Genomic DNA, 57,671 nt, shown 5'->3' with positions numbered 1-57,671 from the left:
GCAAGTTATTATGAACGCGACCAAAGGAATCGACTAATCGCTCGGGCATGACAATATTCGGGTTCGTGCCGTGTTTGTATGTAATTGGCGAGACCGTTCTATGGTCTACCGTGTTCGCGGTGATTGCGAAGCTGCCTGTGCTTTTCGACTTCCGCGAGATGGAAGCCAATACGAATCTCAGGAAACTACTCCAACTGGGGATTGTGTATCGGCCCGTTCCCATCTCCCATTCTCACAGGCCGACTAAAGATTGCAATGGTCTGGTTCAGGGTTTTGCATGATTGACGGCTTGTTCCTCGTCGAAAGTCCAACGGGCACGAAAATGCAAGCGATGCCTGATCGCGCAGGCTTCGGAATTGGGCAAACTCGTTCGTCCGGTTCGCTGAAAGTATGCTTCCGTTGCCGCCAGCAGTATTGCGTTGACTTCGGCGGGATCAGCCACCACCATTCCACCTTGCCGAAGGGCATGCACAAGCAGTCGTTCGGCCCGTCTTAGAGTAGTTAGTTCTGCAACTTTCTGTGGTACAATGACTTGCGTGTAGTCTTTACTACAAGTATAGACGGGCTCGTGAGCGGCGATTCGTACACCGTACCAATACCGTCCGCGACGTGCGGAGCAATACACCGCTTCACTGGAATGCGATTGCTCCGAGTGGAACTCGAGCCCAGCAGCCCTCGCGATTTCGATCGCGACGAAGTGGAGATGTTCCACGGCGTCGATTAAAGATAAAGTCGAATTTGACGGGATTTCATGAGTCTTCACAGGAACTTTGTACGTTGTAACGGCGTCAGGTTTTGGGAGAACTTGGGAAAATTTCGAAAAGGACACCATTTCGATGCGAAACATTCTCTTGGTCGCGTCTGTCGTAGTTGCATTTTGTGTGTTCGTGGTGGTAGCCGACGACGATCCCTTTGACGCGGCACCAGCCCCAGAACCGGGTTCGTTTGATGCCGTCCAGGTCGTCGATCCGTCCGGCCCAGTGGCTGACGTCTTCAACCCAATGCCTGCTCCCAACGCGAATGGTCTCGGTGGTGCTCTCCCAGGCGATTTCGGACCAATGATGGGGGAAGTCTCCGAAACGGAGCAACTCCAACGGCAACTTTTCGAAGCCGTGCGAATGCGGTCCATGGGGATGTCTCCCGAGGAACTTCGCCGGCTGATTGCCTTTGTGGAAACCGAAGAATTCGAACTTCCCGCTGCCGCGCGAGAGATCCTCGATAGTTACCACAGCCAAACCAACGCCGCTCGCGCGGAAGCGGATCAGAAAATCGCAAGATACCGTCTCAGTGCGGTTGTTGATTTGCAAGAATTGCTTGCCCGTTATATCGATACCAAGCAGTTTGAGGAGGCAGTCGCAGTCAGATATGCAATTCGGGCCATGACGATTTCCGCTGTCAAAGTTCAGGATGACCCCGGCACACTTTCCGGTCTTCACAATAACAAGCAGCGGGTCTTGCATTTCCGCGTGAAGGGCGATACCGGGGGATCGGTTTGGGGATCGGGCGTTTATACCTCCGATTCCGACCTTTCCACGGCCGCCGTTCATGCCGGCATTTTGAAGTCGGGACAATCGGGCGTTGTTCGGGTCACCCTGTTGCCGGGGATGAATCAGTATGTTGCCTCCACTCGCAACGGCGTAACGACATCGACTTGGGGAAATTACAGTTCGAGTTACCGAGTTACGCGTTTGGTCACTTCGGTCCCGGACCTTTCCGGCGAGACCGAAGACGGTTCGGCGATCGATCGTGAACAAGACTCGCCAGAAGATTCTGGTGATTCTCCCGGTAACTCCCCATCGGAAGCACCGTTAGAGTGATCATCATGCCGATGCGTTCGCTTGATTCTCGGTTTGTGGCTGGACTATCCTCGAACAGACTGGAATCAACCGTAACGAATCATCCGCAAGGAATGACGACATGACACTTCGTGTTTCCACATTTGCGTTTTTGCTCGCGATCTTGCCTGTCACCACTCAGGCGAAACTGGTCACCAAAGAAGTTCCCTACGAACACAACGGGACCAAACTTGTTGGTTATTTGGCTTACGATGACAAATACGAAACGCCGCGCCCCGGCGTATTGGTCGTGCATGAATGGTGGGGGCTGAACGATTACGCTCGCAAACGCACCGAGATGCTCGCCGAACTCGGATATGTCGCCTTCGCCCTCGATATGTATGGCGAAAAGGTCACCCAGCATCCGAAAGAAGCCGGAGAATGGTCTGGCGAGATTCGTTCAAACGTCGAACAATGGCGTGAACGGGCATTGAGCGGGCTAAATGTGCTGACCGAACAGAAAAACGTCGACTCCGAGAACATCGCCGCCATCGGTTACTGTTTTGGCGGTTCGACCGTGTTACAGATGGCGTTCGCTGGTGAGGATCTCAAAGCAATCGTGACTTTCCACGGCGGACTGGTTGTCCCGACCGAGGAAGAGGCCAAGGGAATCAAAACAGCCGTGCTGGTATGTCACGGAGCGAGTGACAGCTTCATCCCCGAGAAAACCGCCCAAGAGTTCCGCGAAGCACTCACGAAAGCCGATGTGGATTGGATGATGGTCTACTATGCCAATGCCAAGCACGGTTTTACGAATCCCGGAGCTGACGACTACGGTCTGCCCCCGCTCGGCTACAACAAGAAAGCCGATAAGCGGTCTTGGACGGATATGAAGTCATTCCTGAATGAGAAGTTGAAGTGATTCCGTCGCAAGGCGAGATCATCTCCGTTTTCGACGCCACGAATTTTGAAACGCATTGCGAGACCTTAGCCGCTCGCAATGCGGTTTTTCGGGGGATTCTTGATCGCAATGGCTATCCCCCACTCTGGCAACGCGAACCGAACTTCACCACACTAGCGCGAATTATTTTGGAGCAACAAGTCAGTTTGGCGTCGGCCAATGCGACGTATCAGAAACTGACACAGGCAGTTCCAAAGTTCACGCCCGCAGAGTTGCGGAAACTGACCAGCGAGGAAATGCGTGCGTGTGCGGTGAGCCGACAGAAAGCCGGTTATCTTCACGTCCTTGCCGACGCGGTGACTTCCGGGCAGCTTGACATTGCCAAGTTGTCACAGTTGCCCGACGATCAAGTTCGTCAGCAACTTCTGCAGGTCAAAGGCATCGGCCAATGGACAGCCGATGTGTTTTTGATGTTGGCACTCAATCGCACGGATTGTTTCCCGCTTGGCGATGTCGCTCTGCGAAACAGTCTGCAGCATGAGTTCCAATTGACAGCCGATCAATTCGCCGAAACAAGCCCCGCATTGATCGAAAGTTGGTCCCCGTTCCGCACGATCGCCGCCTACCTGCTTTGGCACGCCTACATCCAACGAAAGCAAATCGACTTTCTCGGATGAAATGACGGTGGAGTCACCAGGGCTTCAACGACTTACGAGGCTTCGACAAAGTCGTCGATTTCCTCTTCCGTCGATTGGCCGTGAGAGGCCGCGAAGAATTCGATCGCGAAAATTACGATGCCCGCCACCACTAAGATTCCGAGGGAAATCCATGTGTTGGTTGCGGAAAAGTCGGGCATGATGTTCTCAAAGACTTTGGCTTTGAGTTCCGTACCCGGTGGGGTGAGTTCAATTTTGAACGGCCAAATTTTGCGAAGTGATCCCAACATGAATCCGCAGAGGACGGCCATCGTCGGAGCTTCATAGTGCTTGAGGAGATACTTCAGCAACTTGCTGAAACTTAAGATGCCGATCAATGCACCCAGCCCGAACGCCGCCAGAATCAACCCGTTGCCGGACAAATCCGTACCTTGTCGCATGGCCCGCAATGCGCCGGTGATGTCGGTATACGTGCCAAGAATCAGCAGAATAAACGCGCCACTGATGCCAGGCAGCAGCATCGCACAAATCGCGATTGTTCCACAAAAGAAGATGTAAAACGGCCCAGTGGGTGGGTTCTGCAACGCGGGCACACCCACCAACCAAAACGCGAACACGGCTCCCAGTATCAGCAAACCGATGCTACCGGCGTTCCAGCGTGGCACCAATCGGGCCACGATCCACGCAGAGGCGAGGATCATGCCGAAGAACGCTGCGAACGTTTGTTCCTGCCGATGTTCGAGTAGCCAATGCATCAAATTAGCGAGCAACACAATGCCCGTCAGGATTCCCAGCCCAAGAGCAAAAAGGAAACCGAGGTCGATATGCCGAGCCGCGGCCGACCACTCTCGCTTTCGCAAATGACCGATGAACGTGGTATCGAACCGACTGACTGCCGTCACCAGGCGTTCGTAGATTCCCAGAATCAACGCCACGGTCCCGCCCGACACACCCGGGATAATGTCAGCGCCGCCCATCAGGAAGCCGAAGCCGACATGGACAATGTTGAACCAATCGCTCAATGCAGTTCCTCCTTGACATCGCGGAGCCGACGCATCCCTTGCTCCGATTCGATGAAGTCGTCACAGTAGTCTATTAGGCACACGTATGGAGCTAACGAACAGTTGATGAGAGCCGATGTGTCTCATCACCGATCCGCTTCGCACAAACATTAACCGTGTGAAATGTGAAATCGGTGCCGAAGTCTACAACCGCTGCGCATCTTCTGCCAAGACTGAATGCTCGGAAAGAGGAGTCAACCATTAAAGGTCCGGGATTTCGCCTCGATTTGGACGTTCGCCGCCTTTGGGTCTGCCCGAAGTGTGGTCGTCGGCGACGAACCAGCGGTCGCGTGAGTTCGCAGCGGTGTAACTGCGCTACTGAATCGGAAGCCGCGTGGATGAAGTTACAGGATCCGCAGCGACCGGCTCGTCAGTTCCAACCCTATCTGGTTGCCGAAATTCCCGTCGACGAAGCCGAGTTTGCGGACGAGCCAGTCAATATCCCTGAGTCGGTTACGCAGGCGGCTGTCGAGAAGCAACGCACCACGCACCGTGGACGGCCGGCTCGCAAACTTTCCGAAACGGAACCTCAAGAGCCGCCGGAAAAAGAAGCGACCGAAACGGCCCCCCCGGAGACGGAAAAAGCCGTCGATACTACTGCAAGCCCGGATAATTCCACAGACTCGGAAGAACAACCTAACCGAGATTCCAAGCCGAAGAAGAAACGTCGCGGCCGACGGGGGCGGCGGAGTCGATCGAAAAACAACTCCGACAAGCCGTCTGGCGATTCTTAGAATTTCGGACCGACCCCATAAAAAAACAGCTCGCCGGCTGAATGCCGGCGGGCTGTTTTCGGTTTAACTCATCGTAGTCAACTAAGACCTGTACACCCACATGGACTAGTAACGTGGTGCTGGTTCCCAGCCGGTGTTGAGGGAATCTTGTGCGGGCAGTGCCGGCGTCGGTTGGTTCACCGGACGAGATGCGGGCAGCGAAATTGGTCGCAGTGCTTCGACCGGTGTCGGACGAAACGCACGACGGGTCGCGGTTTGTGGAACCGGCGCGGTGGTCGCTGGTCGGAAGAAGCTAGTTTGGATTGGTCGGGGTTGATAAACGACTGGCGGAATCGTCGGTGAGTACCCGCTGTAGCCGCCAGGTTGCGAGGCCATACCACGATAGCCACTGCCCTGATAGCTGACTCCACACCCACCAGGACCGCATGGCGAGGCGGGGGCAAATGTCGGAGCGTATCCTGGGGCAACGGGAACGAAACCGGCACCGCAGTTCCCAGAATCACACGGGGAAGGTCCGCATGGCGAACACGATGGTGCACATGGCGGCGGACCGCATGGGGCCGGTTGATAGCAAGCTGAACGGCCGCAGCCGAACAGCCAACCGAAGAGGCAGCAGGCATCGGCGGTCTGTGCTGAGGCTCCAATCATGGTGACCGCAACGGCCGCCACGAAAAATGTTTTTCGAGACAATTGCATGGATTTCTCACTTCGTAAAGGTTGGATCGTGCATGCCGCCTCCGCAGCGGTTCACGTCGAGTGGCATGTCATGAACCTACCCAATGTGCCGTAAGTGAGCGCGCGAAATCCAGACTCTTCCGGAGAAAGCGATGATGATTCTCCACAACGTTCGCGAGTGACCGGTTCAAATTACGACAGTTTCGCAAACCACCTATTCCGAAAAGCCAACCCACGCCGGAGATTCGATCCGTCCCGATCAAACAACAGGCGATTAAGGCGTTTCCCCTACGGCCGCTCGATCCGTTACAATGCCGCCGGTCGACGCCCAACGAAGACAAACTCGGAAGGAATCAGGCGACATGGTTTTGAATAGTTTTTGGGACAGCCTTAAGAAGTTTTGGCAGGACACCGTGGTCGATTTCGTCGATCAAATCCTCCCCGAAGGGGAACTTTTCAACAGCTCCACACACCAGTGGGCGACCGCGATTGCCATCTTCGTCGCGGGTTTCACATTGTTGCCGGCAATCAAAGGGATTGTTCGATTACGGGTCAAAGCTCTCGCCGACCGAAGGGATGAGAACAGTTGGTCACACGGGCTGGTTGACCTAGTCGCTGCGACCCGGTTCTGGTTTCTTGTTGTCCTGTCGCTGTTTCTTGCCACGCTCGCGTTGAGTTTGCCAGAACGAAGCGTCGTGATCAGTCGCAACGTGATGATCGTCGCGCTAGTCATTCAGGCGGCAATCTGGATTAACGCGTTGATCAACTTCGGCATGGATCGCTACATCAAGCTGCGGGCCGACGATGCCAGTGCCGTGACTACCGCCAAGGCGATCGCGTTTCTGATTCGATGTGCCCTGTGGAGCATCGCGTTTTTGATGGTGCTGTCGAATCTGGGAGTCGATGTCACCACGCTCGTCGCAAGTTTAGGAGTCGGCGGTATTGCGGTTGCATTGGCGGCTCAGAACATTCTGAGCGATTTATTCGCTTCGCTGTCGATCGTCTTGGATAAACCCTTCGTCCTCGGCGACTTCATTATCGTCGGCGACATGATGGGCACCGTGCAGCACATTGGTCTCAAAACCACTCGCGTGCAAAGTCTGTCCGGGGAACAATTGGTTTTTCCGAATAGCGACTTGCTTAGCAGTCGAATTCGCAACTTCAAACGGATGCAGGAACGTCGCATCGTTTTCACGATCGGCGTGATCTACCAAACCCCTGCCGCCCAGGTCAAAGCCATTCCGGACATGCTGAAGTCAGCCGTCGAAGCCCAGGAAAACGTCCGGTTCGACCGCTCACACTTCAAAGCTTACGGTGATTCCGCCCTGCTCTACGAGGCGGTCTATTATGTGCTCAGTCCAGATTACAATGTCTATATGGACATTCAGCAGAAGATCAATTTCCACTTGCTTGACAAGTTCGAGTCGGAAAACATCGAATTCGCATACCCGACGCAGACGGTCTTTGCGGAAGTTGTGAACGCCACAGAGGCGAAGTGAGCTGCAACGGTACCGATCGTGAGGCGCTATCCTTGGTAAGATGGGGCAGAATCCGTAGTAGACAAGATTTCCCATGTCGAAAAGCACGAGTGTCGATCAGTTAATTCGATCTCTGGTGAGTCAAGGCATTCACGATGACCGGGTGCTGTCCGCCATGCGGGCAGTACCGCGGAATTTGTTTGTTCGCGATGATCAATCGCAGCGTGCCTATGAAGACGCTGCACTGCCGATCGAATGCGGTCAGACAATTAGTCAGCCGTACATCGTGGCGTTGATGACACAAGCCCTTCAACTGACCGGCGAGGAAACCGTTCTCGAAGTCGGGACTGGCAGCGGCTACCAAACGGCCGTGCTGTCGCAGCTCTGTCGACGTGTGGTCAGTGTAGAGCGACACGAAACCCTCGCGGAGTCGGCGAAGTCGATTTTGTCAGAATTACAAATTGATAACGTGACGTTCCGGTTAGGCGACGGGACTCGGGGGTGTCGCGAGTTTGCTCCTTATGACGGTATCCTCGTGGCTGCAGCGGCACCGAGCATGCCAAGATCGCTGGCAAACCAACTAGGTGTCGGCGGACGGATCGTGATCCCCGTGGGCGATGAGACCACTCAAACGCTGATTCTCGCAACACGAACCGATCAGGGACTTCACACGCAAAAGCTCTGTAATTGCCGCTTCGTCAAATTGATCGGTCGCGAAGGTTGGTCGGACCAAGACGACTGATTTCGCCATGGAACGTTGTCGGCCGCTGCCGGTTCGATCTTGACAGAATTGCAGGGTCCGTCATATGTTCCCGCGCTTTTCTGAACCGAACTCTCTCAATTTACAGTCCAATTCATTTTTGGTTGGTCGTTCCAGGTTCCAGGCTGCGCAGTTTTCGAACCGCCGACCGGGACCGCCCTGCAATTGAATTCGTCCATGTCGCAATCCGCTCCAAATCCCGAATCGCAGGATTCGCAACCGAATGCTCAGGCATCCGGCTTGTTGGAGCGTTTCTCGCCGGTTCAGATGGGGATTATAGCGACGGTCACTATCCTCACATTGGCCGGTGCGTTCTGGTATTCAACACGCCCGACCGAACTCACACCTCAGCAAAAATTGCAGCAGGCTCTTGAGTGGCTTGCACAAGACACACAAACGACAGACCGGAAAGCCCAGGCGGTCGCTACGAAACTTCGGCAGGCTGAATTCCGCGATCCCGATTTTCCCGGTGCACCGGAGTATATCCTTGGTTTAGTCGCGTTCCGCGAGGCCCAACGTCAACACGAGACGAATCGTCAACGACTATTCGAACAATGTGCACGGCTGTTAGAAGCTTCAGAAAGTATTTCGCTTCCCGATGAGTATCGACCAGATTGGTGCTATGCAACCGGGACAGCGTTGCACCACCTTCGGCAACCGACCCGAGCGAGGAAGCTGCTCGAAGAGGCATTCAGTATCAATCCGAGTGTCAAAAACGAAGTGGCATCACAACTGATCGACATGTCGTTGGATTCCCAATCGCCAAGTGAACTCGAGCAGGCATTAGGGCAAAGCGACATACTGATCGACAGTCTTGCAGACCAAGCCGATCGTAAAGCCGATTTAGATTCCGTAACGCTACAGAAGACGCGAGTGCTGCTAGCTCTTGGCAAGACGAAAGAAGCGGAGATGCTTCTTGATGGTCAACTTGGAGCAGATCAAACTCCGCAAACCCAACTCGTTCGCATTCAAATCGACGTCGCAAATGCTGACCTACAATCAAGCATGCGTGCCAAGTCGGAACTTCAAAGTATCCTAGGTAACCGGGCGAAGAACAGTTCTGTCAACAGACAAGCGTTGTTATTGCTCGGGCAATGTCATGAACGACTTGGAGAACCTCAACTCGCCGTTGATGTCTTCGAGAAAGTTGCCCGAAAGTTTCCGGGGACTCAAGAGTGTTTGGCGGCACAGTTTCATGCAGCGGGTCTTCTGCAAGGAATGAAGCGACACGAGGAAGCGTTGCTGCACTATCAAGCGGCACTAGCGAGTATCAAATTTCCTCAGCAGTTTCGAAATCGATGGCTGAATTTGGATTCCGTTCGCCAACGGACCTTGAAGGCATGGGATGACTGGATCGACGCCAACCGTTTCGACGAAGCACTTAGTCTTTCGCAATCGCTTGTGCCACTGTTCACCACGACCGAAGCAATGGAATTGAAGGCCCGTGCGACGCAGCAACGTGCCGAGGCCTTCGCACAAGAAGTTTTGAATTTACCGGTAGAACAGCGAGAGTCTCGCCAAGCTGCGCTCGATCGTCGCTGGCGTGAAAGCGGAGACGCATTTGCGGGGCTCGCGAAGCAACTTGTGACTTCGTCTCTGTATGGCGGCGCTCTCTGGAAAAGTGCAGAACACTACCGTAAAGGGCGAGACTACGCTGCGACTGAACGAATGCTGGAAAAGTTTCTCACAACTCAACCCGATCGATTACTGCCTTTGGCGCACGTTTGGCAGGGGCAGGCTTTGTTGTGTCTCGATCGTGCTGATGAAGCTCTTGCTCACTTTTCACGGGTGTTGAAGTTACACAGTACAGACCCTGCCGCATTCGAAGCGGCTTACTGGACGGGACTGTGTTACTTGGAACAGGGAAAACCCACTCAGGCAGAAGCCGCTTGGCGAGATGTCCTCAGTTCGGACAAACTGACACCAGACGCGGAAGAGTGGCGGCTATCGCTGTTCCAACTCGGACGGTTGCTCTACGCAACCACGGCCGTTCCTTCACTATATATTGAGCCTAACGACGACACAAAACAATCGACCGATGTTACTGCATCGATCAAAAGACTCAATGAGGCAGCTAAACTACTCGACGAGTATCTCAAACGATATCCGCATACACAGGAAACTTTAGAAGTTCAAACCCACTTCGCGAACACACATCTGCGAATTGCGAGCTTTCGAAACACACAACTTATCGCCACGACGATCGATGCAGAGCAACGCGCCCTTCAGACTGAACGGCGCAAACATCTTGCGATTGCGAAGAGTCTATTACTAGACCTTAGGAAACGCCTGACCGCATTGAAGAACGAAAGCGGACTAAACAGCCTCCACTCGCAACTTCTGCTCGATAGCGGCTTCACCCTGGGTGAAATTGAGCTTGAACTTCAAGAGTATGCACGGGCGATTGAAACACTCAACCGCGCCGTTAATGAGTATTCTTCGACATCGCGGATCTTTCCGGCTTATCTTCAGATTGCGACCGCTTATGACGAACTCGGTCAGCCTGATCAGGCTCAAAGTGTCTTACAGCAAGCGAAAGTCATACTAGAACGCATGCCGGAAGAAGCCTTTGCAATTGATTCGACGAACTTCAGGTCGCGTAGCGAGTGGATGGAGTGGATTGATTGGGCATTGCAAGTCCGCCTCAGTGTCTCTCAAAACTAGTGGTGCTGCGATGAAACATTCGGCAGAACAATTTCTCCAAGCTGCGGAAGTCCAACGGGACTATGCGATTCAACTTCTGAGTGTGTCTCAGATGCAAAAAGAACTCATCGAGAACGGACGTTACTCGGAACTGATTGAACTACTCCAACATAAACAGTGTATTCTGGATCGCCTTCACGATCGGGATGCACCGAACCGCCAATGTTTAAAAGACTGGCCTAGCATGCGGTCAGGGTTTGCATCTGGCGAACGAAATTCCATCGAACAAACGCTTAGCGAATCCGAACGATTGTTCGGCGATCTCGCTCAGCATGAATCTGAGTGTCAACAACTGCTTCAAACGCAGCGTGATGAGACGGGGGCGCAACTCAAGCGGCTGTCGCAAAGTCATAATGTGCGATCCGCATATCAGTCGGTTGTTACACCAGAACCTCAGTCTCGAATCAACCTCGTTCAATAGTTTCTCGGAGGATGCGATGCTCGGAATATGGGATTCCCATGGCACCTTGCCAATGCTCGAAAAAATCGCGGCGTTCGGTGAGAAACGTCAGGAGGTACTCGCGGGAAACGTGGCGAACATCGACACCCCCGCGTACCGCACACGAGATTTGCCTGTTCAGAAATTTCAAGAGGCCCTTCGCGACCATATTGAAGGTAAACGCCAGTCGAGTCCAATTTCACCTTCGGCCGGACTGCCGATGCCTAGTCCATCGTCGAGTTCTGTTCGGGTTGAAAACCAAATCTCGAGAGAACTCTTCCAAGCCGAGGAAATACAGTCTGGGACTCAGTCATTTCAGGATGGCAGCAATCGTAGCATTGAACGGGAGCTAGCCGAGATGTCTAAGAACGCCATGCTCCAACAGTTTAGTCTTGAACTAATGTCCGCGCAAACAAATCTTCTACAGGCTGTGATCAGCGAGCGTCCGTAGTCGTTGCGAATTGCATGGACGCCTAAAGCTTTTAATTCTTGGGAGGCCTAGAATGCTCAATCTCTTAGACATTAGTACAAGCGGTTTGGTCGCTCAGCGACAACGACTCGACACGATCGCTGGTAACATTGCGAACGCAAATGCGACACGCAACGCAGACGGCGAACCATCCCCATTTCTTCGACGACTCGTTTCGTTTCATCCAGAGCCTCAAGCTAGCGGTCCACAAGCGGGTGTCGGAGTGAATTATACCGTCGACATTGACCGGACGACTCCGACGCGTCGAGTTCATGAACCTGGGCACCCGGACGCGGATGCGGACGGTTACGTGACCTACCCGAATATCGATGTGATGACAGAATTCGTCAATGCGATGGAAGCCGGGCGAGCATACGAAGCGAACATCTCGGCCATGCAAATTACGAAACAACTGGCGGAAATGAGTCTGCAAATTATTGCCTAAATGTCGTTCACAAGGATGGGCTGACAAATGCCTTCACCAATCTCACCATCAGCGATTCCGACTCAGTTGTTGGATCTGACGAGTTCCGCGAAGGACGTCCAACCGAGCGGCTCGACAGGCGACTTTCAGCAGCTCTTAATGAATCTTGTGAGTAACACCGCTGAACTACAGAGCCAGTCTCAGCATGCGATCGAAAGTCAAATGCTTGGTGAGGGCATAACGCAGGTCGAAGTATTGTCTGCTGTCAAGAAAGCTGATCTTGCACTGCGTCTTATGATGCAGATTCGAAATAAAGTTCTCGAGGCCTACAACGAAGTTCAGCAGATTCGAATGTAGAGATAGATTTCGGCGGCTATTAGTCGATCATTCCTACGACGATTGTCGAGTTTTATAACCACCCACTGAACGAGATCATGGCAGCGACACCACCCGCGTCTATTGGCAAGCGAATCTTCGATTCGATCAAAACGATGCCCCCGAGTCAGCAAGGCACGTTGGCGGTCGTTTCGTGCTTGCTTGTGGCTGCATTTGGTTACCTGATGCTTTCCGGGCCATCGACAGCCATGGTTCCGCTTTCCTGGGGGAAAACGTTTACAACCGAAGAGTTGATGAACGCCGAGCAAACGCTGCTTGACGCGGGCTTCTCGGATTTTGAACGCAACGGTCAAAAGTTAATGGTGCCGAAAGCCAGTGCGGAACGCTATAACGCGGCCCTTCTTGAAGGAGGAACTCTTCCTCAAGGTTGGGGATCGGAACTAGCCACTCAGTTCGAAAAATCAAACGGGGTCTTCGAAAGTTCCCGAACCGCAGAGGAACGGAATCGGATTGCACTCGCGAATGTTTTGCAGCGGACCATTCAGGCTGTGCCAGATATCGAGCATGCGAGTTGTGTTTGGGCTCGTTCCAAACCGGGGCGTTGGCCACACAATGATACACGAGTCACAGCGACCGTTAGTGTCCGTCCCAAGCGTGGGCGAACATTAACTCCGCAGCTTGTCGAATCCTTGCGTCTCGCTGTCGTCGGGATGATTCCTGACTTGGAAAAAGCGAATGTCACAGTCTTTGATCAATCGACGGGAACCTCGCACCAGCCAGCTCCCGAGAACAGTCCCTTTGATTCCACAATCATGCAGCGAATTCGAGATTTCTCGCAAGAGTATCAGTCTCGAATTCAAGCGGCCTTGGCGTACATCCCGGGGGCAATTGTTTCCGTGAATGTTGATATCAACGATGTCAAGTCACACATCGAGCGGAGCCAGAAACTCAATCCTAAAGAGACTGTGACAAGCTATTCCGCGAGTCGAATTCGTGACGAGAAGTTTCGGCAAGAGCGTGTCGGCGGCGAACCGGGTGTTCAAAATAACCAACCGCGGAGTCTTGATTTAAATAGTGAGCCAGAGCGGTCTCGGGCCGTTGCGGAAGAAGATTCTACAACGACGACGGTCCCTTCCTTTACAGTGACTAATCAGGAATTTTTCGCCGCTATGCCGAAGGCGGTTCAAGTCTCGATCAAGCTTCCACATGACTACTATGAAGCAATTGCCGAGAAACGAGGACTAGCACTAGGAACGACAGACGAAGAGAAAGCTCAATTTGACGCAGCTGTCAAAGCCATTGAAACAGAAGAACTCGCAAAGGTGCAGTCAACGGTAGCCGTATTGATTCCGGCAAACTCTCCGGCATCGGCAATCAACGTGAGTAGCTACTTCGCCTTGGAGCCTGACATCGTCGATGTCGCCCCGTCACTGATGACTCAGGCGACGTCTTTTGCAGATCAATGGGGCAATACAATTGTCCTAGCGGGATTTACATTCTTCGTTCTTTGGATGCTACGCAAGAACTTCCCCAAACTGCCGGAGGAGGAAGTCGATTTGAGTCGAGATTTGATTGACTCCGGGAGTCCAGCTGAAGCAGAGGCCGATGCACCGACGCATGAGCCAACGAAGCGGGAGACACTCCAAGAGATGGTCAAAGGTAATCCCGAAATGGCAGCAAACATCATCTCGGATTGGCTTCAGGAAGCGTGAGTTATTGTGTGGATTTGGGTTTGTAGCCTAAGCAATAGATCGATCAGAACTGGAAAAGGTCTTTGCTAACGCGTCATGAGACGGAAAACACTAAGACTTGTAAACAACTGCTCTAGGGACAACGAATGAGTGAAGTTCGGAAGGCGGCCGTCCTGTTATTGAGCCTCGACAAGCAACTTGCGGCTTCGGTGCTAGGCCAAGTCCGTAAAGATCTGGTCGAGAAGTTAATGTTGGAAGTGGCGAAACTTCAGGACGTGCCTGAAGAGGAGCAAGTGCGTGTGATCGAAGAGTTCGCGACAACTGCGAAAGTTCGTTCGCACATCGAACGTGGCGGGATTGATTTTGCCGACCAACTCTTGCGGGAGTCGCTAGGGGAAGATGGTGCCGATGCCATTCTCGACAACGTCCGGCAATCGCTAAGTTCGGTTCCATTTGGCTTTCTCCAAAAAGTCGGTGCCGACAACTTGATCACATTTATTCAAGAAGAGCATCCGCAAACGATTGCTCTCATCATGTCTCACTTGCCCGCGGGACTTGCAGCCGAGGTATTGAGCGGATTGTCTGCGAGCAAGCAATTGGAGGTCATCCGTCGAGTTGCCAGTATGGAGCAAACGAGCCCTGAAGTTGTGGAAGACGTCGAACGGACGTTGCGAAAGCGGATGCAGTCCTCGTTTAGTCAACAACTCGAGAAGGCTGGCGGTGTTCCGATGGTCGCTCAGATTCTGAACGTAACCGATCGCATGACCAACCGTGCAATTCTCGAGACGCTTGAAGATGACGATAGTGAACTCGTCGATGAGATCAAACGTCTGATGTTCGTCTTTGATGACTTGTTAAAGCTGGATGATAAAGCCATTCAAGTCTTGCTCAAAGAAGTTGATAGTAAGCAGTGGGCTATCGCCTTGAAGGGAGCTTCGCAGGAGATTCGGGATCGTGTGTTAGGGAACCTTTCTCAGCGAGCGGCGGAGTTACTGAAAGAGGAAATGGAATACCTTGGTCCGGTCAAAGTCAGCGATGTCGAAGCGAATCAGCAAGAAATTGTGGACACGGTTCGCAGACTCGAAGAAACCGGCGAGATCGAGGTCTCCGGAGGGGCTGATGGAGATCAGTATATCTCGTAGTAACGGTGTTGCTTGCCTGGAGTGTTTGAACTATGGAGTCACACCCGTGGTCGAGAATGCGGGTTTGTAATCGCTCTGAGTTCTAGTTTTCGGCTTAGTCCGAATTGTATGTTATCTCTGAATTGAAGTTGTATGTCATGGGGCAACCTGAGACGAAACGAGTTCTGAAGGCTGATACCACGCACTCGTTACAGTACGAGGTTGCCTATAACTTCGAAGACCTCGAACGCCGATGCGAACAGTACCTTGAGCAAGTTCGCGAGAAGACGCGCGGAGTGATTGTCGAAGCGCAAGCCGAAGCGGATTTGATTCGGAAGACGGCTCAGTCCGAGGGGTACGACGCGGGCTACCAAGCGGGACTGCAGAAGGCCGAACAAGAAGTTCAGAATCGGATCAATACCGAAGTCCGCAAACAGGTCGCTCAGAAACTTCAGCCATCACTGCCACTCATTCAGAACGTCGCCGAATCAATGGCCACTCAAAAGATGGAGTGGTTTTCCGAATGGGAAACGAAGGGGGTGACTTTAGCGATTGCGATCGCGGAACGAATTCTGCATTTGAAGCTGTCTGCTCATCCGGAAGGTGTCGTTTCATTGATGCAGGAAGTCTTGGAAATGGTGACCGGCGAGTCGCAAGTGAGTATTCACATACACCCAGACGATGCGGCATTGCTTGAGGAGCAAGATATCGACTTGAACTCGCTATTCCGTTCCTCAGGTGGTGTTCGAGTGCAAGCCGATGACTCGATCACGCGTGGAGGATGTTTCGTGCGGACCGAACATGGTGAGATCGATGCGCGACTCGAAACCCAGCTCGGTCGACTCGCCGAAGAGCTTTTGCCGGGGCATGACGCATGATGGACTATCATCAGCAACTTGCACAGGCGGTCCCGTTCGGGCTGGTCGGCCAAGTTTCGCGAGTGGTCGGGTTGACAGCTTCCGTTGTGGGTTTTCCGGCTCCGCTCGGTGCGGTTTGTCAAATTGATCGCGGTCATGGCGAACCGGTCGTCGGGGAAGTCGTGGGGTTTCGTGATGGCGAGGCCTTGTTGCTTTCGTATGGAGATCTCGCGGGTGTACGGCGAGGCAACCGGGTTCATCTGCAGCAGTCATCGCCCACCGTTCGTGTTGGGCCAGGTTTGCTCGGACGTGTGATTGACGCCCGAGGACGGTTTCTTGACGATGGTCCCCGGACGCCCTGCCCGGCTTGCGTCAACTTGCAAACGCCTCCGACTCCGCCGTTGGAACGCCCAAGGATTCACCAGCCATTACAAACTGGGGTCCGCGTACTCGACGGGTTTTTGACATGCGGTGTTGGCCAACGTCTGGGGATTTTTGCCGGGAGCGGTGTCGGGAAGAGCACGCTTTTGGGACAGATTGCCCGGTTCAGTTCGGCGGATGTGAATGTGGTCACGCTGGTTGGTGAGCGTGGTCGGGAAGTGCGGGAGTTCCTCGAACGTGACCTTGGCCCCGAAGGTTTGGCACGAAGTGTCGTGATCGTCGCAACAGGTGACGAGCCGGCATTGCTTCGACTTAGAGCCGCCTATCTAGGCACTGCTATTGCGGAGTACTTTCGTGATCTCGGGCGAAATGTGCTGTTGATGATGGACAGTGTGACACGGTTTGCCCTTGCTGGACGAGAGATCGGATTGGCTGCTGGCGAGCCACCGGCGACACGTGGTTATCCGCCGAGTGTCTTCTCGCTGCTCCCTCGGCTACTCGAAAGAAGCGGTTTGAACGGACGGGGAAGTATCACGGGTCTCTATACCGTTTTGGTGGAAGGGGACGATACCAACGAACCTGTCTCGGATACCGTACGCGGGATTCTGGACGGACATATTATGTTGTCTCGCAAACTCGCTCACCAATCTCATTGGCCGGCCGTTGATGTCTTGCACAGTATCAGTCGGTCAATGAACGACCTCGTCACTCCGAAGCATCGTCAGTCGGCGGATAGTTTAAGACGAATGCTTGCGGCGCGAAGAGAGGCGGAAGATTTGATCGCCGTCGGTGCGTACCGCCCCGGTTCCGATGCGCTTGTCGATCAGTCGTTACAGTTGGACGAGCCGATTCGCAAATTTCTTCACCAGTCCTCAACCGAGCAGACCTCGCTCGATCAAACGATCAATGAACTCTGTCGACTAGAAGCCGCCCGAGCCTCGTTGCCGAAGCAAGATGCCAAACCAAAACCCAATCGACCTGTAAACGCTGCATGAGTTTTCAGTCGCCTATTCTTGATTGAATCCAGATGTCGTTTCAGTTTCGCTTACAAGCACTCCTTGAACTGAGAGCACGAACTCGTGACACCGCTCGTCAGAATCTCGCCGATGCGCTCGCCGCTCAACGCGAAATTGACGCACGGCGGAACGAAGTGTCTGGGGATATTCGTCAGCACGAGGATCGCACTCGGCAACTTGCAACTGGCCGAATCAATATCGCGCAATTGAATCGACAAAGGCATTACCTGACTCATCTCGGGCAAACACTTCGCGATTCCGAGAAAGAAGCTGCCGAGGCCGCTAAGGTGGTCGAGCAGCGTCAAAATGAGTTGGCGATCGCAGAACAAGAAGTGCGACTTCTAGAAAAACTTCGGGACAAACAAAGCGAAGAATTTTATCGCGGCCAAGAGAAAAAGGCCGAGTTGCAACGCGAGGAGGCCTGGCTCAACTCTCGTTCAAGTGAGACGCCATCATGATTCGGAAGCTACTCTCGTTACTCGGAATGTGTTGTTTAGTCATCGTTACTGTCGAATTAGCCGGGCTTGCGTATCTCTGGTTCGGCGGTGAGCTGAACTCAAAGCGATTGCAACGGATGCGACTTGCCTGGCAGGACGCGCCAGTGAATGAACTCGAGGGAGACGAGTCGGCAGAAGATCGCGGAATTGATACGAAGTTGATCATGCAGCAACGGGTTCTCCGCGCGTTCGACCTAGAATCCCGCGCCCGCGAACTTGCGCAACAATCGCAAATGATCGTACGGGAACGAAAGCGGATTCTCGAGAATCGACTAGCATTCCAAGAGCAACAAAAAGCGTTCGAAATGCAGCTCAAACAGGTCCGCGAGGAGATTCAATCCGAAGCCACCGAGCAAGCGCGATCCGTCTTGAGTTCGCTCTCCGCCGGCGATGCCGTTCCGTATCTCATGGCGTTGGAACTCGATCGGAATCTCGTCCTGCTCAAAGAACTTCCCGCAAAGACTTTGGGAAAGATTCTCAAGGAAATGAGCCAGGGTGACGACGAACAAAGGCAGCGGAGTGCGCAGATCTTTGATGCCCTCAGCCGTGGAGAACCGGAACTTTCCGCCACTCGAACCCCTGACCAAACCGCCGCTACGCCTACGCGACCGCTGCAGTAAGGCAGTTTGTTTCGAGCATCCGGGACGGCATTAGGAGTCCGCTGGATGTCGAGTGAAATTGGGTTGCTTACACAAAGTTCTCCGGGTGTGTCTTCCTCAGAGGCACAAAATAAGTCGACACCACGGAAATCGTCTCAAGATTCGACGCCGTCAATCTTCGCCAAGAAGCTTCAGGATCGGCGGTCCACCGATTCCGCAAAGAAGCCCGAGCCGAAACGGCTGAATCGGCCTGCACCACAGCCAGAGACCGATCAAACGCCGACCGCGGAAGATCGTTCGCCAATTGCGAACTCGGTCCAAGCCGACGAACAAAACTCGAAGCCAGAAAGTCATGAGGAACCCGGCGGTGACGTCGGAGAGATTGCTCTCGTGACGTCGGAGGCTCAACAGCCCTTCCCACAGGAATTGCCAACTCGCCAGATTCGGTTGGTGACAGATTCGGTGCCGACGCAAGATGCAAACGCATTTCAGTTCAAAGCGCCGAGCGGGTTTGTTGCTCAGTACACCAGTCAAAATACCGGTGCGGAAGAATCTTCCGAAGCCACAGCGACTGACGAAGCCCCTGAAATCGATTTGCAGATAGACACCATTGAGATCAATTCCAACACGACTCAAACAGACTCGTCGTCAATTGAATCAGATGACTCGGAAGTTTCGCAACGAGAAACGGACGACGGAACAACTCTCGAAAACTCTTCGGATCTCTATCGAAATACTACGATCCGTGAAAACGGCCAAAATCGTTCAGAAGCGGTTGACAACGACGCTGAATCGGCGGGTAGTCCACAGGTGACAGACGATTTCCGTCAGAACAACGATTCTGTTCCAACGGCTTCAGAGATCCCCTCTGAGACTTTTGTCACGACATCAGAGAACTCGAGTGAGGAGTTCTCAACAGAAGTGGAACAAGAGCCAGTCGAGCCGACCGCAGAGGTCACGACGGATCAAACTATCCGACAAGCGACGTCGAATCCTGCAACGGAAAGACCAGTCACAGCAAGGACTGAACCAAGTTCAGCGAAACCTAACAGCTCCGACTCGCATGAGGTGGAGGAAGTCGATTCTCAGAGTTCGCAACACAATTCTTCGGATACGAACTCTTCGGGGTATGCAATCCGACCGAATGACCAACTCGAGACCATCGTGGCGAATCCGCGACCGGAAGTCCGTAAGCAGGTGGCTGTGGACGACGTGGATTCCAACCCGACAGAAACAAAATCAATCGATAGCAACTCGTCGTCGAGCGAAGCCTTGCCACCAGTGACTAACCGGACATCGGCGTTGGCCGGGCGTGAGGTGACTAGTCCACAAACGGAGGGGACTGAGTCTGCTTCGCGAGTGCAAGCACTTGTCGACCGTGTGGCAGAGGCTGTCGAGACAGCTAGTCGTCAGCAATCGACACGTCCTTTGAGAATTCGACTCGATCCCCCGGAACTTGGTGTATTAAGCATTGAAGTTCACAACCAAGGCGGTCAGGTTTCGGCTCGCTTGCAGGTGGAGTCGTCCGCCGCACAGCGTCTGCTGCTTGAACATCTTCCACAACTTCAAGACGCCCTCACCCAGCAAACGGGCGGGACAACCCAAGTCGAAGTGCAACGCGGCGAACCGTCAAACTCCGACTCGCAGCAACATGGGTTCGCCCAGGATCAGTCGAACTCGCGTCAGCAGCAAGAGCGTCATCGGCAAACCGGCTTAGCCGATGGTCCCACACAAGACAGCCCCGAAAAACCTGACGAGATCAATCAGACAACAAGATCGACAGAAGGAAAACCACGAAGGAACGACCTCGTCGGGATCGATATTGAAGTTTAGTCGTCGTGACGATTTTTCTAGAGATCACATACTCGCCTGCAAGTCGTGTTAGGACCGCCAGCATTGACAACTCGGCCTGAATGGTTTTCAAACTGTTACCATAGATTGAGTGAGATTTTCCATGACTGTTAGTGCAACCAGCGCGGCCGGAGCGAGTTCGACAAGTAGCACGCAAACCGGAAAAGGGTTGAATGGGCTCTCGTCAGAGGCGTTCCTCCAGATGATGATCACGCAACTTCAGAACCAAGACCCTCTTGAGCCAACTGGTAACGACGAGTTGCTAAATCAAATCTCACAAATGCGGTCCCTGCAATCAAACATCGAACTCGGCGAGACGCTAACTTCGATCACTAACAATCAGCAACTCTCCTCGGCAGCTTCCTTCATCGGAAAAACGATCACGGCATCGGTACAGACCGCCGCTGGTTCGCGTCAGGTGTCGGGCGTGGTGACGAGAGCATTTGTGGCTGAGGGACAAGCTTTTATTGGAGTCGGGGACGACAGCATTCCGGTGTCTGGCGTTCATACGATTCACCAATCGTAGATCGCCTAATTCAAATCGAACCCTAGTCATCGATTGCGGCGTGCGAATATTCTATTCGCCCACGAGTCCGATTGTGCCGATAGTTAGGCAAGATGTCGGCTTCGTTCGCCGAGATCGCAAAATGAGTTTAGCGAGGATTACATGGGTCTCACATCGGCACTCAATACGTCTTTGAATGGATTGGCGTTGAACGAAACCACGATCGACGTATTGGGCAATAATATTGCCAATGCGAACACGACGGGTTTCAAAGCGTCAAAAGTGCAGTTTGCGACTCAGCTTTCGCGAACGCTGTCCGTCGGTTCTCGGCCGACTGCAACTGACGGCGGAACTAACCCAAGGCAAATCGGTCTCGGAGCAAACGTTTCTGCGATTGTGAAGGACTTTAGCCAGGGATCGATCACGAATAGTACAAGTCCGTCTGACTTGGCGATTGAAGGTGACGGATTCTTCATCCTCGATGGTAATGCTGGCAACATTTATACACGCAGCGGAAACTTCACGCTGAATAGTTCGAGTACGCTCGTCAATGCCGACGGTCTAAGAGTCCAAGGCTATGGGGTTGACGAAGACTTCAATCTCGTTCGAACTCAATTGACTGATATTGAGATTCCGCTTGGAGAACTCAATGTCGCAGAGCGAACGAACAATGTGTCACTCAACGGAGCACTCTATCCCGGGGGGACAGTTTCGCTCAATGGTGCGCTTGTGACAAGTGACCCAATGACTGAGACATCAACCGGCAACCCCGCGACTGTGGCCTCCCTGCTGACTGACTTGGAGGACTCAGGGGGCAATCCACTGTTTCCAGTGGGCGAGACGATCTCTTTCGGCGGACGCAAGGGGGGGCGAACACAGACTCCTCAATCGATGGAGGTTACCGCTTCTTCGACGCTTCAAGAGTTGGTCGACTTGATGCAAGGGGCACTTGGCATTCACTCAGGCGGCACCATTCCTGCGGACGGTAACACCACAACAGCCCCTGGAGTGACAGTAACCGGTGCCGGAGAGTTTCAGATTCTCGGGAACCGAGGAGCAGCAAATGACCTGTTAGTTTCCGGCTCTGATCTTACTGTAACTAACGGTGCCTTAATTGAGCCGACGAGTCTCGTCTTTGACAAGTCTGAATCTGCGATTGGTGAAAGTACCGTGACGGATTTTGTCGTGTTCGACTCTCTCGGCGAACCGTTAACAGTCCGACTGTCTGCCTACCTTGAGTCCAATACACCGAGTTCCACCACGTTTCGCTACTTCTTCGAAAGCGATGATGATAGCGATCTGAGTACGGTGTTAGGTGATGGAACAATTACATTCGACGGTGAAGGCCAGTTGGTCGGCGATGGCGTGCGAACCTTCTCGATTGATCGAAACAACACAGCCGCCATTAGCCCGATGCAGATTCAAGTGGATTTCTCGCAGGTTTCAGGTCTATCCTCTGGGCAAAGTGCTTTGGGGTTGGAATCACAAGACGGTTCCGAGCCAGGAACGTTAACTAGTTTCGTCACGGATGAAACCGGTATTATCAACGGCATCTTCGACAATGGTGTTATTCGCACACTCGGGCAAGTGACCCTTGCACGGTTTTCGAACTCGCAAGGTCTGATTGAAGCTGGTGGGACGAACTATCTCGAAGGTGTGGGAAGTGGCCCGCCATTTATCGTCACGCCTGGAAGTCTCGGAGCTGGCACGGTGCGTTCGGGATCGATCGAGCTTTCGAATACCGATGTCGGGCGGAACCTCGTCGATTTGATCGTGGCCTCAACGAACTACCGTGGTAATGCGAGAGTTATCGGTTCGGTACAAACGCTGGTGGATGAACTTCTCGTTCTCGGGCGGTAGAGGAATAGACGATGATTAAACTAACACGTCTGAGTGGCGAGGAGTTTGTCGTCAATGCCGAGTTGATTCGGATGGTTGAGAGCCGACCGGACACGTTCGTCACACTGACCACCGATGATCGGTTTATAGTTCGCGAAAGTGTCGCAGAGGTCGTGAAACGCAGTCTAGCATACCGCCGTTTAACCAATAGCAGTCTAGCAGACTCGTATCTCGACTCTCGTGCTGCCTAAAGTGGCTCGGCGATCTCGATCATTCGTTTTGTGAGACTATTATCGTTTTGCAAGTTGTGCCTGCTTATAAGAGCTGAGTTGACAGTTTGTAGTCGCGTTGCTGACTAAGAGTCCGAGAGTGTTCATAGCGGAAAGTACGAAGCGATGGACAAAGCGACCATCGGAGGATTAGGGGCAGGTATCTTCCTGCTTATCCTCTCCATCATGATTGCACCGGGGTCGAGCTTCGCCGCGTTTATCGACTATCCGTCGCTAGCCGTTGTTGTGGGTGGTGCAATCTCTGCGACTTTCATTGCGTTTCCGATGGGGACGGTGTTTCAAGTTCACAAAGTGATCTTGAAGAGTTTTTTCCCCAAGCAGCAGCCGTTGACGCCGGTGATCTTTCAGTTAGTCGAGTTCGCAGAACTTGCGCGTCGAGAAGGAATTCTGGCGTTGGAGAGTCGCACGGGGGATATCGAAGATCCGTTCATTCTCCTTGGGATTCAGATGGCGGTGGATGGAACCGATACTGAACTCATGGAGGCGATTCTACGTGCCGAGATGGATGCAATTTCCGGTCGTCATAAGACTGGGAAGTCTCTAATGGATACTGTCGGGCGGTACGCACCGGCTTTCGGCATGATCGGCACTTTGATGGGGCTGATCATTATGCTTGGCAACATGGACGATCCGGAAGCCATCGGCCCGGGGATGGCAGTTGCATTGATCACGACGCTCTATGGGGCAATCGTTTCGAACTTGTTCTTCTTGCCATTCGCCGACAAGCTAGCGTTCTATAGCAAACGCGAAATGGAGATTCGTGAAGTGATCGTTCGCGGGCTGGTAGCCATTCAGGACGGCGACAATCCACGCGTCTTGGAACAAAAGTTAATGACTATGCTTCCACCTGCGGAACGAGCAAAGGCGAATCAGAAACAAGAGGCCGCTGCCTAGGTTCGTTGCTGTCAGCAGCGGTTCTCGTAGTCGGCCCCACCTTCGCCTCAAGAACGGAAAGTTCAAACATGGCTGAAGAAGAGGACGATGTTCCAGGCGTTCCCGAGTGGGTGGTGACGTACGGGGATATGATGTCCCTGCTGCTGACCTTCTTCATTATGCTCGTCTCCTTGAGCGAACTCAAAACGGACAGTGGTTCCGTCCGCGCCGCCCTCGATGCCTTGCGTGAGTCCTTTGGGAACACTGATGGACGGGCAAGCATGCCTGGGCGATCGCTGCAACATACGAGCGAGTTCAACAAGCGTGGCTCCGCCGGCAATACATCCGAAGGTGGTGTCAAACGCGCCGGTCGCGAGTCGAGCGGAAACGCCGGTGAACATACCAGCGGCGAACGAATCAATCATGGCACGCAGTTGACTTTAGGTGGGCCGGTTTTTTTCGATCGCTTTTCTACGGAACTGACGACTCGGATGGAAACCAATCTTCGGGGCGTCGCTAAGGATTTGATTGAACACAATGGTCTGATTGTCGTACGGGGCCACACAACACGGGAACCCCTTCCCGCAGGTGGACTGACAACGCAGAATCAAAACAACGAGCGGCAAACGTTAGTGGACAAAATGGACCTGGCCTTTGCCCGGGCGACGGTTGTGGCGGATGTGCTGATCGCTGAAGGCGTTAGTCCGACAAAGATTCGCGTGAGTGCTGCCGGTGATACGGAAACTCACCTGTTGACTCGCGAAGTCGCTCAACAGGCTCAAAATCGTCGGGTTGACGTATTTACGATTGGTAGCTATAGGGATGCTGAAAACTCGCAGGCACGAGAAAATGGGAACTAAACCACTTAGTTTGTGTAAGTTTCCAGTTTGTGGACAAACACATGCTAAATTGAAAGTGTGAGTATCCCCAATACTTCTCCCGCCATGGTATCGAGCTGATTCATGGCCGGGTGAAAACTGCCTAACCCACTGATTTTGTCATGTTGAAATTGATCATTGTAGTTGTTGTATCAGTTCTCGGGTCCGCCGGCGCGACCTACTTTCTGGTCAAACCAGCAGCTTCGGCTGAAACCGAAGCAACCGCGATTGAAGAGGAACCCGAACCGGATTTGGTCGAGGTGGTAATTGACACTTTCAATGTCAGCAATCGCGTTGCAGCTCCCGGAGCGGTCATTCATATTCGGTTCAAGTTGGTAGCCGGAATCCCCCAGGGGCAAGACATGAGTTTTGACGAGGCCATCAACAAAACAATGTCGGCCCGGGTGCGAGAAGCGATTGTCGGTGTGGCTCGTAGTTGTAGCATGGATGATATTCAAGACCCGGAACTGAACGTCATCAAACGTCAGATCAAAGAGAAGATCAACAAAGTCTTGCGAAAGAGCATGGTCACCGAGATTTTCGTGAGTGACTTTCGCACCATGGAGCAGTAAGTCTCAATCGAGCAAACGTGTCGCTCGTATGAACAGACACGTTGAATCCAGCGGCTGACTGACATCGGTGCCGCTCTCGGTTGAGGCACTTTAAGGGAGACCACACGGACGTGGCCGATCAGGACGATGACCTACTCAGACCGGATGAAATTGAAGCCCTGCTAGGTGCAGCAGGTGATTCCAATGCCGGTTCAGCTTCGGCCCAGGATCCGTCACAGCAACTCGATCCGAGCGAAATCGAGGACTTACTGGCTCAGGCTCAAACAGGCTCTGATCCCTCGTCGACCGATCCCAAGACTGAAGAGTTGTTGGATCAAGCCGAAGCCGACTTGGCGGCTGCTTTGAGTGGCAGTGCTCGATCCGAGAGCCAGCTAGATGCTCAGCAGGCCCAGCCTTTTCAAATGCCCTCGTTTGACAAATCGTCAAGCAATTCAGGGCCGACATTACCGCTGACGTTTTTGCAAGACGTCGAACTCGATTTGCGAATCGAACTTGGGCGTACGGAACTGCTTATTGAAGACATTGTCAAGCTTCGTGAAGGCTCTGTGGTGTCTCTCGATAAGCTCGCCGGCGACCCCGTGGACATTCTCGTCAACGGCCGACTTGTGGCTCGGGGCGAAGTTCTCGTGCTCAATGATAATTTCTGCGTCCGAGTCGCTGAGATTCTTGCACCGACTTTCTAAAGCGGTCGAGTCTCGTGAGTATGCGTTGCTTCTCAAAGACGCAAGGAACGCTATTCTGCCAACCGCTACGGACTCACAATGCGTGGCCAACAGTGCGAACTGCACAGGCTCCCTTGAGTTCGCGCGCGAATCGTTCTTGACAAAACTCGGGGATTCGTAGTAAACACCGTTCAATCAGAACCGGAGTGCTAACGACGGAGTGCTCTAGGCGATGGTCGGATGTGCCGAATTGATCCCCGATGCGAGAGCTACAGATTTCGCGGTCGATCGGAAGTCTATTTCGAAAGGACTCGAAATGCATCGCGCACTGTTAGCGACATGGATTGCAACGGGAACCCTGTTGCTGGCATCGAACGCTCCTGCTCAGGATCTGCGATTTGCAGATCAACGACAGCAACAGCCGGCTTCAATCGGTACGCCAAGTCGCCCGTTGCCGACACGTCCAGAGACGTCTGCTATCGATTCGCTAGAGAACGCCAGCGGTCGAGGTGCTGGCTCGTCATGGGGAACTTTAGTTGCCCTTGCGGTTGTTGTGGGTCTTATACTCGTGACCGCAAAGTTCTGGCGTCGATTCGCACCCACTGCTAGCCAGTCGTTACCGCCAGATGTTGTTCGTATTCTGGGGAAGAAGCCGCTTGATAGTCGGCACTCACTCACGCTGGTGAAGTGTGGTTCGCGAGTTCTTGTGCTTGGCTTTTCTCCCCACGGCATGCATACACTCACGGAAATCACAGAAGCTGCCGAAGTCGATCTCCTAGCCGGACTTTGTACGTTGCCTTCATCTGGAACGCCCGGCACTACCACGTTTGGTGACTTTTGGAAGCGGGCACCTGAGCAAACCAATTCGGCGGTTGATTCGGCTCCCTATGAATCGCCCCAGATGGAGCGATACGCGGATAGTCATGCTTAAGGCACTTTCACGTCGAATCGTAGAACTTTGTGATCAGCCGATGACCGCGCGCCACTTATGTTACTTCGCAGTAGTCGTTGCTTTGTGCGGACTCTTTGCGCCACGAGCCGTCTACTCACAGCAAACTCCCAATGCGCGGGCTTTCGTTCCCCAGCGTCCGTTGGCTCAGCCAAACCAACCGGATCAACAACCCAATGGGCAACCGGTGGCACCCGCCGGACTTCCCAATGTGCCGGAGTTGCTCTCACCAGACGGTCTCCCATCGACACTCAAGATACTCTTGCTGCTGACCATCCTAAGTTTAGCACCGTCGATCTTGATTATGACGACGTGTTTTATCCGTTTCATCGTGGTGATGGGACTATTACGGCAAGCATTAGGCACACAACAACTACCACCCAACCAAGTTGTGATTTCACTGTGTCTATTCCTGACGATGATGGTGATGGGGCCGGTTTGGAAACGTGCGTATGACGAAGGAATCTCGCCCTATACACGAGGTGAGTTGACAGCCCCGGGTGATACGAGCGACGAAACCTTAGCACGCGGCTGGAAACGAACGGCTGCGCCAATTCGCCAGTTTATGGCTGAACAAATCGAACGGACCGGCAATGGCGATACCGTCTGGATGTTCGTGGAATACCACCGCCCTGCTCCCGAGAGTCCTGAATTTCAAAACTATGTAGAACCCCAAAGCTATGATGACCTTCCACTGAGCGTACTAGTCTCGTCCTACATGTTGAGTGAACTCAAAACGGCATTTGTAATCGGCTTCCAGATCTATTTGCCGTTCCTTGTCATTGATATGGTCATTGCATCGATCTTGATCAGCATGGGTATGATGATGTTACCTCCTGTACTGATCTCGTTGCCATTCAAACTATTACTGTTCGTAATGATCGATGGGTGGTATCTGACCGTGGGAATGCTATTAGAAAGCGTTCGCTAATTGATTGTTATCTTTAGAAGCTAGAGCAGTCGACAACCAATTGTTATTATGATTGTCTCACGGAAGTCGACACAACAGTCGAGTCCTGTCTACCGAGGATACAGCAGGCCGTAAGACGGTCTTAGACGAGTTACTGGAACGGATTGTAGGATGACGGCAGATCAAGCAACCGAACTAATGCGTTCAGCCATTCTCTTGTCACTCATCATCGGCTTGCCGGTTATGCTCACTGCGGTTGCAGTCGGTCTTGTGATCAGTGTGTTTCAAGCCGTCACACAGTTGCAGGATCAGACTCTAAGCTTCGTCCCTAAAATTATTGCAATGATGGCAGTGCTCTTATTCGTTCTACCTTGGACCCTGGAGCAGGTTGTCGAGTATTCGCAGGAGGTGTTTGAGAACGTCGCACCCAACCTGACCCAATCTCCATTGTGATCGCCTTGACTATGGGGTTCTTGCAATCATCGTCGATCGCAGATGTTCTGTCGTCTAGCATAGTCGATGGTCTCCTCGTCCGGTTCTACGTTTGGAACTTGGTTTTTGTTCGGCTTAGTGGACTGATGATCGTTGGTCCCCTGTTCGGCACACCTGCAGTTCCGATGAGGGTCCGCGCTCTGATGGTGCTCAGTCTTTCCGTCTTGATTGCTCCGTCAATCTCACTCCAAGAATCAAAAGCCCTCGCGGTTATCGATCGCAATAACGATCAGTTCATTAGCCCAGATGAAGTCCCGGAAAGCTGGCTAGGCCGGTATCGTGTCGCGGTTGGGATTTGGGGGGAAGACTCGGTCGGCATTGCACAATTGGCTGCGATTTGGCGGATCCCGTTGACGATCACTGATTATGCACGAACGATGATCGGTGAAGTGTCGTTGGGATTTGTATTAGGGCTGGGAGTCTTTACGGTACTGTCCGGATTGCAACTCGCAGGAGAGATGATCGACCAACAGGCAGGGACCGCGCTCGGAGAGATTTTCAATCCAGGGCTAGGCACGACTTCAGGTCTCGGTGGACAAGCGATTTATCTCTTTGGAATGACCGTGTTCCTTGTCATGACACCTGTCGGCGGTCATCTGATGATCCTCACCGCTTTACTGGAGACGTTTCAAACACTACCCATCGGCGAGGCGTGGGTATCTGTCGGTGTGATATCGCTCCTTATTGATTTAGTTCATCAGTCGCTCGTGCTAGCGATTCAGGTCGCCGCTCCGGTTCTCGCTACCACATCACTTCTCGCATTGGTAATGGGATTCCTAGGACACACGACACCGCAGATCAACGTGTTGGTCGTTGGCTTCCCGATTCGAGCTATGGCCTCATTGTTGGTTTTCTCATTATCGTTCTCGGGTGCAGCGCGGTTGGTGATCGACTTGATTCCTTTGACGATCCGTGCACTCACGAACGCAATGGCTGCTAGCTAGTGATTCGATATGGCTGATACGTCTCAGGATCGCACCGAGGAACCGACAGAGAATCGTCGGCAGGAAGCGCGTAAACGTGGCCAGGTCCCGAAAAGTTCCGACCTGACGGCTTCCGGTCTCATGCTCGCCGCCGCAACTTCGATCATGATGTTCGGGTTTGAGATAACCCAGGCACTATGTGAGATAACTGCAGGTTCACTCACGAATGCCTCCCCTAGCATTCTTGACAAAAATGCCGCTCTGGTACTTCTCCGCAGTGCTGTCGAGCGGGGTTTGCAGACAGTCCTGCCTCTGATGGTACTGATGTTGCTCGCGGCAGTCGGACTCAATGTGATGCAAGTCGGTTTCCTAGTCACGACCGAGGCCCTGCAACCGAAGTTCTCTCGTTTAAATCCATGGGCAGGATTTCAACGAATCTACTCTGTGCAAGCAGTTGCGAAACTTGGGATGAGTCTTGGGAAACTCGCACTGATCGTCACGATTGCAATTCTGTTCCTAAGCACGATACTGCCATCGCTAGTTCAACTCGGACATGTCGAGTGGGATCCTGAGCGATTGGACGTGGCCAATGGGGCTTTTCGTGAAACTCAAATTGCGGGTGTGCTCTGGACAGGGGTTCGTGACAGTCTCGTTGCGCTGGCGTTTGCGATGGCTTCAGCACTAATTGCTTTAGGCGTCGCTGACTGGGCGTTTCAACGTTGGAAACATACCCAAGATCTCAAGATGACCAAGCAAGAAATTCGCGATGAAATGAAGCAGATGGATGGCGACCCGCATATCAGACAGCGACGTCGTGAGGTTCATCGTAAACTCGCTGAAGCCCGTGAGATTCAGCAAACCGAGACGGCCGATGTCGTCATTACGAACCCGACACACATCTCAGTTGCGATCAAATACGACCCGATGAAATCGTCCGCACCAATCGTGGTTGCGAAAGGACAGGGAGAAATCGCACTCAAAATTCGGCAAATTGCAGCGGCACATGGGATCCCGATTATTGAACGAAAACCACTAGCGCGAGCACTCTATGCACAAGTGAAAGTGGGGCGAGAAATTCCGCTGGAAATGTATGAGGTCTTTGTCGAGATTCTCGCATATGTCTATAGTTTGACTGGCCGACAGCCCAATGAACTGAAGTCGATGTAATCGGTTTGGGACTCTCGGGTCTTATGACTCTCTAAGAGGTTGTAATTTGATTAGGATGCATTGCTAGCTTTGCGAAGCTGACGAACCATGCTGGACACTAGAATCGTCGCGATCAACAAAATGAATAACGAGCCGATGTTGAGTGGGCCTTCTTGGGACCACCAAACGATGCAATAGCCGAGCGAACCTGCTAGAGCTACATAGTACATGAATACGATCGCTGTTTTGCGGATAATCGTCCCCTCGTGACCGAGGAGGCCCACAACTGCAGAGGCTGCGACGACATTGTGGACGCAAATCGTATTGCCCGCGGCCCCGCCGACGGCTTGCAATGCGACAATCCAGACAGGATCGACTAGGATTTTGACGCCGACTTCATACTGAAACAGCGAAAACATCATATTGCTTACGGTGTTGCTCCCAGCGACGGCAGCGCCAATACCACCGATCAGCGGCGCAAATAATGGCCAAGCCGCTCCTGTGAGTTTTTCAATGCCGTTCGCAAGTGCAATGGGCATTTCCGGGTATCCTGCTTGTCCGGCAGAACTATTGATAAAGACTTGAACCATCGGGACAGTGAAGACAAGTGCAATCGATGCTTTAGCGACTGTCGCTAATGACGTTTGCCAAGCACTGCGATAGCTCGTCCAAGTCATTCGGTGAAGCGCGACTGTGGCCAGTGAGACAGCAATAAAGATTGTCCCAGGTAGATACAGTGGTTCGACGGTTCGCGAAATCGATGTTCCTAGGATTGCTGGGAACGGAATCTGTACGGATCGAATCCACTCGAGTATTGGAAGGGCTTTGAGACGGGTGATGACTAGTAGTGCTGCGACAAGTACATAGGGAGACCATGCAAGCCGGCTTGAGATGTTTCGACTTGTCGTGACTCGTTCCGGAGTTTGAGCCCCGATCCAATTCGGGTCCCACTGATCTGATGGCTGGAAAAGCCAAGGCTCGCCAGATGGAATGAGCCAACCGCGTTTGGCAACCGGGATGACGATTGCTAGTCCACATAAGCCGCCGATCAACGAGGGGAACTCTGGCCCAAGCAAGAACGCGACTAAGACATACGGGATTGTCATCGCGAAGGCCGCAAAAATGGCGAATTTCCAGACGGCCAAACCCTCTCCCCACGAGCGGTTCTTTCCAAAGAATCGCGTCATAATTGTCACAAGGGCTAGCGGAATGAAGGTACCGATTAAAGCGTGAAGCACCGCAACGCGAAAGCCGATAAGTGCGATGAACTCCGGCCAAGTGGAACCGGTTTCGATCGTGATATTCCCCGAAAGTCCTGTGCTGACTCCTACGAGTATCGGAGTTCCAACTGCACCAAACGAGACCGGCGTGCTTTGAATAATCAATCCGGAAACGACAGCTGCCATCGGCGGGAACCCGAGGCCAACGAGTAGCGGGACAGCAATGGCCGCAGGCGTTCCAAACCCCGCGGATCCCTCGATGAATGAGCCGAACAGCCACGCCACGATGATGACCTGAATTCGTCGATCAGGACTGATTTGGCTGAACGTCTCGCGAATTCTACCGAGTGCCCCGCTCTGTTCGAGCGTGTTCAATAACAGAATGGCTCCGAAAATAATGTAGAGCAATTCGCCGGCGATAATGAGCCCCTTAAGACTCGCGGCGGAGACATGCGTAATGGGAATCTTCCAGACGAACGCTGCAAGGCAGGTGGCAGTTGCGTAACAGATTGGCATTGCGCGACTGGCTGGCCATCGAAGAACGACCAGGAATAACACGACACTCAAGATCGGTAAGAGTGCGAGGGCGGCGAGCAAACCGGTTGACATGAGGAAATCCTTGCAGACGTGTCGGAGTAGACGCGGACATCTTACAAGGTTGGCGGCGGATTCACGAGCAAGAACCTGGCTTATGACTACTTAAACGACTTACCACAACACACCGTGTCTGAAACGGTGTGTTGGCTTTGTCGTCTAGTCTTCGGCCTGCGACCAATGTGTGCGATACACTTGAGAGCGTGCTAGCACGTACGTCACTTTAGATGTTGTTGTAGTCGAGAGAAAAGACGGTGCTATTTGCCTATCACGAAACAGCAATCAGTATGATCGAAAGCAACTTGCTCTAACGACGTATTCGACCAACGGTGTCACTTTGCGTGAAGCTCTCGACTTCATCGAGTGAGAGTAATGCGAAGTCACCATGTATGGCGTGCGTGAGCGCTGCAGCTGCGGTGGCAAACTCGACGGTGTCTTGCAAACTTTTTTTCTGGAGACGACCAAAGATGAGCCCGGCGGCAAATGCATCACCAGTTCCAATTCGATCGAGTGGCACAAGTTCATAAATACGACTTGTTACCGTTTCGGAGTCTTCAAAGATCGTAGCGTAGTAATGATGCACTCCCAACTTTGTTATCTGCCGGTCCGTGTATGCGACGGTCGAAAGGCTATATTTTTCACTCAATTCTTGAAGACTAGCAGATCCTTGTGAGGAGATGCCAAAGAACGTACTGGCATCGTGTTCGCTACCGATGAAAACGTCGGCAAGTTCAAGATAATGAGGTAGAACTTGGGCAGCTTCTTCGATGCTCCAAAGCTGACTTCGATAGCCGCAATCGAAACTGATTGGAATGCTGAGTTTCCTGGCAGTCTGAATTCCTTCTGTCAGAATCGCCCGCACGTTGTCGCCAATTGCGGGGGCGGTTCCTGTGAAGTGGAACCAGCTGGCGTCCGCGAGAATCGCTTCCCAATTCACATCGCTTGGTTGGAGGGTGCGGAATGCGGTTGCATTGCGATCATAGATAACCTGTCCGCTTCGGGGCGGAACTGGTGACTCGACGAACAGCAAACCGAGTCGTTCGCCGCCACGTATGATCGAATCGGTCTGCACTCCGTATCGGCGAAAGTAATTGACACACGCTTGACCAATCGCATGAGACGGCGCACGGGACACAATCCGGCTCGGGATGTTCCATTGAGCAAGTGCGACTGCAACATTTGCTTCGCCGCCGGTAAAAGACGCTGCGAATTGATCGGTCTGCACGAAACGATTCGAATTCGCGGCGTCTAGACGCATCAGCAATTCACCAAACGCAACCACCGTTCGTGGATTCGCCATGCGTGTCGATTTCCTCAAGGTCAATTATGCTAGGACGGAGTCGCGGAGAATGACGGTAGGATCAACGTGCGGGCCGCAACTCGTTCAATCAGATTGGATTCGACGACTTTACGGCGGATGTCCGGTAGGTGGCCGTCACCGGCGCAGAACACGCACTTCGCCAACGCAATTCGGCCTCTTCCGCCACAGATCTGGCAGTCGGCACCCTGGATTCTTTGACCACGAAGGTCACCATCGAACGACCAAGCCTGATCGAGCGTTTCCGCACGCAACCAGTATTCGCGTCCTAACGGATCGGCCACTCGGAAACGCTGATTGCCCCGCCGACCGATTGCAACCACATAATGCCAAGTTCGGGCCGAACTTCTGACGAGCATAATCGGCGGTCGATTCCGGTTGATCAAATCGACGACGTCGGCCAGTGTCGCGCCGCGTTTCATTTCGGATTCGAGCCCGTGTTCGTACAGTGCTTTCTTCACGCGACTTGGCCATGTGAAGCCGATCTCGTCTTTGCCGAACTTCAGCAGGCGTGTGCCAGCGGTTTGCTTGACGTCTTCGATGTCGGCGGGAATACCGTAGTACTGCAGCAACATCGAGCAACACGTCGGGCCACAACTGATCGGATCGGGCTGCTTGAGAATCGGGAAATTTCGCAGCAACATCAGGCGGCCATCGTCGACCGATTGAGAGAGACGCATCGTCTCGGCATGTGCAGGCACGGGGCTGAGGAGCCAACCGAAGAGACCGAGAACACCGCCGCGAAGGTAATCTCGACGTGTGAGTCGTGATGTTCGAAATGCTTTGGACATGGTAGCCACCATCGTTGATGTGTGAAACCAGTCGCGATTGGGCCGGTTCGCGCGAGAAGCCGACGACGCAGAAAGGCGTTAGGGATTTGATACAACGAATCGGTCAGATCGATTATCGTGATTGAACGAAGACGTCGTCGGTCCCTGTTCGGTTGGAGATTCGGACGTGTGATTTGGCACAATCGGCAAAGTCTGCCCATTTGCAACCAAAACACACGCCCCCGCTAATCTTAGGATGGGTTTTCTTGAGGAGTTTCGACACTTCCGAGCCCAGTTTCTCGGAAAATGTCCGAACTTTTTTAGCGGACCCGATGGTCGATTGATTCTCGGGCCATGCAGTTAGTGAATCGAGTAATACGTCCAGATCGCAGCTAACGACATCACTGCAATGGTGTAGAGGAACAGGATCGTCAGCATCTTACCGATGGCACCACCGGCCTGACTGTCGTCGGCGTCGAATTGTTTCAATTCTTCGTCGTTGAACAAGGGTTCGTCAGTAGCCACTGCCTTCTCCACGGGCTTTTCAGCAACTGCTTCGGTCGATTCTGACGTCATGATTGGTATGTACCTCCAGGTTCGCCGGGGTCGGCGCTCTACTGACTACTGAAGCGAATTGATGTGTACTATGATATTTTGCCGCAATTTCCGGGAACTGTCGAGCGTTTTAATCCAAATTGCCCCTAAACCGACTTCACGAGATCCCCACCGAGGAGTTCCAGAAGGATGTTATCATGGGGATACGGATGTCCCAGGTGTTGCCGAAATGCTTCGCCTTTGGCGGCGCCAATGAGCTTGCCGCGTTTGGTGGCCCATTCTTCACTGCTGGTCATGTATTCATCGACGCCGTGTTGGGCTCGTAACCAAGCGCGTTGGCTGTCGTGACAAGCCAACATCTTCTGACGCAACTCGAACGTTTTCGAAATATCGACCACGAATTGCGGGGGAATATCCCGTCCGAAATAATCGATTCCTTCAAGCGGATCGACGTAGTAGAGATAGGGAATCTTCTTCGTGATCGGTGCTGGGTCCCATTGTTTTGTAACGTAATTGGGCACCGAGGCGGAGAAACACGCATCACGCACGAGATGACTGGTGACTTCGTGATCGCTCATGTAGTCGATCGGTGGAGCCGTGAAGACAATGTCCGGCCGGTGTCGACGGAGAGCTTCGGAGACACGACGACGACTGTCGTTATCATGCACGATTTGGAGGTCTCGGAACTCCAGACAGTCGCATTCGGCTCCGAGCAATTTGGCGGATTCGATTTGTTCTTGTCGGCGGACGGCGGCAATTTCTTCATTGCCCATTTCGGCGCTGCCGCCATCGCCAGGGGTCATGGTGATCATCACGATTTCACAGCCGGCATCCTTCAGTAATGCCAACGTTCCCGCACATTGAAATTCGATATCGTCGGGGTGGGCGTGAATTGCCATCACACGCGGGGGGGAATTCAAACTAGCCATGGTGAGACCTAGTGTCGACTCGTCAATCAAAAGGAATAAAAGCGCAACATATTAGGCAATGGTCTGCGATTCACAGACCGCGACAACCGTGTCAGGTTGAGCGTTGGTCCAATCGCATTCGCTCGGTACGATAACACAACCTGGGTGCGTTGTCTTGGAGCACCGCATTTGGTTTTTCGTTTTTTGGTTTGAACTTGGCGTCTTCTTTTATCATGTCCTCGATTCTTGAATCTGCGACCGTCTCGACGGCTGCCGTCCCCCCACGACGGTTACGCTGCACGAAAGTTCCCACGTTGGTGTTTCGCCGACCTACGGATGCCAGCCAGCATGTGGCACTCGTCATCGCTAGTTTGATCCGCGAGCATAATTCCGCGGGAATGCCCACGGTCATCGCACTTTCGGCAGGTTCGACACCATCGGCAGTCTATCGGCAGTTGGTCAGTTGGCATCGGGAAGATCGGCTGGACTTCTCCCGTACGATTGTTTTCGCGTTGGCAGAATGGGCGTCAATGCCGGCCGATTCCTTGCAAAGTCAACAGCGTTTCCTGCGGGAGTCGTTGTTGGATCATGTGAACATTCGAGCGGAGAATATCCACTTCCCTCCCGGCGAGGGCACGCCTGAAGAAATCGCGCGGAACTGTGAGGATTTCGAACGAGTTCTCGAGCAAGCCGGTGGCATCGATCTGTTGGTCGCAGGGATTGGACGCAATGGACATCTCGGCTTCAACGAACCTGGCGGCGATCGCAGTTCGCGAACTCGATTGGTTGCGTTGAATCCACGGACCCGACATACCGCCGCGTCGGACTTTTTCGGCGAAGAAAACGTGCCGGTGGAAGGCGTCACGATGGGGCTGGCAACGATGTTGTCGGCTCGGAAGATTGTGGTTATGGCGTTGGGCGAGCACAAAGCCTCGGTCATTCGGAAAACCGTCGAAGACGGTGTCACCGAAGACGTCCCCGCAAGTTTTCTGCAGACGCATCGCAATTCGGTCGTGGTGACGGACGAAGCTGCTGCTGGACGGCTGACCGCGATTACAACTCCCTGGCTTGTCGCAGACGTGGATTGGTCCGATGCCGAGGAAAAACGAGCCGTTATCTGGTTAGCTGAAGAAGTGGGAAAACCGCTGCTGAAGTTGGAGTCTGCCGACTTCATGAACCATCGCCTGCACAGTTTACTCCGTGAGCGCGGCCCAGTCGCTCGTATCCGTGAGCGGGTGTTTCAATCGTTGCTAGAGGGCATCTGCACGAAACCGGCTGGCGATACGCCACGCAAGATTATCGTCTTCAGCCCGCACCCCGATGATGACGTAATCAGCATGGGCGGGACGTTAATCACGCTGGCTGAGCAAGGTCATGAAGTGCATATCGCGTACATGACCAGTGGCAATATCGCCGTATTTGATCACGATGCATTGCGGCACATCGACTATGTCGAGCAATTCCAACGGATGTTCAATATCGGCACCAACGAGGACTTCGAACTCTATTCGCGTTTGCGTGCAGAGATCATAGCGAAACGCCCCGGCGATCCGGATTCGACGGAGGCGTTGCAAATCAAAGGGTTGATTCGCCAGACCGAAGCGATCGCCGGCGCCGAAGCTGCCGGAGTGCCCCGAAGTCGGCTGCACTTTCTCGATCTGCCGTTCTATCGCACGGGGACGGTTACGAAGAACCCGATCGGAGATGATGATATTGCGATCGTCGCGGATTTGTTACGGGAGGTGCACCCCGATCAAATCTACATGGCGGGCGATTTGGCCGATCCGCATGGCACACATCGCGTCTGTGCCGAAGCGATTTTACATGCCCTGCCCGTCGTCGCTGATTCGGTTCAGCCGGAGGTTTGGTTGTACCGCGGCGCGTGGCAAGAGTTTCCCCCATACGAAATCGAACGGGCCGTGCCACTCAGCCCGGAAGTCATGCTGCGGAAGAAAATGGCGATCTTCAAGCACGAGAGTCAGAAAGACCGTGCATTGTACCCAGGGCTCGACGAACGCGAATTCTGGGTTCGAGCCGAACAACGCACCAAAAACACCGCGAAAGTCTATAACGATCTTGGCTTACCGGAATTCTACGCCCTTGAAGGTTTCGTGCGACTTGGCTCGGAACTGTAGGTCAGGCTGTGCGTGACGATCTGACGATCGGCTACTGACCTACGGAGCTGTTATCACATCGTCAAACCAATTCCGGTAGCGATTCCGTGTTCTCGAGCAAGTACTGTGGGCGTCCGGAGAGGTCGGGCAAGGTGGTCGTTTCCGGGTCGATGCCGAGATGTCGATAGAGCGTGGCGAGAACTTCCGAGAAGTGCACCGGTCGTTCGACAGTTTCGCCGCCGAGTCGGTCGGTGGCCCCGATGACTTGACCCGTCCGAAATCCGCCACCAGCGATCAAGCCGCCGCCAACGGCTGGCCAGTGATCGCGACCGGCGTCTTTGTTGATTCGCGGCGTGCGACCGAACTCACCCCACGCAACCACGGCAACATCGTCGGCCAACCCGCGAATGTGCAGGTCCTCGATCAACGCGGCTAACGCCTGATCAAATTGCGGCAGGTGAGTTTTCTTCATGCCGTCGAAGTTGTTCGAGTGAAAGTCCCATCGACCGAAGTTCAGAGTCACCACTCGACAGCCAGCTTCCACCAACCGACGGGCCACCAGGAAATGTTCTTGGTTTCGAGGGGCACCGTCGCCATAGTTTTTCGGGTCTCCCTTGCCGTAGCGTTCTCGGACTTCGGCAGGTTCTTGGGAAACGTCCAACGCATCGGCGAGTTGACTCGATGTCAGAATATCAAAGGCTTGCTGTGTGATCGCATCCATCCCGTCGAGTGTGCCGGTCGCGTCCACATCTCGTCGGAGATTATCGAAACTATCCAACAACCGCTTGCGATCGCCCAGCCGATCTTGTGTGATGCCTTGGAGTGTCATGTCTTTTCGACTGGGGCCTGACGGACGAAATGCCGCATGTCCGACCCCCAAGAAACCGGGGAGTCCCGGCGAACCGTAGGGCGGATGACGGGCATCTGGTGACAAACCGACAAACGGCGGCACCGACGGATTCGTGGGCCCAAGCACGCGTGACGTCACCGCACCCATCGAAGGCCAACCGCCGGCAGGTTGGTTCCGTGTGTCGTGACCGGTATAACAAATGAACGAATCATGGGCACCGTTTGGCGATCCGTACACACTTCGCAGCGGAACGCACTTGTCCATGATTGCCGCCAACCGGGGCATGTGCTCGCAGATTTCGATTCCCGGCACATTTGTCGGGATCGGGCGGAATTCCCCACGGATCTCGCTCGGAGCATCCATCTTGAGATCGTACATGTCTTGATGCCCAGGGGCACCGCACATGTAGATCATGATGACGGCTTTTTTCGAACCGCGAATTCCGGACTTCGCTTCCGCTTGCAATAGCCCCGGTAATGTCAGTCCGCCAACGGATAACGCTCCCAACCGCAACGCATCGCGACGAGTAATACCATCGCAGAGTTTGTCACCATGTCCGGTGATAGAAAGCATGTTACACCTCAGGCAGGAGGAAGTCGGCAGGAGAGTTGCGGTCTGGTTATTCTAAGTATCAAAGACTTGTGATGCAAGTTTTCTGTGAAATTGCGGTTATGTCCAGTCGATTGCGTCGAACATCAACTGTAATTTATGACCGCGTTTCTGGTGAATCATCGTCACAAACCCGATTCGCCCCTGAAGATGTGCGCGGAAGTCCGGATGATCGTCACGGTTTTGCGACTCTGGACCAAAACGACGACAGTTATGCAAAATCGCACGGAGTCGATCGTAATCCTCGCGAACCACATTGGGATGTTGATTGACGAGCACTCCCGCCAACAACTGTCGATCACTGGCTGTTGCAACGTGCGTTTTGCGGTGCCGAATGGCAAAACCTTCGTCTAACAAAATCGCCAGTACCGCGACTCGAAAAGCATGCATTCGTCGTGCGAACGACCGGTCTCCAGAGAATGCCAGGTCGTCCGCATATCGGGTGTAATTCACGTCCCAAGTCTTAGCCAAGCCCGAGAGTCTGCAATCCAATCGGAACGCAATCAAGTTGGCCAACGCCGGCGATGTGGGAGAACCTTGCGGCAAATGGGGCGAACGAAAGAGTCGAATGGTGTTGGCTGGTTTTTTCTCCACCTCGTTCTGAAGAACGGAGTCCGGCACACTGTTTGTGCACAGCCCGGTGAGAAGTTTCGAAACCGTCGTCGGGTAACCGATCGTGCGAAAAATACCACGAATGCGGCTAGCCGAAACTGTGGCGAAGAAATTCTGTAAGTCCGTCCGTAGTAGTACGTTTTGTCCGCAGTGTGGTTCTACAAACGTGCGGATCGATCGTCCTCGGCAAAACCCATGCGCGTTCTCGTGAGTCGGAACATAGTTCAAGATACTCGTCAGGATTGAACGTTGAATTTCCCGAAGTCTGCGTTTCGGACTTTCTAAAAGCCGGGACGACCCGACTTTTCGTGGGATCCACTGATACGAATAATGTCGTAATGCTTCGTAGGACCGGTTTCGCTCCTGTCCGTGACAATCCGCAAACCAGTCCAATTGTCCTAAAGAAACCCCCAGCCAGTCCGCCAAATTCCTGGACGTCGCGAATGCAGGAATTGGCTCGCGAAGGACGATACTCGGATGAGACGCAAATTGTGGTTGGAGTTCGACGATGCCGAGAAGTTGCAATGGTCGAACTTGAGTCCAAAAATCAGGGCGACGCTGCCAGATGTCTTGTTCGACGAATCGAACAAGTCCTTCGAACGATGGAGGATCGGGAAATGACTCCAGCATTCGCTGAATAAACGGTGTCAGCCAACGCGGCCGTCCATCTTTGGGAAACGCTTGCCGAAAACGTACGGTGATCGCCGATTTTGTCCATTCTTTGGTTAGTAGAACTGTTGAGAGTTCCCAGCAGAACTGCGTAGGCGGCGACCATTTCGTCACGGAACTCACACGAAATGAGAGTGGAAAAAGGAAGCGAACCGCCCCACCATTCTTGTCTTGCGTGATAAACCGTGCGGCTTGCCGCACTGCGTATCATGCCATGAAATGCTAGCTTCGAAGTTATTCCCTAGGGTTACCCTAGAGATGTTCGTCACAATTGGAATTGTAACGAACACACTGGAGCGGATCGCTTCCTAGAAATGTTAGCCACCGCGCAGTGGTACCGTCAACCAGTGAAAACTTCCGGCATTGGCTGTTCAATTGTTTTTAACTGTTCAAGACTTTGTGGTGAGAAAACGATAACAACTGGGACAAAACATCAACCGGACAAATCATCAGGTTTTGCACGGTGGCGTCCGATTGACACTTCGTGTGGAGTGGAAAGCACGATGAATTCTACCAAACCACACAGTCGGATTCTGTTGAAGAATGTTCAAGTCTTGCGAGCGATCGCGGTCTTGATTGTTGTCGTGTTTCATGTCGCCACTGTTGAAGAAGTTCGCAATTACTCGACCAACTATTTAGCGCCGTTCATGCACTTCGGGAATGGAGGCGTGAACCTTTTTTTTGTGATCTCTGGGTTTATCATCACCTGGATCAATCGCGAAAAACTCGGCGATGCTAGCCAGATCCCGAATTATATTGTCCGACGGTTTTTGCGAATCTATCCCATCTATTGGGTGTGCTGGCTTTGTGCGTTTGGGGGCGGTCTCTATTTCCTTGGTCGATCCACGCCGTACTATGGAGTGGTTCCCAACGAACTCCTTTGCGAACTGCTCCTCTTGCCCCAGACTTGGAAGTTTTGGCAACTACCCCAGGCGTGGAGCCTGACTTGGGAAATTGTGTTCTACGGACTGTTCACAATTTTCCTAGTTCTCCCGCGACGATGGTTTCTGCCCGTTCTCGGTGTGTTTGCCACGATATTAGTTTTGAATCATTGGCAACAGTGGAGCGAAAGCTTTCTTCTCAATGTCATCCTCTTGAACTTTATCGGAGGATGTGTGTCGGCGTTGGCGTTATTTCGATTCGAAGGCCGAGGGGCGAAAACCGCCTTGGCCGTCGGTCTTGGAATGTTCGCGTTGGGGGCGATATCCAATTGGATCGGCTGGACCGATCGTGAACCCTTTGCCGACCGGGTTCTGTGTTTTGGCATTCCGTCGGCATTGATCGTGTATGGAGCCGCCGGTTGGGAGTGGCGTGACGGGAAAACTTTCCTGACCTGGTTGGAGCCGATTGGGAATAGTTCCTACGCGATTTACCTCACCCACTTACTCGTCTTCGAAGTTATCCGCGATCTGACGCGTGAGTGGCCCGTTTCTACGGTTTGGCACATTGCGTTTCTGGTCGGGATGACTGTTTCGGCACTTGTGATCGGTCACGCCACGTATCGAGTGGTGGAACTCCCGCTGATCCAACTCTTCAAACAACGTCGAAGTCCACGGACGACCGCATTTCAAGTTGTCGGTTGTAGTGTCGCTTTGGTGATTGGTTTTTTGTTGATCAGCATTCCTGAACGCCAAGTCGGGCCGGTTTCTCTCTTCAGTTGGCCAGTCTCGATGGAAGGACGTATTGCAGCGTCACGGACTGAAGAAGTTGTAACCATCAACGATCTTCCGCATACGTTCGACGCGGCTATCACCGGAGAAATCCAAGCGATTGACGTCGATGGAACCGGACGGGTTCGAATCGACGGTTACGCCGTCGATGACGCACGTCAGCAAATTGCCGACGCAATCGCGATCTTTGTTGATGGTCAACTAAAGTTTGCCGGTCGTCCGGTGACTCCGAAGCCTAGTCTCGATGAACGAGTTCAACACGGCGTATTCACACGCAGCGGTTTTCGCTTCGATCTTCCGCCCGAGCAAATTCAGACGATCGAGAAAAACCGCTTTCGTGTGTTTGCCATTTTCGATGACGATCGTATTGCGGAACTATTCCAAAGACCTCCGCAGATCGCCAATCTCGACACCGAGAACACGCGAAGCCATTGACATTACTTCGCTGACTTTTTGCCCGGTGTCGGAGTGGAATTGTCGTCGTCTGATGGCGGGGCGAAGCCGCGACGAAGAGTGTTCTCGGTAATGTTGACTGGAATTAAGAACTGCAAAAGATAATCCGGCCCCCCGGCTTTGCTGCCTAGTCCGCTCATCTTGTAACCGCCGAACGGTTGACGTTCCACAAGTGCCCCCGTGCAGTTGCGGTTGAGGTACAAGTTGCCGACTTGGAACTCCTGACGCGCTCGTCGCAAGTTTTTCGGACTGCGACTGAACATGCCGCCGGTGAGCGCGAAGTCCGTGCCGTTGGCAATTTCGAACGCTTCGTCCATATCGTCGGCTTTGATCACCGCCAGTACCGGTCCGAAGATTTCTTCCTGAGCCAAGGACGAATTCGGATCGACGCCGGCAAAAATGTGCGGTCCGATGTAGTATCCCTCTTTGCCGCCGGGGCCATCATCACCGGCGAGAGCGAGTTCTTGTTCTTCGCTGTCTGATTCGCTCTCCGCTCCAATAACCTCTTTGATGCGGACATAGGCTTCCTCATCGATGACCGGTCCGACCGCTGTGCCAGGTTCTTCGGCCGGTCCGACATTCAAACTTTCTGTGGCGGCGACCAACCGGTCGAGGAATGCGTCGTACACATCTGCCAAAACAATCGCTCGGGAACACGCCGAGCACTTTTGACCTGAGTATCCAAACGCACTTTGAATCACGCCTGTGACAGCTTCGTCGAGGTCGGCATCACTGTCGATAATGATCGCGTTCTTTCCACCGAGTTCGGCGATGACGTGCTTGATGTTTTCCTGACGCGGATCAGTCTGGGCCGCTTGTTCATAGATGCCCAAGCCGACCGAGCGTGAACCTGTGAAGGCAATGAGATCGACATCGGGACTGCCGACGAGTTCCGGTCCGACTTCCTCACCGATGCCCGGCAGATAATGCACGACGCCGTCTGGCAAACCGATATCTTGGAAAATCTGCATCAACTTCGATGCGATAATCGGCGATTGCTCAGCCGGTTTCATCACGACCGTATTGCCAGTCACAAGTGCAGCGGCCGTCATGCCGGTGAGAATCGCCAGTGGGAAATTCCACGGCGCGATCACGACTGCCACACCACGCGGCCGATAGAAATATTCGTTTTCCTCGCCGGGGACATCGACGCTGCGTGGTTTTGCCAACTCCCGCATTTGGAGGGCGTAGTACATGCAGAAGTCGATTGCCTCCGCCACATCCGCGTCGGCTTCTGCCCAGGGTTTGCCACACTCGTAGACTTCCCAGGCGGCGAGTTCGTACTTTCGTTCTCGCATTTCACGGGCGACGAGTTCCAGGTATTCGGCCCGGTGTTCGGGGTCGGTCCGCGACCAACTTTTGAACGCCCGTCGAGCCGCCGAAATGGCTTCGGTCACGTGATCCGGTGAAGCAGAGGCAACTCGTCCGACAATTTGTGATTTCTTCGACGGGTTCCGCGAGGTGATTGTCTTGTTGGAATCGACCGCCCGTCCGTTGATGACCAACGAATACTCCCGACCAAGTTGGGCCTTCACATCCTCGAGCGCCTCTTGCATGGCGGCCCGGATGGTCTTGTCGCTGAAGTCGGAATGTGGTTCGTTCACGAACGCGGGAACGGGTTCTTCAGCGGGTGGCGGGGTTTTCTGGCCAACTTCCGTGGGGCTCATCAACAAATCCTCAATCGAAACGTGTTCGCGGAAACTCTGTCGTAGGAAGGAATCGTTCGACGTATTTTCAAGCAACCGTCGAACCAAATAGGCCATGCCGGGAATCAGTTCCCCGAATGGCGTGTAGACACGGACGCGATGCCCCATCTCCTCAAAGATTTGAGCCATCTCGTTACCCATGCCGTAAAGCATTTGAATTTCCCAGGCCGAGGGCGGGATATTCAATTGCTTGGCATAGGCAATTGCATGAGCCAGACTTCGCAGGTTATGGCTGGCAATTTGCGGGCGAAGTTCCTCGTAATGTTCGAACAGGAACTTCGTTTGGCGTTCGAAGTTTTCGTCGGACTGCCACTTTTGTCGGTAGACAGGAACCGGCCAGCCTGCGGCTTTCGCATGGACGGTTTCGTAATCCCAGTAGGCTCCTTTGACGAGTCGCACCCAAATCGGCGTGCCTCGTTTGCGGACCCATTCCAAAAGCCCTTTCAGATCCTGCTCGGCTTCTGGCAGATACGCTTGGATGACGATACCCACGTGCGGAAAATCGCGGAATTCGTCTTCCATGAAGACGTCTTTGAAAATCTCCAGCGTGAGGTCCTTGGTGTTGTAACTTTCCATGTCGACATGGATGTACGCATCGTGCTCACGAGCCGCCCGCAAGATCGGTCGCAAACGTTCTTTCACGCCCTCGGACGTGCCCTGCGGATCAACCACTTTGAACTGGCTGTATAAAGAGGACAGCTTGACCGAAAATTGCATTCGCGGGATCGGGCCATATTGGTCCGTATCGATCTGCATGTTTTCGGCCCACGCGTTCACATGCGGGCCGAGTCCGTTGATCAGATCGAGGTACTGCTCTTGATACGCCTCGGCTTCCGGTTCGCTGATAACCGCCTCGCCGAGCAAGTCCAACGTAAATGCAAAACCCTGCTTACGGAGTTTCGAGACCGACTGCAGCACTTCATCGACATTTGAACCGGCGATGAACCGCTGTGCCATATTCCGCGCATTTGACCGCGCGTTGACGGCCACGATTCGGCCCATCACGGTGTTCGGGCGGGAAATATCAAGCCCGATCCGAGCGGCCCATGGCAAAAATCGCCGAACGTCTTCGAAGTAATCCTGTAAGTGCTCCGAAATCTGCTGATGCGTTTTCAGCATCGGCAATACGTCCACGAAGCGGAACATCTGCACCTTGACCGATTCGTCTGACATCGCCCAAGACAGAATCCGATCGTCCCACCATCGCCGATCGAAAATTGACGGCGTCCGCCGCTCCATCTGGTTCCACACCTGTCGGCCGATCCGCTGCGTCTCCGCATCGACATCGACAGCAGGTTTCTCCTGTTGCACGTCAGCCACGCGTATTGCGTCCTTTGCCAATTGAATACTCCGTCCATTCCAAAGCGGAATTGTAGCAACTCAATCCGACTTCAGGCAGCGAAGGAACGGAATTGAATTGGAAATGCATCTTACGTTTTTTCCGCTTGGTCCGACGGGTGTGGCCAGTCCTGCCGATCGCCTGTCCCACGAAACTTTCCCGCCGTGTTCGGGACTTCATTCTTGGAAAATGCCTGGAAGTCGAGAGACACCATCCGGGTTTGTCATTAGAATCCGGCCTGCCCATCACCCGACCGATTGAGGGAGAACGGATGAAAATCGGCCGACGCAAATTCCCAGGCGACACCGGCTTCTGGCTGGTCGTTGGCGTGGCCGTCGCCATACGGATGATCTACTTTTTCAGCATGCGTCAATCGACGCTGAGTGGGTATATCGTTTTGGATCATCTTTACTACCTGCAATGGGCACAGCAAATTGCCGGTGGAGATTGGCTGGGCTCGGAAGTTTTCGAGCAAGGCCCACTGTATCCGTATCTTGTCGGAACACTGTTTCGTCTTGTGGGTGAGCGGCTGGAATGGTTGTTCGCTTTACAGCATGCTGCTGGCGTGATGACGGCGGGATTGGTTTACCTCTGTGGACGACAGCTTTTCTCCCTGCCGATTGCGGTAGGAGGTGGATTAATCGCTGCTGTTTTCGGCCCTCTCGTTTTCTATGAGGGGCTCGTGATGAAGTCGTTCCTCAGCCCGCTATTGACGACATTAACTCTGTTTGCCGGTTTGCGTTATCGGGAACATCTTCGCGTTCGTTGGCTAGTTGTCGCTGGTGTGGCTATTGGTTTGGCGTGCCTGGTGCGAGAAAATCACATTTTATTATTGCCGGCGATGGCGGTGGAAATTTGGCTGCATCGACGAGAATCAAAACGGCCGGGAAGACATGGATTGATTTTACTGGCCTCATGTTTTCTCTGTGTTTTGCCATCGACAATCCGAAATTGGCATGTGGCCGGGGAATTTGTCGTCGTGACCGCGGGCGGCGGCGAAGTGTTTTATATGGCTCACGGCCCGGAAGCCGAACCGTTTTATCATGCTCCCAAGTTCGTTGACCCCGATCCCTTCACCGAACACGAGGACTTCCGCCGAGAAGCCGAACGCCGAACTCGACGGCGCCTCACACGCGGCGAAAGTTCGCGATATTGGTTTAGGCAAGGTCTCTCCTACGCTGTGCAACATCCGATCCGGGAAGTGACTCTCTCCATCAAAAAGCTGAATGTGCTACTGCACGATTTTGAAATCAACGACAGCGGGAATTATCGCGTCGCAAGCCAGTTGATTCCAATCCTGCAATTCTTGCCGACGTTTGGATGGATCAGTGCGTTGGGATTATTGGGGATGGCCATTGGGTTGCGGGACCTGCGTCGGTTTGCACTCCCCTTGCTAATTGTGGGGGCACACGTTTTCACAATCCTTTTGACTTACAACTTTGGCCGGTTTCGCCTGGGAATGGTTCCGGTCTGGTGTTTATTCAGCGTCGCCGGTGTCGCTTGGCTTACGCAATTATGGCGAATGCCGACGACCCGATTTCGATTGTCGGCGGTTGCTCTCACGTTGGTCCTTGCATTGACAACTTTCGTTTTCTTCCGAATGCCCGCCGGGTCCGAACGATTGACATATGCGGTCGATGACGAACTGCTACTCGCTAAACTCGCGATACAACAGGAAAACTTCGCAACTGCAGACCACCACTTCCAACAAAGTCTGCAGGAAATGGAAGTCTACCAATCAGCAAACCGAACACGAGTTGACGGCGATCAAGTTGCTCTGTTGGCTTCGCAAGTGGGCGATCAGTTTCTGAAATTGGGGCAGATCGATCGGGCATTACAATTCTATCAGGCATCGATGGAACGACCGAACACACGGAGTCGACGTCACGCATTGTTGCAGCAATTGATGCGAACGTTGCTAGCCGAATCGCGGAAAACGCATCCGTCAGAGATCGCCGCTTCGATCGATGCGATGCTTGCCGACGTACTCGCTGATTTGCGGAGAATCGAGCCGACACAAATCGCCTACTGGGCTTTAAGTGCGCGTTGGTCACGCGATGCAGCCGACTTAGCGAAAGTTCGCGAAGGGTTGGAAAAAGTTTGGGAACGCTCTAATCAAAAGTCTGCCGGCATCCGGGCGACATATGTAATGGGGCAAGCATTCTTGTTCGAGAAGTCCGGCGAGATGGACAAGGCCCGGCGTGCGGCGCGTGTCGCCTTGGATGAAGTCCCCGATCATCCAGCGGAGGCAGAACTATTAGAAATCTTGAACGACACTAGTCCATAACTTTGGCAGAGCGATCAATGAACAAGTCCTCGTGTTCAAATTAGAGACGAGGACTTGTTGCTAGACATCAAAACTTGACGGAGTGTTATATTTTACAAACCCAACCTGAAATAGATTGAGCCGACAACCGCCAATCTCAAAACGCCAGAAGCCGGGTCAGTCGTCTTGATCCGGCTTCTTTTTTTGGCCATCAGATATCGGAGATTGAGCGTCTCCCGGCTTCACTCCCAACAATCCCTCGACTGCCTTTTCAAAGTCAAGCGGGATGGACACAGGCTTCTCTCGCTGTTCACTACTGTCATTTTTCGATTTTTTCGGAGAATTCTTCGACATAGAGATCCTCTGATCACTGTTTTGTGGACACGTTGAAAGCAGGGTGCCAAACGATCAGTTTTTTGGCCAAAAAGCGATGCATAATGGAACAAAATGAGAACATGCGTGCGCATCAGGAAAGCGCGAAATGGATTTTTTCAAAACTGACCTTTTTTCGCTTTCGGGCCGATTTCTCAAAAATCCTGTTGTTCACCGTTCTAATGTGGTCGACACTGGGTGTTTCGTCTTGACCAACAGATCCAATTTCGCTTATAAAAAGAGCGTCGTGTCCAATTGAGTGAACACGACGCAAATGTTTTGGTGTGGGATTCAAAGACGGGCAGTCAGCAATCCCACGAATTTTGTGTCGCAAAGGTCTTCCAAAAAGGCAGCGCCCTTTTTACGTCCATTGCGGCTTGCATTATGGCAGGTTGCTCTTTAACCGTCAAGACGGAAATGGGCAATCGCAGGAAAGTCAGTATGACGCGAAAAAGCAAGTCAGGAATAATGCGGCTAACCGCACGGTCGCCACCAAAAAACAAAACGAGCCAGAAGCGGGCATTGGATAATGACTCTCGCTTCTGGCTCGTCTGTTTTGCGCACGTGGCGAAATCGGCAAACGCGGTGGATTTGGGTTCCATTGGGGTTCGTTGCAAGCGAGTCACCCCTTCCGGGTTCGACCCCCGGCGTGCGCATTTCCTGATTTTATCAGGGTCAACGAAAATCTCCAAGCGGTGATTGTGTCTTACGCGTACACTCATGAGGAAAAAACATGTCAAGACCGCGTGATTGGAACCTGGAAGCTCGCGCCCCTTACGATGATGGTGCGACCATCCAATGTTTTGTTCATCAAGCTACGATTGAAAATCTTACACGAGCGATACATACTCCCCGGTTTTATCGGTTGTTTTGTGCGAAAGAAGTGCTGGAAGAACCCGACGCAATTTTCCAAGGTTGGAATCGCGAAGGGCACGAAGATGGGTTATGCTACATCGGTAGACCGCAAGACCGGCCAAAAGCTGGGATTGAGCTTCCGCCACAACCAGATCGGTGTTTTTTCGTTTTTGTCATGACGCCAGGCAAAATCGATGAATGGCGATGGGAAGATTTTTGTCTTACCGATGAGGCAGATTACAGAAGGCAATTCGGAGATAATTGGAGAAAAATATGGCCACGAACTTGAGCGATTTGATTGCAAATTTTGAACAAGAAACGGCAGGCCAGGAGTTTCAGCCATATGCGTACTACGATGCCGACTCCGACGCTCTGATGTTTTTCATTAGCAACGAACCTGAGCACGGAAAGCGACTCAATAGTCGTGTTACAATCTATTTGTCAGACGAAACCGACGAACTTGTAGGGTGTCGCATTAAAGGCGTCCACTCTGTATTGGAAGACATTGGGAGTTTTGACGTTTCCATTTCACATCGAAAAATCAAGCTCACAATGTTGTTCGCAGCCTTGCATGGTAAATTTGCGGAAGAACCAGAAAGCCGAAACATGTACCGTCACATTGGACGGCACGTTGGCAAGTCAGACCTGGAGATTGATCTGCCTGACCAAGCGGTGTGTTAGTCAGAACAGCTTGGCTCCCGATACTTGAGCCGTTTTCCTTCCGCGCCTTCAATTGCTTGCACCATCCGTTCGCCGTCACTCTGCTTACGCAGATTCCAGTGGAATGACCGCTCAGTCACATACCGATGAAGATGGCGAGCGGTGTAGTGATGATGAGCACCTACGTAAGCACGCTTGAGAAGTGAGAAGTAACTCTCTGCCGTGTTTACGTGCGAATCGTCACGAGCGTATTCCTTTTCGCCGTGGTTCACGGATTCGTGCTTCTCGAACTCCTTTCCGATCTTCACGTAGACCGGCAATTCGTCAGTCATCAAAATCGATTCGTTACTTGCGTACTGAAGAACTTCGGACATAAGGCAGTCGCCGTTGACTCTTTCGACCGGTGCGGCGTGTGCATTGCCGTCACGTTCCACTACCAACGCGACCGGTTTCTTATTCGTGCCACGACCACGCTTGCTAGTCCCTTTGTATCGCGGCTTGCGAGCACCGATATAGGTTTCGTCGGCCTCAACCGTCTTGCCTGCACCACCGATCATTCCCGCTAATGGTTCTTGCTTCATAGCTTCGCGAATGCGGTGCGAGAGAAACCACGCTGTTTTGACTGTGACGTCCAATTCGCGTGCTAGTTGGTGACTACTGACGCCTTTTTTAGCCGAGCACATCAAAAAAATCGCAGCGAGCCATTTGCGGAGCGGTAATTTCGATTCTTCGAAAATCGTGCCGATCCGAACGGTGAACTGTTTCCGGCATCCTTTGCACTTGTAAACGCCAGGACGCACCGGACGAAGGCTTTCCGGTTTCGGCTCAAGTTTGTAGACCGTCTTGCAGTCACATCGCGGACACTCGGCACCATTCGGCCATCGCTTTGATTCCAAAAACTCACGCGCGGTATCTTCATTTGAGAAGATTGGCGACATAAGATTGATGGCGTCGTTACCGGTTTTTTCGATTTTCGCAGGCATGGTGGCATTCCTCTTGAGTATGTCACCATGCTATGAAATCATTTTGGGTTTGCAAAGTATAACATTCCGAAACTTGATGACGACGAATTATGGAAACGCGACGACTTCGCCATCGGCCCGATGTCCTAGTCGTTCGTAAGTGGCACCGTCGATGTTCTCACTTACGAAGTGTGTTGACCCATCGGCCGCTAGGAACTGGGCTCCACCTGCGTGCTTACTACTAAAGGTGAAGACGTTGTTGCCATTGATAACATAGTCGGCTGTATTGTCGGTACAAGACACCAAGCCGCCATATTTTCCATTCTCAAAGTATCCGACCCAAATTCCGCCGCGTCGTTCCGGTTCGTCTCGGTTGATTTCACCGAGCATCAGAGTTTGGGTGGTGCCGTCTTCGACGTCCCGCATGCGAACACGGCTATTGGCCCAAAACATCCCCTGACCGGCATTGAGATTGTGTGGAGTCGTATTACCCCAAACGCCCATGTAGTTAGAGACGGCATGTCCGCCGCGATTGCTATTGAGGTCGCTACCGGTATCTGTGGGGCAACGGAAGACACTTAGCACGGTTTCAGTTTCTGCAGTGGCACCAGCTATTCCATTGTCCGAACCATCGACCAGATCGAATTCAATTGTTGTGACACCTAGTTGCTCATGCAGGTTGCCGAGTTCGAGATACGGCAAAATCATAGCTCCCCAGGCCCAACCTGGTTCAAGCGTTCCCGATGTCCGTGATTGAATCCAACCCGATGGGAAACTCTTGAAGGTGTCGTGATAGTTATGCATCGCAATGCCAAATTGCTTGAAGTTGTTTTTGCATTGCGTTCGTCGTGCAGCTTCCCGGGCTTGTTGGACGGCCGGCAGAAGAAGAGCAATAAGAATCGCGATGATTGCAATCACCACTAACAGTTCGATAAGCGTGAAACCACGCTTTCTTCCCTTGAACGGGTTCATACGAGGACTCCTAAAATTCTAAGAGAGTTAATAGAAAGAGGACAGACTGGGTGTATATCCGAGAATCGGAAGGCACTACTATGAACACATTGTTCAGCGTTCGCAAGCCATTTCCACTTGGTACAACAAGTTGATTTGAGGTCAGATTGATATCGAAGATTTCATAAGTACTTCATCAGTGGAATCAGGCTTCAAACTTCGATCGATCGAACTTGGTGTTCGATTGGAAATTCAAACCAATCCAGCTATTGTCGTGACAATCCAGCTAACTGGAATAGAACGACAATTCGCGAGTGTCCGTGAAAAGTTGGATTTGTCGGGACTATGAAACGTTTTATTTAGGCGATGCCACATTTTGTGGACGTGTATTATCAAAGGATTTATTGAATGACCTATTTCAAGTGCTGTTGCGCAAGTCTTATGCTCCTTGGTTTGCTAACCGGTTGTGGTGGTGGTGATCGGCCGCCATTAGCGGATGTCACTGGGAAAGTCACATTCGATGGACAACCATTGAGCGGAGCCCGAGTGATATTCGAACCAGAGGAAGGTCGTCCCTCATATGGTATGACGGACACCAATGGGGAATTCACGCTCGAATATATGACAGAAGTTCCCGGCGCGAAAATCGGCCCGCATACAGTGAGAATTCGCGCAGCAGTTGCCGACGCCAACGATCCCGAAGCCCCGTTGCCTCAAGAGACGATTCCGGCTCGTTACAACCAGAACAGCACGCTCAAGGAAGAAGTCAAGGACGACGACAACTACTTCGAGTTCACATTGGAAAAAGGCGGTCCGCTTCCAGCGAACGATCCCAACGGGGGACGTCGTGATTCCGGCTCGAATGCGTAACGTCATCTTGGTTAGGGCGGAATCAGGTCGTATATTCCGAGTTCAGTCGGACATATTCTTGAGTGAGGTCGCTGGTCCAGAAACGGACGGCGGCCTCCCCTGCCCCGCAATCGAGTTCGATATGGACTTCACGGTTTTCGCGGAGTCCTCGTGAGACTGCATCTGCATCGTGATCGGTGGGGGAACCGTTTTGAAAGATCGGAACCCCACCCATGCGGAGCGTCGTTGTGTCGGGATCGACCGGCACACCGCTATAACCGGCGGCGGAAATAATGCGGCCCCAATTCGGGTCGGCTCCGGCAATCGCGGTCTTCACCAACGCGGATTCCGCGATCGTCTTGGCGACCTGGTAAGCATGTTCGCGGGTATCAAGACCAGTCACGTCAAGCGTGATGAAGTGATCGGCACCTTCGGCATCGCGGATAATCATCTGCGCAAGTTCCGCCGTCAGTTCGTCGAGTGCGTCGAGCAAAGCTTGCGATTCGTCAGGATTCGTCGGTCCAACTTCCGCTTGACCATTTGCAAGTAGCAAGACCGTGTCGCTAGTGCTGGTGTGACCGTCGACACTGATACTATTGAAACTGCGATCCACCGAATGTTTGAGCATTCGCTCGGCATCCGCGACGGTCAGAGCGGCATCGGTGAGCACTACGCACAACATGGTCGCCATGTTCGGGGCGATCATGGCGGCCCCTTTGGCGACCCCGTAAACAGTCACTGTTTTGCCACCCATCTCGACTGTGCGAGAGCCGAACTTGGGGAAGGTGTCGGTCGTCATCATTCCCCGGGCAGCATTCTCAAACGCCGGACCGTCCGTCGCGAGCTGTTCGCACGCTTTTGGAATGCCGGCGTTCAATTTCTCCATTGGCAGAAACCGTCCAATAATGCCGGTCGAGCAAACCAGTACATCTTCCGGCTGGCAGTTCAACTGCTCGGCGACTTTCGCGGTCATGGTGCGGGCATCATCTAATCCCCGTTGCCCGGTGCATGCATTGGCGTTGCCGGAATTGATGACGACGGCCCGACTCGTCGCATTCGGCGTGCGTTCACGGGACACAATCACGGGAGCGCCGACGACACGGTTCTGGGTGTACACGCCTGCCGACGCACACGGCGAATCCGAAGCGAATACGGCCAGGTCGTGACGCTGTGCATCTGACTTCACACCGCAGTGAATGCCCGCCGCTCGAAACCCGAGTGGCAACGAAATTTCGTCTGTCATCAATCGCTCTTCGTTCAATATGGACAATGTTGAGAAGGTTGCCGACTCAAATGAGTGCCGTTGTTTCCGGGAATCCCGCCAGTAAGTTGAAGTTCTGCACTGCAACTCCGGCGGCTCCTTTGATGAGGTTGTCGAGAGCCGCGAAAACGATCAATTGCCCCCGCGAAAGTCGCACGGTGATGTCGCAAAAATTCGTATGTGCCACGTGTTTCGTTGCGGGAATATGCTCGACGACACGCACAAACGGTTTGCCACTGTAGAAGGTGCGGATGCGTTCGAGCAATTCCGTCTGCCCGAGTTCACCGGTTTGTTGGGCGTAGATCGTGCACAGGATACCGCGGTCCATCGGTACCAAGTGCGGCGTAAATGTGACGTGCACATCCTGCTCGGAAACCGTCGAGAGCACCTGCTCGATTTCCGGCGTATGCCGATGGTTCCCCACGCCATACGCGGTGAAACTTTCATTCACTTCGGAATACAGATTCGTCAACTTCGGCGTCCGCCCTGCTCCGCTGACACCACTTTTCGCGTCGATGATGATTCCCTGCGGTTCGATCAGTTTCTCAGCCAACAACGGGGCGAGTGCCAAGATCGAAGTGCTCGTGTAACAACCGGGATTGGCGACTAACTCCTGGCCGGCAATTTTCTTGGCAAACAATTCCGGCAAACCATAGACGGCATCTCCGAGTCGCGTGGGATCGGTGTGGACCAAGCCATACCATTGTTCGTAGATGGCAGGGTTATCGAGCCGATAGTCGGCACTGAGGTCGACGACTTTCGCCCCGGCGGACATCAATTGCGGAATCGTCTCCATGCTGGCCCCGTGTGGGAGACAACAAAAAACGTACTCCGCCCGATCGGCCAATTCTTCCGCCGAAAGGTTTTCCAGCGAAAGATTCAGCATCCCGTGAAACACCGGATGCACCTCAGTGATATGCCGCGTATCGGAGCGACTTGTAACGGCAGTGATTTCCACTTGCGGATGCCGCAGCAAGATGCGGATCAGTTCGTAAGCCGTATAACCGGTCGCACCCAAAATCGCCACGCGGGTCATGATTGGTTGTTCCAAGTCCAAAGAAGCAAAAAGGAATTATGCGGATTGTTGCGAATTCGGGAAGAAATTAGCAATCGGGTAGGAAAACTTCGGTAGGACATCGTCGCCGGTCAGGTCATCGTCGGCCGTCAGCGAGTAAGCGCGTCGATCGCTTCCCGGATAGATCCAGACCCGTCGCGTTGCCGATCCGAAGACCCATACCAACCGAACACCCGCTCGCAAATACTCTTCGACTTTTGTTTCGACATCGCCGTATACATCACGCGGGGAAACGACTTCGACAACGACATCCGGGACCGTTCGGATATGCCCTTCCGGAATCTCATCATTCGGCAACCGACCTGCTGCGATGTAAGAGACATCCGGACGCCGCACCCGGTTCGGATCTTCGGCATAACATTGATAGCCGACTCCATCGGGAAAAACCCAGCCCCCATGCGATTTCTCGTACTCGTGGAGAGCAATCACGATGCGTCCTGCAATCCATCCGGCTTGTCCACCCATTGCTGGATTCTCCACCAACTCGCCGTCGACAAGTTCAAATCGCTCCGCATCGGGGAGTTTGAGCAGGTCTTCGGGAGTCGTCGACGTGGTTATTGTACTCATGTCAACTTTTCTCGCTTCAGGGATCGACTTCGACGCATTCATCATAAGCAATTTGACGGTCCTCAGCCATTCGACCGAACCGAAGTTGCCGCCTGGAGACAGCCGCATTCACCCTTGATTTTCGATAGCTTTGAAATTCCTAGCCGAAACAGTCAGAATGCCGGTTCACACCGAATCCCCATGATTTCAACCGGCTTTTCGCCGGACAAGTTTTCTCCAGGAGATTGACCGATGGCGAATGTCGCTCAGTTAGCTGCCGATGCATTGACCGAGAACCGTGGCGTGTTCCGTTTGGCCCCGACATGGGTTCCACGCTCGTTCCTTCAACCCGGACGCCGGTTGAAGTTGCACCCGGCCGATTATTACGCTCTGGGCATGGATCGCGGCGGGATCGACGAACGCTGGTTCGGTTCCACGACCGAAGCCGCCAACGAGAACCGCAATGAAGACGAAGGTCTGTCGTACTGTGTGTTCAACGGCGAAAAGTTCCTGCTGCGAGATGCGGTCGCCGAGTTGAAGTCGGAGATCATCGGCGACCACATTTGGGACACCTACGGCAAATGGCCCGTGTATTCCAAGTTTTTCGACAACATGGGGCCAATTCCGCACCACATGCACCAAAATGCGGAACAAGCCAAGAAAGTTGGTCAGGAAGGCAAGCCGGAGAGTTACTACTTCCCGCCGCAAATGAACGCCATCGGCAACAATTTTCCGTACACATTCATGGGGTTGGAACCGGGAACAACCAAGCAAGACGTGATCGATTGTCTCGATCGGTGGAACGAAGGCGATAACGGCATTCTCGATCTGTCCAAGGCATACCGCCTCAAACCCGGCACCGGTTGGTTGATTCCGCCGTGCGTGCTGCACGCACCCGGTTCGCTGGTCACCTACGAACCGCAATGGGGTAGCGACGTGTTCGGTATGTACCAGTCGCTTGTGGAAGGCCGGATGGTTCCGCGTTCGTTACTGACCAAGGACTTCCCGGAAGAATACCACAACGACAACTCCTACCTCGTCGAAGCTCTCGACTGGGAAAAGAACGTCGATCCGAATTTCAAAGATTCCAATTACCTCGAACCGGTTGTCTCTGAAGAGGGGGACGGTTGGGTCGACAATTGGATCGTCTACGGCAAAGTCGACGGTGAGCAACTCTTCACCGCGAAAGAACTCACTGTCCAACCCGGTACAAAATGTACGATTGCCGATGGCGGAGCGTTCAGTTGGATCACCGTCCAAGGTGAGGGCAAGGCCAACGGTCTGAAGTTGCAAACGCCGGCGATGATCCGCTTCGGCGAGATGACCGAAGACGAAATTTTCGTCACCGCGAAAGCCGCCGGCGAAGGCGTGACCTTCGAGAACACCGGCACCGAACCACTCGTCGGCCTGCGCTACTTCGGCCCCAACGCCCAACCCAACGCACCCGCAATTGGTGCTTATAAGAATTAGTTGAACTAGGTCTTTCAATCCAAGCTGACGGCATGCCGTCAGCTTAGTCGAAATGAGATCGGCCTATGACGGAAGTCAAGTTTACAGGCAAATGGTGGCTTGTCACGTGGACAACCTTTGGTACTTGGTTGCCAGGTGATCCACGCGGCTTCCAAACGTGGCGGAAACGAGAGTATGTCCCCCCACCTAGACGCTATGCACAGCCTGACGAGGTGCCCTATAACGCATCAGATTATCATTTCCGGCATCAACGAGCGAAGACTCGTTTGTCGCAACCTCCAGTGTTTTTGACTTTGAACCAGACAGAAACAGCTCGTGACGCAATTCTGCACGAGCTAGGCCAAATGCCAATGGTACCTGCGATTTTGGCTATTGATTCCATTCATGTGCATCTTCTCGCTCAATTTCGAATACGGATTCGTTCTGCGGTCGGTCGCCTGAAAATGCGAGCAACGAAATGGTTACATGAACGTGGTTTTGAGGAAAATCGCGTTTGGGTTCGAGTCTGCCATATGAAATCGAAAGACACACGCGACGCGATGATCGCTGCGTTC

55 protein-coding genes and 1 tRNA gene (2 of these 56 cut by a window edge) are annotated in these 57,671 nt (G+C 53.2%); 38 read left to right on the top strand and 18 right to left on the bottom strand.

The annotated features are described in order from the left end of the window. Together moaA and AC5DDB_RS02835 are read right to left on the bottom strand one after the other, a co-directional pair. On the bottom strand, positions 1 to 49 hold the 5' end (the start) of the coding sequence (moaA, locus tag AC5DDB_RS02840; protein ID WP_491738160.1) for a GTP 3',8-cyclase MoaA. The gene continues 947 nt to the left of window position 1, outside the view; 49 of the gene's 996 nt are visible here — the first part of the coding sequence; its start codon is at positions 47 to 49; its stop codon lies beyond the left edge, outside the window. 216 nt (positions 50 to 265) lie between these two features. Further along, positions 266 to 712 (bottom strand): hypothetical protein, encoded by a 447-nt coding sequence (locus AC5DDB_RS02835; RefSeq protein WP_491738159.1) that lies wholly within the window; start codon positions 710 to 712, stop codon positions 266 to 268. 124 nt (positions 713 to 836) lie between these two features. Between AC5DDB_RS02835 and AC5DDB_RS02830 the strand changes: the two genes are divergently transcribed. The 3 genes from AC5DDB_RS02830 (at position 837) to AC5DDB_RS02820 (ending at position 3,353) form a co-directional block, all read left to right on the top strand. Next, positions 837 to 1,817, top strand: a complete 981-nt coding sequence (locus AC5DDB_RS02830; protein WP_491738158.1) for an LCCL domain-containing protein — start codon at positions 837 to 839, stop codon at positions 1,815 to 1,817. Positions 1,818 to 1,917: 100 nt separating this feature from the next. Further along, positions 1,918 to 2,697 carry a dienelactone hydrolase family protein gene (locus AC5DDB_RS02825; protein WP_491738157.1) on the top strand — a complete coding sequence of 260 codons (780 nt, stop codon included), beginning with the start codon at positions 1,918 to 1,920 and terminating at the stop codon, positions 2,695 to 2,697. Next, positions 2,694 to 3,353: a DNA-3-methyladenine glycosylase family protein gene (locus AC5DDB_RS02820; protein ID WP_491738156.1), complete on the top strand. Its 660-nt coding sequence runs from the start codon at positions 2,694 to 2,696 to the stop codon at positions 3,351 to 3,353. The genes AC5DDB_RS02825 and AC5DDB_RS02820 overlap by 4 nt, the downstream gene beginning before the upstream one ends. A 32-nt stretch (positions 3,354 to 3,385) precedes the next feature. Here the strand turns inward: AC5DDB_RS02820 and AC5DDB_RS02815 are convergent, their stop codons facing one another. Further along, positions 3,386 to 4,354: a DUF368 domain-containing protein gene (locus AC5DDB_RS02815; protein WP_491738155.1), complete on the bottom strand. Its 969-nt coding sequence runs from the start codon at positions 4,352 to 4,354 to the stop codon at positions 3,386 to 3,388. A 377-nt stretch (positions 4,355 to 4,731) separates the two neighbouring features. On the opposite strand from AC5DDB_RS02815, the gene AC5DDB_RS02810 reads away from it, so the two are divergent. Beyond that, the gene (locus tag AC5DDB_RS02810; protein WP_491738154.1) at positions 4,732 to 5,127 is read left to right on the top strand and encodes a hypothetical protein; all 396 of its coding nucleotides are present in this window, start codon (positions 4,732 to 4,734) and stop codon (positions 5,125 to 5,127) included. A gap of 105 nt (positions 5,128 to 5,232) precedes the next feature. Here AC5DDB_RS02810 and AC5DDB_RS02805 read toward each other — a convergent pair whose 3' ends face one another. After that, on the bottom strand, positions 5,233 to 5,823 hold the full coding sequence (locus tag AC5DDB_RS02805) for a hypothetical protein (protein ID WP_491738153.1): 591 nt from the start codon (positions 5,821 to 5,823) through the stop codon (positions 5,233 to 5,235). Between the two features lie 341 nt (positions 5,824 to 6,164). On the opposite strand from AC5DDB_RS02805, the gene AC5DDB_RS02800 reads away from it, so the two are divergent. The 26 genes from AC5DDB_RS02800 to AC5DDB_RS02675 all read left to right on the top strand — a co-directional run bounded on the left by AC5DDB_RS02800 (position 6,165) and on the right by AC5DDB_RS02675 (position 30,484). Then, on the top strand, positions 6,165 to 7,301 hold the full coding sequence (locus AC5DDB_RS02800; protein WP_491738152.1) for a mechanosensitive ion channel family protein: 1,137 nt from the start codon (positions 6,165 to 6,167) through the stop codon (positions 7,299 to 7,301). Between the two features lie 73 nt (positions 7,302 to 7,374). After that, positions 7,375 to 8,022: a protein-L-isoaspartate(D-aspartate) O-methyltransferase gene (locus tag AC5DDB_RS02795; RefSeq protein WP_491738151.1), complete on the top strand. Its 648-nt coding sequence runs from the start codon at positions 7,375 to 7,377 to the stop codon at positions 8,020 to 8,022. Positions 8,023 to 8,217: 195 nt separating this feature from the next. After that, positions 8,218 to 10,704 carry a tetratricopeptide repeat protein gene (locus tag AC5DDB_RS02790; RefSeq protein WP_491738150.1) on the top strand — a complete coding sequence of 829 codons (2,487 nt, stop codon included), beginning with the start codon at positions 8,218 to 8,220 and terminating at the stop codon, positions 10,702 to 10,704. A 10-nt stretch (positions 10,705 to 10,714) separates the two neighbouring features. Continuing rightward, positions 10,715 to 11,164: a hypothetical protein gene (locus AC5DDB_RS02785; protein ID WP_491738149.1), complete on the top strand. Its 450-nt coding sequence runs from the start codon at positions 10,715 to 10,717 to the stop codon at positions 11,162 to 11,164. A 16-nt stretch (positions 11,165 to 11,180) separates the two neighbouring features. Beyond that, the gene (locus AC5DDB_RS02780) at positions 11,181 to 11,633 is read left to right on the top strand and encodes a flagellar basal body rod protein FlgB (protein ID WP_491738148.1); all 453 of its coding nucleotides are present in this window, start codon (positions 11,181 to 11,183) and stop codon (positions 11,631 to 11,633) included. A gap of 52 nt (positions 11,634 to 11,685) precedes the next feature. Continuing rightward, positions 11,686 to 12,096, top strand: a complete 411-nt coding sequence (gene flgC, locus AC5DDB_RS02775) for a flagellar basal body rod protein FlgC (protein ID WP_491738147.1) — start codon at positions 11,686 to 11,688, stop codon at positions 12,094 to 12,096. A 27-nt stretch (positions 12,097 to 12,123) separates the two neighbouring features. After that, positions 12,124 to 12,432: a flagellar hook-basal body complex protein FliE gene (gene fliE / locus AC5DDB_RS02770; RefSeq protein ID WP_491738146.1), complete on the top strand. Its 309-nt coding sequence runs from the start codon at positions 12,124 to 12,126 to the stop codon at positions 12,430 to 12,432. Between the two features lie 77 nt (positions 12,433 to 12,509). After that, positions 12,510 to 14,123, top strand: coding sequence for a hypothetical protein (locus tag AC5DDB_RS02765; RefSeq protein ID WP_491738145.1), 1,614 nt, complete (start codon positions 12,510 to 12,512; stop codon positions 14,121 to 14,123). A gap of 125 nt (positions 14,124 to 14,248) precedes the next feature. Beyond that, positions 14,249 to 15,244: a flagellar motor switch protein FliG gene (gene fliG / locus AC5DDB_RS02760; RefSeq protein ID WP_491738144.1), complete on the top strand. Its 996-nt coding sequence runs from the start codon at positions 14,249 to 14,251 to the stop codon at positions 15,242 to 15,244. A 137-nt stretch (positions 15,245 to 15,381) separates the two neighbouring features. After that, positions 15,382 to 16,101, top strand: coding sequence for a FliH/SctL family protein (locus tag AC5DDB_RS02755; protein WP_491738143.1), 720 nt, complete (start codon positions 15,382 to 15,384; stop codon positions 16,099 to 16,101). Then, positions 16,098 to 17,456, top strand: a complete 1,359-nt coding sequence (locus AC5DDB_RS02750; RefSeq protein ID WP_491738142.1) for a FliI/YscN family ATPase — start codon at positions 16,098 to 16,100, stop codon at positions 17,454 to 17,456. Before AC5DDB_RS02755 ends, AC5DDB_RS02750 begins: the two co-directional genes overlap by 4 nt. Before the next feature lie 32 nt (positions 17,457 to 17,488). Continuing rightward, positions 17,489 to 17,935 carry a flagellar export protein FliJ gene (locus AC5DDB_RS02745; protein WP_491738141.1) on the top strand — a complete coding sequence of 149 codons (447 nt, stop codon included), beginning with the start codon at positions 17,489 to 17,491 and terminating at the stop codon, positions 17,933 to 17,935. Continuing rightward, positions 17,932 to 18,594, top strand: coding sequence for a hypothetical protein (locus AC5DDB_RS02740; RefSeq protein WP_491738140.1), 663 nt, complete (start codon positions 17,932 to 17,934; stop codon positions 18,592 to 18,594). The genes AC5DDB_RS02745 and AC5DDB_RS02740 overlap by 4 nt, the downstream gene beginning before the upstream one ends. 45 nt (positions 18,595 to 18,639) lie before the next feature. After that, positions 18,640 to 20,406, top strand: coding sequence for a flagellar hook-length control protein FliK (locus tag AC5DDB_RS02735; protein WP_491738139.1), 1,767 nt, complete (start codon positions 18,640 to 18,642; stop codon positions 20,404 to 20,406). A 121-nt stretch (positions 20,407 to 20,527) separates the two neighbouring features. After that, on the top strand, positions 20,528 to 20,950 hold the full coding sequence (locus AC5DDB_RS02730; RefSeq protein WP_491738138.1) for a flagellar hook assembly protein FlgD: 423 nt from the start codon (positions 20,528 to 20,530) through the stop codon (positions 20,948 to 20,950). A gap of 141 nt (positions 20,951 to 21,091) precedes the next feature. Then, entirely contained in the window at positions 21,092 to 22,789 is a 1,698-nt protein-coding gene (locus AC5DDB_RS02725) for a flagellar hook-basal body complex protein (protein ID WP_491738137.1), read from the top strand. 11 nt (positions 22,790 to 22,800) lie between these two features. Next, entirely contained in the window at positions 22,801 to 23,019 is a 219-nt protein-coding gene (locus AC5DDB_RS02720) for a flagellar FlbD family protein (RefSeq protein ID WP_491738136.1), read from the top strand. 144 nt (positions 23,020 to 23,163) lie between these two features. Continuing rightward, positions 23,164 to 23,952 (top strand): motility protein A, encoded by a 789-nt coding sequence (locus tag AC5DDB_RS02715; RefSeq protein WP_491738135.1) that lies wholly within the window; start codon positions 23,164 to 23,166, stop codon positions 23,950 to 23,952. 68 nt (positions 23,953 to 24,020) lie between these two features. Continuing rightward, on the top strand, positions 24,021 to 24,791 hold the full coding sequence (locus AC5DDB_RS02710; RefSeq protein WP_491738134.1) for an OmpA/MotB family protein: 771 nt from the start codon (positions 24,021 to 24,023) through the stop codon (positions 24,789 to 24,791). A 140-nt stretch (positions 24,792 to 24,931) separates the two neighbouring features. Continuing rightward, positions 24,932 to 25,381, top strand: a complete 450-nt coding sequence (locus AC5DDB_RS02705; protein ID WP_491738133.1) for a flagellar basal body-associated FliL family protein — start codon at positions 24,932 to 24,934, stop codon at positions 25,379 to 25,381. A gap of 110 nt (positions 25,382 to 25,491) precedes the next feature. Then, entirely contained in the window at positions 25,492 to 26,064 is a 573-nt protein-coding gene (gene fliN / locus AC5DDB_RS02700) for a flagellar motor switch protein FliN (protein ID WP_491738132.1), read from the top strand. Between the two features lie 295 nt (positions 26,065 to 26,359). Continuing rightward, a complete protein-coding gene (locus AC5DDB_RS02695) occupies positions 26,360 to 26,974 on the top strand; it encodes a FliO/MopB family protein (RefSeq protein ID WP_491738131.1) in 615 nt (204 codons plus the stop codon). Between the two features lie 40 nt (positions 26,975 to 27,014). Further along, positions 27,015 to 27,923: a flagellar type III secretion system pore protein FliP gene (fliP, locus tag AC5DDB_RS02690; RefSeq protein WP_491738130.1), complete on the top strand. Its 909-nt coding sequence runs from the start codon at positions 27,015 to 27,017 to the stop codon at positions 27,921 to 27,923. A 150-nt stretch (positions 27,924 to 28,073) separates the two neighbouring features. Then, on the top strand, positions 28,074 to 28,355 hold the full coding sequence (fliQ, locus tag AC5DDB_RS02685; protein WP_491738129.1) for a flagellar biosynthesis protein FliQ: 282 nt from the start codon (positions 28,074 to 28,076) through the stop codon (positions 28,353 to 28,355). An 11-nt stretch (positions 28,356 to 28,366) separates the two neighbouring features. Further along, on the top strand, positions 28,367 to 29,338 hold the full coding sequence (locus AC5DDB_RS02680; protein ID WP_491738128.1) for a flagellar biosynthetic protein FliR: 972 nt from the start codon (positions 28,367 to 28,369) through the stop codon (positions 29,336 to 29,338). Positions 29,339 to 29,347: 9 nt separating this feature from the next. Then, the gene (locus tag AC5DDB_RS02675; protein WP_491738127.1) at positions 29,348 to 30,484 is read left to right on the top strand and encodes an EscU/YscU/HrcU family type III secretion system export apparatus switch protein; all 1,137 of its coding nucleotides are present in this window, start codon (positions 29,348 to 29,350) and stop codon (positions 30,482 to 30,484) included. A 50-nt stretch (positions 30,485 to 30,534) separates the two neighbouring features. Here AC5DDB_RS02675 and AC5DDB_RS02670 read toward each other — a convergent pair whose 3' ends face one another. The 5 genes from AC5DDB_RS02670 to AC5DDB_RS02650 form a co-directional block, all read right to left on the bottom strand. Beyond that, a complete protein-coding gene (locus tag AC5DDB_RS02670; protein WP_491738126.1) occupies positions 30,535 to 32,292 on the bottom strand; it encodes an L-lactate permease in 1,758 nt (585 codons plus the stop codon). A gap of 292 nt (positions 32,293 to 32,584) precedes the next feature. Beyond that, positions 32,585 to 33,577, bottom strand: coding sequence for a PfkB family carbohydrate kinase (locus AC5DDB_RS02665; RefSeq protein ID WP_491738125.1), 993 nt, complete (start codon positions 33,575 to 33,577; stop codon positions 32,585 to 32,587). Positions 33,578 to 33,606: 29 nt separating this feature from the next. Beyond that, on the bottom strand, positions 33,607 to 34,386 hold the full coding sequence (locus tag AC5DDB_RS02660; protein ID WP_491738124.1) for a C39 family peptidase: 780 nt from the start codon (positions 34,384 to 34,386) through the stop codon (positions 33,607 to 33,609). Positions 34,387 to 34,725: 339 nt separating this feature from the next. Further along, the gene (locus AC5DDB_RS02655; RefSeq protein WP_491738123.1) at positions 34,726 to 34,941 is read right to left on the bottom strand and encodes a hypothetical protein; all 216 of its coding nucleotides are present in this window, start codon (positions 34,939 to 34,941) and stop codon (positions 34,726 to 34,728) included. Between the two features lie 125 nt (positions 34,942 to 35,066). Beyond that, complete coding sequence (locus tag AC5DDB_RS02650) at positions 35,067 to 35,849, bottom strand: PIG-L deacetylase family protein (RefSeq protein ID WP_491738122.1); 783 nt, start codon at positions 35,847 to 35,849, stop codon at positions 35,067 to 35,069. 212 nt (positions 35,850 to 36,061) lie between these two features. On the opposite strand from AC5DDB_RS02650, the gene AC5DDB_RS02645 reads away from it, so the two are divergent. Next, positions 36,062 to 37,963, top strand: coding sequence for a 6-phosphogluconolactonase (locus AC5DDB_RS02645; protein ID WP_491738121.1), 1,902 nt, complete (start codon positions 36,062 to 36,064; stop codon positions 37,961 to 37,963). A 61-nt stretch (positions 37,964 to 38,024) separates the two neighbouring features. Here AC5DDB_RS02645 and AC5DDB_RS02640 read toward each other — a convergent pair whose 3' ends face one another. Both AC5DDB_RS02640 and AC5DDB_RS02635 read right to left on the bottom strand, forming a co-directional pair. Beyond that, positions 38,025 to 39,365 carry a DUF1501 domain-containing protein gene (locus AC5DDB_RS02640; RefSeq protein WP_491738120.1) on the bottom strand — a complete coding sequence of 447 codons (1,341 nt, stop codon included), beginning with the start codon at positions 39,363 to 39,365 and terminating at the stop codon, positions 38,025 to 38,027. Between the two features lie 96 nt (positions 39,366 to 39,461). After that, entirely contained in the window at positions 39,462 to 40,883 is a 1,422-nt protein-coding gene (locus AC5DDB_RS02635) for a reverse transcriptase family protein (RefSeq protein ID WP_491738119.1), read from the bottom strand. Between the two features lie 302 nt (positions 40,884 to 41,185). On the opposite strand from AC5DDB_RS02635, the gene AC5DDB_RS02630 reads away from it, so the two are divergent. Further along, on the top strand, positions 41,186 to 42,787 hold the full coding sequence (locus tag AC5DDB_RS02630) for an acyltransferase family protein (RefSeq protein WP_491738118.1): 1,602 nt from the start codon (positions 41,186 to 41,188) through the stop codon (positions 42,785 to 42,787). A 2-nt stretch (positions 42,788 to 42,789) separates the two neighbouring features. Here the strand turns inward: AC5DDB_RS02630 and pruA are convergent, their stop codons facing one another. Next, entirely contained in the window at positions 42,790 to 45,831 is a 3,042-nt protein-coding gene (pruA, locus tag AC5DDB_RS02625; protein WP_491738117.1) for an L-glutamate gamma-semialdehyde dehydrogenase, read from the bottom strand. Between the two features lie 290 nt (positions 45,832 to 46,121). On the opposite strand from pruA, the gene AC5DDB_RS02620 reads away from it, so the two are divergent. After that, entirely contained in the window at positions 46,122 to 48,137 is a 2,016-nt protein-coding gene (locus tag AC5DDB_RS02620; RefSeq protein ID WP_491738116.1) for a glycosyltransferase family 39 protein, read from the top strand. A gap of 656 nt (positions 48,138 to 48,793) precedes the next feature. On the opposite strand, the gene AC5DDB_RS02615 is transcribed toward AC5DDB_RS02620, so the two are convergent. Beyond that, the gene (locus tag AC5DDB_RS02615; RefSeq protein WP_491738115.1) at positions 48,794 to 49,090 is read right to left on the bottom strand and encodes a hypothetical protein; all 297 of its coding nucleotides are present in this window, start codon (positions 49,088 to 49,090) and stop codon (positions 48,794 to 48,796) included. Here AC5DDB_RS02615 and AC5DDB_RS02610 point away from each other — a divergent pair. Together AC5DDB_RS02610 and AC5DDB_RS02605 are read left to right on the top strand one after the other, a co-directional pair. Then, positions 49,047 to 49,144: transfer RNA gene (locus tag AC5DDB_RS02610), tRNA-Pro, on the top strand. The genes AC5DDB_RS02615 and AC5DDB_RS02610 overlap by 44 nt on opposite strands. 472 nt (positions 49,145 to 49,616) lie before the next feature. Continuing rightward, a complete protein-coding gene (locus AC5DDB_RS02605; RefSeq protein WP_491738114.1) occupies positions 49,617 to 50,024 on the top strand; it encodes a hypothetical protein in 408 nt (135 codons plus the stop codon). Here AC5DDB_RS02605 and AC5DDB_RS02600 read toward each other — a convergent pair. Together AC5DDB_RS02600 and AC5DDB_RS02595 are read right to left on the bottom strand one after the other, a co-directional pair. Then, a complete protein-coding gene (locus AC5DDB_RS02600; protein WP_491738113.1) occupies positions 50,021 to 50,986 on the bottom strand; it encodes an IS1595 family transposase in 966 nt (321 codons plus the stop codon). The two genes, AC5DDB_RS02605 and AC5DDB_RS02600, sit on opposite strands and share 4 nt — an antisense overlap. An 87-nt stretch (positions 50,987 to 51,073) precedes the next feature. Beyond that, positions 51,074 to 51,937, bottom strand: a complete 864-nt coding sequence (locus AC5DDB_RS02595; protein ID WP_491738112.1) for a DUF1559 domain-containing protein — start codon at positions 51,935 to 51,937, stop codon at positions 51,074 to 51,076. 387 nt (positions 51,938 to 52,324) lie between these two features. On the opposite strand from AC5DDB_RS02595, the gene AC5DDB_RS02590 reads away from it, so the two are divergent. After that, positions 52,325 to 52,786: a carboxypeptidase-like regulatory domain-containing protein gene (locus tag AC5DDB_RS02590; RefSeq protein ID WP_491738111.1), complete on the top strand. Its 462-nt coding sequence runs from the start codon at positions 52,325 to 52,327 to the stop codon at positions 52,784 to 52,786. A 22-nt stretch (positions 52,787 to 52,808) separates the two neighbouring features. Here AC5DDB_RS02590 and argJ read toward each other — a convergent pair whose 3' ends face one another. The 3 genes from argJ to AC5DDB_RS02575 are packed head-to-tail and all read right to left on the bottom strand — an operon-like array spanning position 52,809 to position 55,668. Next, the gene (gene argJ, locus AC5DDB_RS02585) at positions 52,809 to 54,008 is read right to left on the bottom strand and encodes a bifunctional glutamate N-acetyltransferase/amino-acid acetyltransferase ArgJ (RefSeq protein WP_491738110.1); all 1,200 of its coding nucleotides are present in this window, start codon (positions 54,006 to 54,008) and stop codon (positions 52,809 to 52,811) included. Positions 54,009 to 54,054: 46 nt separating this feature from the next. Then, complete coding sequence (gene argC, locus AC5DDB_RS02580; protein ID WP_491738109.1) at positions 54,055 to 55,062, bottom strand: N-acetyl-gamma-glutamyl-phosphate reductase; 1,008 nt, start codon at positions 55,060 to 55,062, stop codon at positions 54,055 to 54,057. Positions 55,063 to 55,098: 36 nt separating this feature from the next. Beyond that, on the bottom strand, positions 55,099 to 55,668 hold the full coding sequence (locus tag AC5DDB_RS02575; RefSeq protein WP_491738108.1) for a Uma2 family endonuclease: 570 nt from the start codon (positions 55,666 to 55,668) through the stop codon (positions 55,099 to 55,101). A gap of 231 nt (positions 55,669 to 55,899) precedes the next feature. Between AC5DDB_RS02575 and AC5DDB_RS02570 the strand changes: the two genes are divergently transcribed. Both AC5DDB_RS02570 and AC5DDB_RS02565 read left to right on the top strand, forming a co-directional pair. Then, on the top strand, positions 55,900 to 57,117 hold the full coding sequence (locus AC5DDB_RS02570) for a hypothetical protein (protein WP_491738107.1): 1,218 nt from the start codon (positions 55,900 to 55,902) through the stop codon (positions 57,115 to 57,117). 344 nt (positions 57,118 to 57,461) lie between these two features. Further along, positions 57,462 to 57,671: the 5' portion of a hypothetical protein gene (locus AC5DDB_RS02565; protein ID WP_491738106.1), read on the top strand. It continues 108 nt past the right edge of the window; 210 of the gene's 318 nt are visible here — the first part of the coding sequence; it begins with the start codon at positions 57,462 to 57,464; the stop codon falls past the right edge of the window.

This window comes from Thalassoroseus sp., assembly GCF_984380535.1.
Note: the sequence above shows the minus strand (reverse complement) of the source record. Positions and strands in the feature narration are given on the sequence as shown.

Coding starts and splice junctions, on each gene's coding strand:
- AC5DDB_RS02830 (WP_491738158.1), top strand. CDS start 837: ATGCGAAACATTCTCTTGGTCGCGTCTGTCGTAGTTGCATTTTGTGTG.
- AC5DDB_RS02825 (WP_491738157.1), top strand. CDS start 1,918: ATGACACTTCGTGTTTCCACATTTGCGTTTTTGCTCGCGATCTTGCCT.
- AC5DDB_RS02810 (WP_491738154.1), top strand. CDS start 4,732: ATGAAGTTACAGGATCCGCAGCGACCGGCTCGTCAGTTCCAACCCTAT.
- AC5DDB_RS02805 (WP_491738153.1), bottom strand. CDS start 5,823: ATGCAATTGTCTCGAAAAACATTTTTCGTGGCGGCCGTTGCGGTCACC.
- AC5DDB_RS02800 (WP_491738152.1), top strand. CDS start 6,165: ATGGTTTTGAATAGTTTTTGGGACAGCCTTAAGAAGTTTTGGCAGGAC.
- AC5DDB_RS02795 (WP_491738151.1), top strand. CDS start 7,375: ATGTCGAAAAGCACGAGTGTCGATCAGTTAATTCGATCTCTGGTGAGT.
- AC5DDB_RS02790 (WP_491738150.1), top strand. CDS start 8,218: ATGTCGCAATCCGCTCCAAATCCCGAATCGCAGGATTCGCAACCGAAT.
- AC5DDB_RS02785 (WP_491738149.1), top strand. CDS start 10,715: ATGAAACATTCGGCAGAACAATTTCTCCAAGCTGCGGAAGTCCAACGG.
- AC5DDB_RS02780 (WP_491738148.1), top strand. CDS start 11,181: ATGCTCGGAATATGGGATTCCCATGGCACCTTGCCAATGCTCGAAAAA.
- flgC (WP_491738147.1), top strand. CDS start 11,686: ATGCTCAATCTCTTAGACATTAGTACAAGCGGTTTGGTCGCTCAGCGA.
- fliE (WP_491738146.1), top strand. CDS start 12,124: ATGCCTTCACCAATCTCACCATCAGCGATTCCGACTCAGTTGTTGGAT.
- AC5DDB_RS02765 (WP_491738145.1), top strand. CDS start 12,510: ATGGCAGCGACACCACCCGCGTCTATTGGCAAGCGAATCTTCGATTCG.
- fliG (WP_491738144.1), top strand. CDS start 14,249: ATGAGTGAAGTTCGGAAGGCGGCCGTCCTGTTATTGAGCCTCGACAAG.
- AC5DDB_RS02755 (WP_491738143.1), top strand. CDS start 15,382: ATGGGGCAACCTGAGACGAAACGAGTTCTGAAGGCTGATACCACGCAC.
- AC5DDB_RS02750 (WP_491738142.1), top strand. CDS start 16,098: ATGATGGACTATCATCAGCAACTTGCACAGGCGGTCCCGTTCGGGCTG.
- AC5DDB_RS02745 (WP_491738141.1), top strand. CDS start 17,489: ATGTCGTTTCAGTTTCGCTTACAAGCACTCCTTGAACTGAGAGCACGA.
- AC5DDB_RS02740 (WP_491738140.1), top strand. CDS start 17,932: ATGATTCGGAAGCTACTCTCGTTACTCGGAATGTGTTGTTTAGTCATC.
- AC5DDB_RS02735 (WP_491738139.1), top strand. CDS start 18,640: ATGTCGAGTGAAATTGGGTTGCTTACACAAAGTTCTCCGGGTGTGTCT.
- AC5DDB_RS02730 (WP_491738138.1), top strand. CDS start 20,528: ATGACTGTTAGTGCAACCAGCGCGGCCGGAGCGAGTTCGACAAGTAGC.
- AC5DDB_RS02725 (WP_491738137.1), top strand. CDS start 21,092: ATGGGTCTCACATCGGCACTCAATACGTCTTTGAATGGATTGGCGTTG.
- AC5DDB_RS02720 (WP_491738136.1), top strand. CDS start 22,801: ATGATTAAACTAACACGTCTGAGTGGCGAGGAGTTTGTCGTCAATGCC.
- AC5DDB_RS02715 (WP_491738135.1), top strand. CDS start 23,164: ATGGACAAAGCGACCATCGGAGGATTAGGGGCAGGTATCTTCCTGCTT.
- AC5DDB_RS02710 (WP_491738134.1), top strand. CDS start 24,021: ATGGCTGAAGAAGAGGACGATGTTCCAGGCGTTCCCGAGTGGGTGGTG.
- AC5DDB_RS02705 (WP_491738133.1), top strand. CDS start 24,932: ATGTTGAAATTGATCATTGTAGTTGTTGTATCAGTTCTCGGGTCCGCC.
- AC5DDB_RS02695 (WP_491738131.1), top strand. CDS start 26,360: ATGCATCGCGCACTGTTAGCGACATGGATTGCAACGGGAACCCTGTTG.
- fliP (WP_491738130.1), top strand. CDS start 27,015: ATGACCGCGCGCCACTTATGTTACTTCGCAGTAGTCGTTGCTTTGTGC.
- fliQ (WP_491738129.1), top strand. CDS start 28,074: ATGACGGCAGATCAAGCAACCGAACTAATGCGTTCAGCCATTCTCTTG.
- AC5DDB_RS02680 (WP_491738128.1), top strand. CDS start 28,367: ATGGGGTTCTTGCAATCATCGTCGATCGCAGATGTTCTGTCGTCTAGC.
- AC5DDB_RS02675 (WP_491738127.1), top strand. CDS start 29,348: ATGGCTGATACGTCTCAGGATCGCACCGAGGAACCGACAGAGAATCGT.
- AC5DDB_RS02670 (WP_491738126.1), bottom strand. CDS start 32,292: ATGTCAACCGGTTTGCTCGCCGCCCTCGCACTCTTACCGATCTTGAGT.
- AC5DDB_RS02665 (WP_491738125.1), bottom strand. CDS start 33,577: ATGGCGAATCCACGAACGGTGGTTGCGTTTGGTGAATTGCTGATGCGT.
- AC5DDB_RS02660 (WP_491738124.1), bottom strand. CDS start 34,386: ATGTCCAAAGCATTTCGAACATCACGACTCACACGTCGAGATTACCTT.
- AC5DDB_RS02655 (WP_491738123.1), bottom strand. CDS start 34,941: ATGACGTCAGAATCGACCGAAGCAGTTGCTGAAAAGCCCGTGGAGAAG.
- AC5DDB_RS02650 (WP_491738122.1), bottom strand. CDS start 35,849: ATGGCTAGTTTGAATTCCCCCCCGCGTGTGATGGCAATTCACGCCCAC.
- AC5DDB_RS02645 (WP_491738121.1), top strand. CDS start 36,062: ATGTCCTCGATTCTTGAATCTGCGACCGTCTCGACGGCTGCCGTCCCC.
- AC5DDB_RS02640 (WP_491738120.1), bottom strand. CDS start 39,365: ATGCTTTCTATCACCGGACATGGTGACAAACTCTGCGATGGTATTACT.
- AC5DDB_RS02630 (WP_491738118.1), top strand. CDS start 41,186: ATGAATTCTACCAAACCACACAGTCGGATTCTGTTGAAGAATGTTCAA.
- AC5DDB_RS02620 (WP_491738116.1), top strand. CDS start 46,122: ATGAAAATCGGCCGACGCAAATTCCCAGGCGACACCGGCTTCTGGCTG.
- AC5DDB_RS02615 (WP_491738115.1), bottom strand. CDS start 49,090: ATGGAACCCAAATCCACCGCGTTTGCCGATTTCGCCACGTGCGCAAAA.
- AC5DDB_RS02605 (WP_491738114.1), top strand. CDS start 49,617: ATGGCCACGAACTTGAGCGATTTGATTGCAAATTTTGAACAAGAAACG.
- AC5DDB_RS02600 (WP_491738113.1), bottom strand. CDS start 50,986: ATGCCTGCGAAAATCGAAAAAACCGGTAACGACGCCATCAATCTTATG.
- AC5DDB_RS02595 (WP_491738112.1), bottom strand. CDS start 51,937: ATGAACCCGTTCAAGGGAAGAAAGCGTGGTTTCACGCTTATCGAACTG.
- AC5DDB_RS02590 (WP_491738111.1), top strand. CDS start 52,325: ATGACCTATTTCAAGTGCTGTTGCGCAAGTCTTATGCTCCTTGGTTTG.
- argJ (WP_491738110.1), bottom strand. CDS start 54,008: ATGACAGACGAAATTTCGTTGCCACTCGGGTTTCGAGCGGCGGGCATT.
- argC (WP_491738109.1), bottom strand. CDS start 55,062: ATGACCCGCGTGGCGATTTTGGGTGCGACCGGTTATACGGCTTACGAA.
- AC5DDB_RS02575 (WP_491738108.1), bottom strand. CDS start 55,668: ATGAGTACAATAACCACGTCGACGACTCCCGAAGACCTGCTCAAACTC.
- AC5DDB_RS02570 (WP_491738107.1), top strand. CDS start 55,900: ATGGCGAATGTCGCTCAGTTAGCTGCCGATGCATTGACCGAGAACCGT.